At 33.6% G+C, this 57,671-nt stretch carries 57 protein-coding genes and 1 tRNA gene (2 of these 58 running past the window's edge); 29 read left to right on the forward strand and 29 right to left on the reverse strand.

Annotated features, from left to right (window positions below; genetic code table 11):
• The 7 genes from CIGN_RS04010 to CIGN_RS04040 form a co-directional block, all read left to right on the forward strand.
• Positions 1 to 742, forward strand: the final stretch of a protein-coding gene (locus CIGN_RS04010; protein ID WP_086302305.1) for an acetolactate synthase large subunit. The gene continues 935 nt to the left of window position 1, outside the view; only the last 742 of its 1,677 coding nucleotides appear in the window; its start codon lies beyond the left edge, outside the window; it ends in the stop codon at positions 740 to 742.
• Positions 743 to 744: 2 nt separating this feature from the next.
• A complete protein-coding gene (gene ilvN, locus CIGN_RS04015) occupies positions 745 to 1,209 on the forward strand; it encodes an acetolactate synthase small subunit (RefSeq protein ID WP_086224528.1) in 465 nt (154 codons plus the stop codon).
• Positions 1,209 to 2,171 (forward strand): UDP-3-O-(3-hydroxymyristoyl)glucosamine N-acyltransferase, encoded by a 963-nt coding sequence (gene lpxD / locus CIGN_RS04020; RefSeq protein WP_086302307.1) that lies wholly within the window; start codon positions 1,209 to 1,211, stop codon positions 2,169 to 2,171. Before ilvN ends, lpxD begins: the two co-directional genes overlap by 1 nt.
• Positions 2,172 to 4,262 carry an RNA degradosome polyphosphate kinase gene (locus tag CIGN_RS04025; protein ID WP_086302309.1) on the forward strand — a complete coding sequence of 697 codons (2,091 nt, stop codon included), beginning with the start codon at positions 2,172 to 2,174 and terminating at the stop codon, positions 4,260 to 4,262.
• Between the two features lie 418 nt (positions 4,263 to 4,680).
• On the forward strand, positions 4,681 to 6,942 hold the full coding sequence (metE, locus tag CIGN_RS04030; RefSeq protein WP_086302311.1) for a 5-methyltetrahydropteroyltriglutamate--homocysteine S-methyltransferase: 2,262 nt from the start codon (positions 4,681 to 4,683) through the stop codon (positions 6,940 to 6,942).
• Between the two features lie 52 nt (positions 6,943 to 6,994).
• A complete protein-coding gene (locus tag CIGN_RS04035; protein ID WP_115633447.1) occupies positions 6,995 to 7,945 on the forward strand; it encodes a methylenetetrahydrofolate reductase in 951 nt (316 codons plus the stop codon).
• Positions 7,946 to 8,287: 342 nt separating this feature from the next.
• A complete protein-coding gene (locus tag CIGN_RS04040; protein ID WP_086302313.1) occupies positions 8,288 to 8,680 on the forward strand; it encodes a RepB family plasmid replication initiator protein in 393 nt (130 codons plus the stop codon).
• A gap of 38 nt (positions 8,681 to 8,718) precedes the next feature.
• On the opposite strand, the gene glnA is transcribed toward CIGN_RS04040, so the two are convergent.
• From glnA to CIGN_RS04055, 3 genes are all read right to left on the reverse strand, one after another.
• Positions 8,719 to 10,146 carry a type I glutamate--ammonia ligase gene (glnA, locus tag CIGN_RS04045; protein WP_086227029.1) on the reverse strand — a complete coding sequence of 476 codons (1,428 nt, stop codon included), beginning with the start codon at positions 10,144 to 10,146 and terminating at the stop codon, positions 8,719 to 8,721.
• A gap of 87 nt (positions 10,147 to 10,233) precedes the next feature.
• Positions 10,234 to 11,013, reverse strand: coding sequence for a histidinol-phosphatase (locus tag CIGN_RS04050; RefSeq protein ID WP_086302315.1), 780 nt, complete (start codon positions 11,011 to 11,013; stop codon positions 10,234 to 10,236).
• A gap of 88 nt (positions 11,014 to 11,101) precedes the next feature.
• Positions 11,102 to 11,178: transfer RNA gene (locus CIGN_RS04055), tRNA-Arg, on the reverse strand.
• A gap of 158 nt (positions 11,179 to 11,336) precedes the next feature.
• Between CIGN_RS04055 and CIGN_RS04060 the strand changes: the two genes are divergently transcribed.
• Genes CIGN_RS04060 through CIGN_RS04100 form a run of 9 tightly spaced genes read left to right on the forward strand, consistent with a single transcriptional unit; the run spans position 11,337 to position 18,514 of the window.
• A complete protein-coding gene (locus CIGN_RS04060; protein ID WP_086302317.1) occupies positions 11,337 to 12,074 on the forward strand; it encodes a chemotaxis protein in 738 nt (245 codons plus the stop codon).
• Complete coding sequence (locus CIGN_RS04065) at positions 12,071 to 13,342, forward strand: peptidase U32 family protein (protein ID WP_086302319.1); 1,272 nt, start codon at positions 12,071 to 12,073, stop codon at positions 13,340 to 13,342. Before CIGN_RS04060 ends, CIGN_RS04065 begins: the two co-directional genes overlap by 4 nt.
• Entirely contained in the window at positions 13,343 to 13,849 is a 507-nt protein-coding gene (purE, locus tag CIGN_RS04070) for a 5-(carboxyamino)imidazole ribonucleotide mutase (RefSeq protein WP_086224519.1), read from the forward strand.
• Entirely contained in the window at positions 13,846 to 14,331 is a 486-nt protein-coding gene (locus tag CIGN_RS04075) for a DUF3972 domain-containing protein (protein WP_086227032.1), read from the forward strand. The genes purE and CIGN_RS04075 overlap by 4 nt, the downstream gene beginning before the upstream one ends.
• On the forward strand, positions 14,328 to 15,182 hold the full coding sequence (gene glyQ, locus CIGN_RS04080) for a glycine--tRNA ligase subunit alpha (RefSeq protein ID WP_086302321.1): 855 nt from the start codon (positions 14,328 to 14,330) through the stop codon (positions 15,180 to 15,182). Before CIGN_RS04075 ends, glyQ begins: the two co-directional genes overlap by 4 nt.
• A complete protein-coding gene (locus CIGN_RS04085) occupies positions 15,183 to 15,908 on the forward strand; it encodes a Nif3-like dinuclear metal center hexameric protein (protein WP_086235339.1) in 726 nt (241 codons plus the stop codon). It abuts the gene before it with no gap.
• Between the two features lie 13 nt (positions 15,909 to 15,921).
• Positions 15,922 to 16,635, forward strand: a complete 714-nt coding sequence (locus CIGN_RS04090; protein ID WP_086302323.1) for a zinc ribbon domain-containing protein — start codon at positions 15,922 to 15,924, stop codon at positions 16,633 to 16,635.
• A complete protein-coding gene (gene waaA, locus CIGN_RS04095) occupies positions 16,632 to 17,747 on the forward strand; it encodes a lipid IV(A) 3-deoxy-D-manno-octulosonic acid transferase (protein WP_086302325.1) in 1,116 nt (371 codons plus the stop codon). Before CIGN_RS04090 ends, waaA begins: the two co-directional genes overlap by 4 nt.
• A 2-nt stretch (positions 17,748 to 17,749) precedes the next feature.
• Positions 17,750 to 18,514 (forward strand): pseudouridine synthase family protein, encoded by a 765-nt coding sequence (locus tag CIGN_RS04100; RefSeq protein ID WP_179187530.1) that lies wholly within the window; start codon positions 17,750 to 17,752, stop codon positions 18,512 to 18,514.
• Between the two features lie 144 nt (positions 18,515 to 18,658).
• Here the strand turns inward: CIGN_RS04100 and tgt are convergent, their stop codons facing one another.
• The 5 genes from tgt to hsdR all read right to left on the reverse strand — a co-directional run bounded on the left by tgt (position 18,659) and on the right by hsdR (position 26,977).
• Entirely contained in the window at positions 18,659 to 19,786 is a 1,128-nt protein-coding gene (gene tgt / locus CIGN_RS04105) for a tRNA guanosine(34) transglycosylase Tgt (RefSeq protein ID WP_086302327.1), read from the reverse strand.
• 293 nt (positions 19,787 to 20,079) lie between these two features.
• Positions 20,080 to 21,672: a restriction endonuclease subunit S gene (locus CIGN_RS04110; protein WP_181892524.1), complete on the reverse strand. Its 1,593-nt coding sequence runs from the start codon at positions 21,670 to 21,672 to the stop codon at positions 20,080 to 20,082.
• Between the two features lie 131 nt (positions 21,673 to 21,803).
• The gene (locus tag CIGN_RS04115; RefSeq protein WP_086279876.1) at positions 21,804 to 22,934 is read right to left on the reverse strand and encodes a Fic family protein; all 1,131 of its coding nucleotides are present in this window, start codon (positions 22,932 to 22,934) and stop codon (positions 21,804 to 21,806) included.
• An 8-nt stretch (positions 22,935 to 22,942) separates the two neighbouring features.
• Positions 22,943 to 24,433 (reverse strand): type I restriction-modification system subunit M, encoded by a 1,491-nt coding sequence (locus tag CIGN_RS04120; protein WP_086302331.1) that lies wholly within the window; start codon positions 24,431 to 24,433, stop codon positions 22,943 to 22,945.
• 90 nt (positions 24,434 to 24,523) lie between these two features.
• Positions 24,524 to 26,977, reverse strand: coding sequence for an EcoAI/FtnUII family type I restriction enzme subunit R (gene hsdR, locus CIGN_RS04125; RefSeq protein ID WP_202819618.1), 2,454 nt, complete (start codon positions 26,975 to 26,977; stop codon positions 24,524 to 24,526).
• Positions 26,978 to 27,321: 344 nt separating this feature from the next.
• Here hsdR and CIGN_RS04130 point away from each other — a divergent pair, with 344 nt between their 5' ends.
• From CIGN_RS04130 to trmA, 3 genes are read left to right on the forward strand one after another with little or no spacing between them, the layout of a single operon-like run.
• Positions 27,322 to 28,743, forward strand: a complete 1,422-nt coding sequence (locus CIGN_RS04130; protein ID WP_086302335.1) for a COG3400 family protein — start codon at positions 27,322 to 27,324, stop codon at positions 28,741 to 28,743.
• Between the two features lie 9 nt (positions 28,744 to 28,752).
• Positions 28,753 to 29,499, forward strand: a complete 747-nt coding sequence (locus CIGN_RS04135) for an SDR family NAD(P)-dependent oxidoreductase (RefSeq protein ID WP_086302337.1) — start codon at positions 28,753 to 28,755, stop codon at positions 29,497 to 29,499.
• Positions 29,500 to 29,508: 9 nt separating this feature from the next.
• Positions 29,509 to 30,606: a tRNA (uridine(54)-C5)-methyltransferase TrmA gene (trmA, locus tag CIGN_RS04140; RefSeq protein WP_086302339.1), complete on the forward strand. Its 1,098-nt coding sequence runs from the start codon at positions 29,509 to 29,511 to the stop codon at positions 30,604 to 30,606.
• A gap of 817 nt (positions 30,607 to 31,423) precedes the next feature.
• Here the strand turns inward: trmA and CIGN_RS04145 are convergent.
• From CIGN_RS04145 to rpe, 19 genes are all read right to left on the reverse strand, one after another.
• Positions 31,424 to 31,903: a hypothetical protein gene (locus tag CIGN_RS04145; RefSeq protein ID WP_086302341.1), complete on the reverse strand. Its 480-nt coding sequence runs from the start codon at positions 31,901 to 31,903 to the stop codon at positions 31,424 to 31,426.
• Between the two features lie 230 nt (positions 31,904 to 32,133).
• Positions 32,134 to 32,484 carry a holo-ACP synthase gene (gene acpS / locus CIGN_RS04150; protein WP_086234479.1) on the reverse strand — a complete coding sequence of 117 codons (351 nt, stop codon included), beginning with the start codon at positions 32,482 to 32,484 and terminating at the stop codon, positions 32,134 to 32,136.
• Positions 32,481 to 32,996 carry a flagellar basal body-associated protein FliL gene (fliL, locus tag CIGN_RS04155; RefSeq protein ID WP_086232079.1) on the reverse strand — a complete coding sequence of 172 codons (516 nt, stop codon included), beginning with the start codon at positions 32,994 to 32,996 and terminating at the stop codon, positions 32,481 to 32,483. Before fliL ends, acpS begins: the two co-directional genes overlap by 4 nt.
• Before the next feature lie 55 nt (positions 32,997 to 33,051).
• Positions 33,052 to 33,921: a fumarylacetoacetate hydrolase family protein gene (locus CIGN_RS04160; RefSeq protein WP_086302343.1), complete on the reverse strand. Its 870-nt coding sequence runs from the start codon at positions 33,919 to 33,921 to the stop codon at positions 33,052 to 33,054.
• Complete coding sequence (locus CIGN_RS04165; RefSeq protein ID WP_086302345.1) at positions 33,918 to 35,072, reverse strand: aminotransferase class III-fold pyridoxal phosphate-dependent enzyme; 1,155 nt, start codon at positions 35,070 to 35,072, stop codon at positions 33,918 to 33,920. The genes CIGN_RS04160 and CIGN_RS04165 overlap by 4 nt, the downstream gene beginning before the upstream one ends.
• A 3-nt stretch (positions 35,073 to 35,075) precedes the next feature.
• Positions 35,076 to 35,699 carry a trimeric intracellular cation channel family protein gene (locus CIGN_RS04170; protein WP_086224500.1) on the reverse strand — a complete coding sequence of 208 codons (624 nt, stop codon included), beginning with the start codon at positions 35,697 to 35,699 and terminating at the stop codon, positions 35,076 to 35,078.
• 24 nt (positions 35,700 to 35,723) lie between these two features.
• On the reverse strand, positions 35,724 to 36,209 hold the full coding sequence (locus tag CIGN_RS04175; protein ID WP_086302347.1) for a flavodoxin domain-containing protein: 486 nt from the start codon (positions 36,207 to 36,209) through the stop codon (positions 35,724 to 35,726).
• Positions 36,210 to 36,331: 122 nt separating this feature from the next.
• Entirely contained in the window at positions 36,332 to 36,886 is a 555-nt protein-coding gene (locus CIGN_RS04180) for a 2-oxoglutarate:acceptor oxidoreductase subunit OorC (RefSeq protein WP_086224498.1), read from the reverse strand.
• The gene (locus tag CIGN_RS04185; protein WP_086300587.1) at positions 36,883 to 37,728 is read right to left on the reverse strand and encodes a 2-oxoglutarate ferredoxin oxidoreductase subunit beta; all 846 of its coding nucleotides are present in this window, start codon (positions 37,726 to 37,728) and stop codon (positions 36,883 to 36,885) included. The genes CIGN_RS04180 and CIGN_RS04185 overlap by 4 nt, the downstream gene beginning before the upstream one ends.
• A gap of 2 nt (positions 37,729 to 37,730) precedes the next feature.
• The gene (locus CIGN_RS04190) at positions 37,731 to 38,852 is read right to left on the reverse strand and encodes a 2-oxoglutarate synthase subunit alpha (RefSeq protein WP_086300585.1); all 1,122 of its coding nucleotides are present in this window, start codon (positions 38,850 to 38,852) and stop codon (positions 37,731 to 37,733) included.
• A gap of 9 nt (positions 38,853 to 38,861) precedes the next feature.
• Positions 38,862 to 39,167: a 4Fe-4S binding protein gene (locus CIGN_RS04195; RefSeq protein WP_086224495.1), complete on the reverse strand. Its 306-nt coding sequence runs from the start codon at positions 39,165 to 39,167 to the stop codon at positions 38,862 to 38,864.
• A gap of 197 nt (positions 39,168 to 39,364) precedes the next feature.
• Positions 39,365 to 40,264, reverse strand: a complete 900-nt coding sequence (locus CIGN_RS04200; RefSeq protein WP_086302349.1) for a lactate/malate family dehydrogenase — start codon at positions 40,262 to 40,264, stop codon at positions 39,365 to 39,367.
• 3 nt (positions 40,265 to 40,267) lie between these two features.
• Positions 40,268 to 42,460, reverse strand: coding sequence for an NADP-dependent isocitrate dehydrogenase (locus tag CIGN_RS04205; RefSeq protein ID WP_086302351.1), 2,193 nt, complete (start codon positions 42,458 to 42,460; stop codon positions 40,268 to 40,270).
• A 98-nt stretch (positions 42,461 to 42,558) separates the two neighbouring features.
• On the reverse strand, positions 42,559 to 43,044 hold the full coding sequence (locus CIGN_RS04210; RefSeq protein WP_086302353.1) for a SixA phosphatase family protein: 486 nt from the start codon (positions 43,042 to 43,044) through the stop codon (positions 42,559 to 42,561).
• Complete coding sequence (locus CIGN_RS04215; protein WP_086302355.1) at positions 43,041 to 43,829, reverse strand: ferritin-like domain-containing protein; 789 nt, start codon at positions 43,827 to 43,829, stop codon at positions 43,041 to 43,043. Before CIGN_RS04215 ends, CIGN_RS04210 begins: the two co-directional genes overlap by 4 nt.
• Entirely contained in the window at positions 43,826 to 44,353 is a 528-nt protein-coding gene (locus tag CIGN_RS04220; protein WP_086224487.1) for a rhomboid family intramembrane serine protease, read from the reverse strand. The genes CIGN_RS04215 and CIGN_RS04220 overlap by 4 nt, the downstream gene beginning before the upstream one ends.
• A 9-nt stretch (positions 44,354 to 44,362) precedes the next feature.
• Positions 44,363 to 44,983, reverse strand: coding sequence for an NlpC/P60 family protein (locus CIGN_RS04225; protein WP_086302357.1), 621 nt, complete (start codon positions 44,981 to 44,983; stop codon positions 44,363 to 44,365).
• A 1-nt stretch (position 44,984) separates the two neighbouring features.
• The gene (locus CIGN_RS04230; RefSeq protein ID WP_086302359.1) at positions 44,985 to 45,797 is read right to left on the reverse strand and encodes a 3'-5' exonuclease; all 813 of its coding nucleotides are present in this window, start codon (positions 45,795 to 45,797) and stop codon (positions 44,985 to 44,987) included.
• A 15-nt stretch (positions 45,798 to 45,812) separates the two neighbouring features.
• Positions 45,813 to 46,454: a ribulose-phosphate 3-epimerase gene (gene rpe, locus CIGN_RS04235; protein WP_086302361.1), complete on the reverse strand. Its 642-nt coding sequence runs from the start codon at positions 46,452 to 46,454 to the stop codon at positions 45,813 to 45,815.
• 129 nt (positions 46,455 to 46,583) lie between these two features.
• Here rpe and rseP point away from each other — a divergent pair, with 129 nt between their 5' ends.
• Together rseP and CIGN_RS04245 are read left to right on the forward strand one after the other, a co-directional pair.
• Positions 46,584 to 47,690 carry an RIP metalloprotease RseP gene (gene rseP / locus CIGN_RS04240; RefSeq protein ID WP_086302363.1) on the forward strand — a complete coding sequence of 369 codons (1,107 nt, stop codon included), beginning with the start codon at positions 46,584 to 46,586 and terminating at the stop codon, positions 47,688 to 47,690.
• 1 nt (position 47,691) lies between these two features.
• Entirely contained in the window at positions 47,692 to 48,312 is a 621-nt protein-coding gene (locus CIGN_RS04245; protein WP_086243717.1) for a YggS family pyridoxal phosphate-dependent enzyme, read from the forward strand.
• 50 nt (positions 48,313 to 48,362) lie between these two features.
• Here the strand turns inward: CIGN_RS04245 and CIGN_RS04250 are convergent, their stop codons facing one another.
• Complete coding sequence (locus CIGN_RS04250; protein WP_086302365.1) at positions 48,363 to 50,936, reverse strand: ATP-dependent Clp protease ATP-binding subunit; 2,574 nt, start codon at positions 50,934 to 50,936, stop codon at positions 48,363 to 48,365.
• A 166-nt stretch (positions 50,937 to 51,102) separates the two neighbouring features.
• Between CIGN_RS04250 and CIGN_RS04255 the strand changes: the two genes are divergently transcribed.
• From CIGN_RS04255 to CIGN_RS04290, 8 genes are read left to right on the forward strand one after another with little or no spacing between them, the layout of a single operon-like run.
• Entirely contained in the window at positions 51,103 to 52,380 is a 1,278-nt protein-coding gene (locus CIGN_RS04255; protein ID WP_086233213.1) for a S41 family peptidase, read from the forward strand.
• An 11-nt stretch (positions 52,381 to 52,391) separates the two neighbouring features.
• Complete coding sequence (gene purC / locus CIGN_RS04260) at positions 52,392 to 53,105, forward strand: phosphoribosylaminoimidazolesuccinocarboxamide synthase (RefSeq protein ID WP_086224473.1); 714 nt, start codon at positions 52,392 to 52,394, stop codon at positions 53,103 to 53,105.
• Positions 53,106 to 53,125: 20 nt separating this feature from the next.
• A complete protein-coding gene (gene purS / locus CIGN_RS04265) occupies positions 53,126 to 53,356 on the forward strand; it encodes a phosphoribosylformylglycinamidine synthase subunit PurS (protein WP_086224471.1) in 231 nt (76 codons plus the stop codon).
• A gap of 2 nt (positions 53,357 to 53,358) precedes the next feature.
• Positions 53,359 to 54,024, forward strand: coding sequence for a phosphoribosylformylglycinamidine synthase subunit PurQ (gene purQ / locus CIGN_RS04270; protein ID WP_086302367.1), 666 nt, complete (start codon positions 53,359 to 53,361; stop codon positions 54,022 to 54,024).
• On the forward strand, positions 54,018 to 55,172 hold the full coding sequence (locus tag CIGN_RS04275; protein WP_086302368.1) for a hypothetical protein: 1,155 nt from the start codon (positions 54,018 to 54,020) through the stop codon (positions 55,170 to 55,172). Before purQ ends, CIGN_RS04275 begins: the two co-directional genes overlap by 7 nt.
• The gene (locus tag CIGN_RS04280; RefSeq protein WP_086253321.1) at positions 55,156 to 55,839 is read left to right on the forward strand and encodes a lysophospholipid acyltransferase family protein; all 684 of its coding nucleotides are present in this window, start codon (positions 55,156 to 55,158) and stop codon (positions 55,837 to 55,839) included. Before CIGN_RS04275 ends, CIGN_RS04280 begins: the two co-directional genes overlap by 17 nt.
• Before the next feature lie 7 nt (positions 55,840 to 55,846).
• Positions 55,847 to 56,449 (forward strand): DedA family protein, encoded by a 603-nt coding sequence (locus CIGN_RS04285; RefSeq protein ID WP_086288406.1) that lies wholly within the window; start codon positions 55,847 to 55,849, stop codon positions 56,447 to 56,449.
• Positions 56,446 to 57,351 carry an AEC family transporter gene (locus CIGN_RS04290; protein WP_086224462.1) on the forward strand — a complete coding sequence of 302 codons (906 nt, stop codon included), beginning with the start codon at positions 56,446 to 56,448 and terminating at the stop codon, positions 57,349 to 57,351. The genes CIGN_RS04285 and CIGN_RS04290 overlap by 4 nt, the downstream gene beginning before the upstream one ends.
• Here CIGN_RS04290 and fliP read toward each other — a convergent pair.
• On the reverse strand, positions 57,344 to 57,671 hold the end of the coding sequence (gene fliP, locus CIGN_RS04295; protein ID WP_236844796.1) for a flagellar type III secretion system pore protein FliP. It continues 398 nt past the right edge of the window; only the last 328 of its 726 coding nucleotides appear in the window; its start codon lies beyond the right edge, outside the window — the gene reads right to left on this strand; its stop codon occupies positions 57,344 to 57,346. The two genes, CIGN_RS04290 and fliP, sit on opposite strands and share 8 nt — an antisense overlap.

The raw sequence follows: 57,671 nt of genomic DNA on the forward strand, positions 1-57,671 counted from the left end.
CAAAGTAGATTATCCTATTGTTGGTGATTTGAAAAATGTAATGATAGAATTAAATGAGAAGATAAATTTAAATGGCGATGAATTTAGCGCTTGGAGAGATCAGATCGAAATTTACAAAAAGCTTCACCCGCTTAATTATAAAGATAGCGATGAAGTCTTAAAGCCTCAATGGGTAATAGAAAAAATGGGGGAAATTTTGCCAAAAGAGAGCATAATCGCCACAGATGTCGGCCAACACCAAATGTGGGTTGCGCAATTTTTCCCATTTAATCGCCCTAGACAGCTACTTACAAGTGGTGGTTTAGGTACTATGGGATATGGACTTCCAGCTGCGATGGGGGCTGCTTGGGCTAGTGATGCGCCTGTTATTGCTGTTAGTGGTGATGGCGGATTTTTGATGAATATTCAAGAGCTAATGACCTTATTAGCAAACAAAAAACGAGTGATAAATATAATCTTAAATAATAATTTCTTAGGTATGGTGCGTCAGTGGCAAACATTTTTTTACGATGAGAGATACTCTAATACCGATCTTAGCATTCAGCCTGATTTTGTCAAAATTTGCGAAGGCTTTGGTGGTAAGGGATTTGTAGCTACTACAAAGAGCGAATTTGAATCTGCTTTAAATGCCGCTTTAGAGTGTGAGTGCGTGAGTGTGATTGAGGTTAAGATAGATAGATTTGAAAATGTATTGCCTATGGTGCCAGCCGGTGCGGCTATTTATAATATGATATTGGAGTGAGAATGAGAAGGGTTATTTCTGCAATTGTATTAAATGAACACGGGGTTTTAAGCCGTATAGTTGGGCTATTTTCAGGGCGTGGGTACAATATAGACTCTTTGACTGTAGCTCCTGTGCCAGAGAGTGAATTTTCTAGAGTTACGATCACCACAAGTGGCGATGCTAGGGTATTTGAGCAGATAGTTAAGCAACTTCACAAACTCATACCAACTTATAAAGTTATAGATGATAGTGGCGAATATGTAGAAAAAGAGATGGCGCTTATCAAAATTTCGCTAAATGAGGATTTTAGCGGACTTGATGCGATACTCAAATCATATAACGCTATAGTAGCTAACGCAAATGAACAATACATAATAGTAATGGGCTGTGATAACTCTGCTAGAATTGATTGTTTTATTAAAGTTATGAAAAAATATAACCCAATACAAATAGTCCGAAGCGGCTCAGTAATGATGGAAGTATAATGAAATTAAGTCAAATTTACTCTATTTTGGGATTAGAATTTAGCGGTGATGATATCGAGATTGTCTCTCTTAGCTCCTTGGCGTTAGCTCAAAGGGCTCAAATGAGCTATTGCGATTCACCTAAAAATACAAAATATCTAGCTGATTGCAAGGCTGGTGCCGTGTTAGTGAGTAAAGATATGGTGGATATAGTAAAGAGTAGGGCGGTTGTGGTAGAAAATCCACATCTTGCCTTTGCCATCTTATCAAAGCACTTCTCAAAGCCATTGATTAGAGAATTCAAACCATCAAATATAGATGAGAGCGTAACTATAATGCCAAATGCCTATATAGGAAGTGGCGTAACTATAGGCAAAAATAGCCTAATAATGCCCGGAGCATATATAGGTGATAATGTAACAATCGGCAGTGATTGTATAATCCACCCAAATGTTACAATCTATGCTGATAGCGTAATAGGCAATGAGTGTATAATTAACGCAAATTCAGTCATCGGTAGCGATGGTTTTGGCTACGCACATACCAAAACTGGCGAACACATTAAGATATATCACAATGGATGGGTGATCTTAGAAGATTGCGTAGAAATTGGCGCTTGTACCACGATAGATAGGGGAGTTTTTGAGCCGACGATTGTGCGTAAATACTCAAAAATTGATAACCTAGTTCAAATAGGCCACAACTGCGAAATCGGCTATGGCAGTATCTTGGTCTCTCAAGTTGGTTTAGCAGGTAGCACAAAGCTTGGTCGCAATGTAATAATGGGCGGTCAAAGTGGAACCGCAGGGCATCTAAGCATAGGTGATTTTGCTAAGATTGCTGGGCGTGGTGCTGTATCAAAGAGTATTGAAGGCTCTAAAGAGTATGGCGGGTATCCACTTATGGAGCTTAAAGAGTGGTTTAAAACTCAAGCTAGATTTTTGCGTGAATTTGGTAATAAAAATAGTAAGAAGGATCAATAGATGGAAAATAAAGATATGTTTATCAATCGTGAGCTATCTTGGCTTAGATTTAATTCTAGAGTTTTAGCACAATGTAACAAAGATCTTCCGCTATTAGAAAAGCTGAAATTTATAGCGATATATTGTACAAATTTAGATGAATTTTATATGATTAGGATAGCTGGGCTTAAGCAGTTATTTGCTGCTGGTATAGTAGTGAGTGGTAGTGATGAGATGACTCCACTAGATCAGTTAAGAGAGATTAGAAAATACCTAAAAGATGAACAAGAGATACTAGAAAATTACTATAAAGATACAGTTAGCAAGCTTGCAGGACATGGATTATTTATCCAAAATTATGAAGAGTTAAGTGACGAGGTAAAATCTAGAGCAGATGAATATTTTTTCTCCAATATTTTACCTGTTATTGTGCCAATTGCTGTTGATCCTACACATCCATTTCCGCATCTTAATAACCTTAGCTTTGCTTTGGCAGTTAAACTTTGTGATGATGCTCACCCTGAGATTATTAAGTTTGGTATGATTAGAATTAGTAGAGTTTTACCTAGATTTTATTATGCTGGTGATGGAATTTATGTGCCAATTGAGAGTATAGTTCATAGGCACGCTGAAGAGATATTTCCGGGTTATAGATTGCTTAGTAGCTGTGCGTTTAGGGTTACTAGAAATGCTGATATGGTAATTGAAGAAGAAGAAGCCGATGATTTTATGATGATTTTAGAGCAGGGGCTTAAGCTTCGTAGAAAAGGGGCATTCGTTAGACTTCAAATAGATTCTGGATGCGATCCTGAGATTTTAGATTTTCTAAATTTACATATGAAAATCTTTTATAAAGATATTTATGAATATAATATTCCACTAACACTTGGAGCGCTTTGGCAAATTATTGGGGATAAGGAATTTTCTCATTTACTACTTCCGCCATACACACCAAAGACTTTACCGCCATTTGGGCAAAATATTTCTATGTTTGATGCTATCGATAAAGAAGATGTGTTATTATTTCATCCATATGAGAGCTTTGATCCTGTTACGCAGTTTATTAGAGAGGCAGCTAAAGATCCAAAGGTTATATCAATTAGAATGACCTTATATAGAGTGGAGAAAAACTCAGCTATAATTCAAGCATTAATAGATGCTGCTAATGAAGGCAAGCAAGTTACTGTAATGGTTGAATTAAAAGCAAGATTTGATGAGGAAAATAACCTTCATTGGGCAAAAGCACTAGAAAATGCTGGTGCACATGTAATATATGGTATTACAGGGTTTAAGGTGCATGCAAAGGTTAGTCAAGTTATTCGTCAAGTAGGGGATAAGCTAAATTTCTACATTCATTTAGGTACCGGTAATTATAATGGTAGTAGTGCTAAGATTTATACCGATGTAAGCTACTTTACCTCTAGAGCCGATGTGGCAAAAGATACCACAACATTTTTTCATATTTTATCAGGCTTTAGTAAAAATCGCCGCTTAAATGGATTGTCAATGTCACCAATGCAGATTAAAGAGCGTGTGATTGCAATGATTAAAAACGAAGCCAAAATGGGTAGTGATGGCAGAATCATAGCTAAGATGAATGCGCTAGTAGATAGCGATGTTATCAAGGCACTATATGAAGCTAGTAACGCTGGTGTACAGATAAATTTAATAATACGTGGTATCTGCTGTTTGCGCCCTGGTGTGCCTGGAATGAGCGAAAATATCAAGGTTAGATCGATAATCGGTAAATACCTTGAACATGCTAGAATATTCTATTTTAAACACGCTAATCCTAAATTTTATATAAGTAGTGCTGATTGGATGCCAAGAAATCTTGAGCGTAGATTAGAGTTGATGACTCCAATTACTGATCCGGTATCTCAAGGTAAATTGGGTGAAATACTACGCTTGCAAGTTCAAGATAATGAGTTGGCATTTGAGCTAGGTAGTGATGGGGAGTATCACAGCATAATAAAATCTGAAGGCGAAAAAGTAGTAAATAATCAAGAGTTTTTTGAAGGTTATCTAAATAAAATTTTCAAAACAATGAAAAAATCTAGCGACCAAGATAAGGTTCAAATCTTAGCTTCAAAACTCTTTAAAGAGAGTTAATAGCCCTTGCTTTATCAGGGCTATTTCAGCTAGTATTTATAAGATTTTTGCTAAAATTCCCGCCAAATTTTAAATTTTTTAAGGATATAAAGGCTATGAGCTGTCCCATGCGTACTTGCTTACCGTGCTATTTCTAAAGCTTTAAATAGTGATAAATTTACATTTTTAGCTAGATTACAGCTTTCATTTGTTAATGCTATATCCTATTTGGCTTTTGTGGTCACTTTTCCAGTGCATTGCAATTGTATATTTAAGCGAAAAACACGTATAACTCTATTAAAGCTAAAAAATTTCTATTGTAGTGATTTTAGTCAATTTTATAGATTTCATGGACTTCAACCGCCACTTGTTTTGTTTGAAATGTGCCATTCATACAGCCAGATCAAATAAATTTAAAAATACATAAAAGGATAATAAAATGTCAAAAAGTTTCGTAACAGGATTTCCAAGAATTGGCGAGCAAAGAGAGCTTAAATTTGCTCTTGAGAGTTTTTGGGCTGGTAAAACTAGCTTTGGTGAAGTAGAAAAAGTAGCTACTGAGTTAAAAAAACGCCATTGGAATTATCAAATAGACGCAAAAGTAGATTTGATTAGCGTAAATGATTTTTCATATTATGATTTAATGCTTGATAATATTGTAACTTTTGGTGCGATTCCTCCGCGCTTTGCTGGACTTAGCGGCTATGATTTATATTTCTCAATGGCTAGAGGAAATGCAAATAGCGTAGCTATGGAGATGACAAAATGGTTTAACACAAACTATCATTATATAGTTCCTGAACTTAGTCGTGATGTTAAATTTAATCTAGATAGCAGCAAGATTGTTGCTGAATATAAAGAGGCAAAAGAAGCTGGTGTAAAAAATGCAAAAATAAATTTAATTGGCCCTATAACATTCTTAGCCCTTAGTAAAACAACAGATGGTAGCAATGCACTTGATCATTTAGATGCTTTAAGTAGTGAGTATGTAAAGCTAATTGCTGAACTTTCAAAGCTTGATAATGAGATTATTATTCAAATAGATGAGCCAATATTTGTAACAGATAGAGCAGCTGAGTTAGCTAGCAAAATTGTACCTATCTATGACACGCTTGCAAGTGTTGCAGATAATGTTAAAATCATATTTATGACATATTTTGAGCATGCAAACGAAGCTGTAGCTCAAGTAGTAAAGAGTAAAATTTGGGCTATAGGCTTGGATTTTGTCCATGCAGCTTGCCAAGAAGAGGCTCTAAAACTACTATCAAATAGCGATAAAGTGCTTTTTGCTGGATTAATAGATGGTAGAAATGTATGGGTAAGCAATCTAGATGCTAAAGCTGAAATTGTAAATAAAATCAAAGCATTTATCCCAGATGAACGCCTATATATCGGTACTTCATGCTCACTTTTACATGTGCCATATACTTTAAAATATGAAGAGAATTTAAGTATAAAAGAGTGGTTAGCATTTGGTGTTGAAAAGCTTACAGAGCTTAGACTTCTTAAAAAATTGGTAAATGGTGGTGATTTTTGTGAGATTGGTAGCTCATTGATTGAGGCTAATCGCTCAGCAATTGCTTCAAGAAAAACTTCAGAGTTAATCAATGATATAAATGTTCAAAATAGAGTAAAATCTCTAACTAAATTTGATAGAGATACAGCATATGAAGAGCGTATTAAAATTCAAAAAGCCACCTTTAATCTACCTGAACTTCCTACTACAACAATTGGTAGCTTCCCTCAAACTCCAGAGCTTCGCCAAGTTCGCAACGCATATAAAAAATCTCTAATCACAAAAGAGTCATATGAGAGTGAGATTAAAAAATATATTGATGATTGTATCAAATTCCAAGAAGAGTGCGGATTGGATGTATTAGTCCATGGTGAGCCTGAGAGAAATGATATGGTTGAGTATTTTGGCGAACAGCTAAAAGGCTACGCATTCAGTGCTAATGGTTGGGTTCAAAGCTATGGTAGTAGATGCGTTAAGCCACCACTTCTATTTGGCGATGTAAGCCGCCCAGCACCTATGACAGTTGATTGGATTACATATGCTCAAAGTCGCACATCAAAAATAATGAAAGGTATGCTAACAGGCCCTGTAACTATACTTAACTGGAGCTTTGTAAGAGATGATAAGCCAAGAAGTGAGATAGCTAAAGAGCTTGCACTTTGTATATATGATGAGATAGATGACTTGCAAAAAGCTGGTATTAAGATCATTCAAGTTGATGAAGCAGCATTTAAAGAGGGATATCCACTTCGTAAAGAAAATATCCCAGCATATGAAAAATTCGCAGTTGATTGTTTTAAGCTAAGCGTTTGCGCTGCTAATGCTTCTACTCAAATTCACACACATATGTGCTATTCTGAATTTAACGATATTATTAAAACAATAGAAGCAATGGATGCCGATGTAATTAGCATTGAAACAGCAAGAAGTGGTAATGAACTTCTAAAAATCTTTAAATCTGTAGGCTATAAACAAGAAGTAGGCCCAGGTGTCTATGACATCCATAGTCCTAGAATTCCTACAGTTGAAGAGATTGCTGCACAGATCAATGCTTTATTAGAAGTTTTACCTAAATCTCAACTATGGATTAATCCAGATTGTGGGCTAAAAACTCGCAAATGGCCAGAGGTAAAACCAAGCCTAGAAAATATGGTAAAAGCAGTCAAAATCATTCGTATGAGTTAATTTATTTATAGAGCTAACTTCGGTTGGCTCTCTTAAGTAAATTTGGAGTCATATGCTAAAAAATAAGATAAAACAAGGTAAATCTGGAATTGTTCTATATGGTCTTACACCGCCTAAGATTAGCTTAAGTCATGATGAGGCTAAAGAGATAGCACTTAGACAACTTAGTAGGCTTGATGGTATAAAGATAGATGGTCTTGTAATATACGACCTTCAAGATGAGAGTAATCGCAACTCTAGCAATAGAACATTTGAGTTTGTCCATACAATAAAGCCTGAAATTTATGCTAAAGATTATTTGCAAAATCGATATGAAGCTGTAATTTATAAGGCTATAGGTAACTATAATGAGGCCGAATTTAAAGAGTTTTTACAAACTCATAGCGATGCAATTAGTGTATTTGTGGGGGCTAGTTCGGCTATTGATACGCCAAAGCTTAGTCTAAATGATGCATATAAGATGAAAAAAGAGATCGCCAACGATCTAACACTTGGTGGTATATGCATTCCTGAGAGACACACTAAAAAACACGATGAAGATTTGCGTGTGGCATCTAAGCGTGTTAAGGGTTGTGAGTTTTTTATTACACAGGCTGTTTATGATATTGAAACTGCAAAGAGATTTTTAGATGATTTTGCCGCCTTAGGAATTAGAAATACTCCAATTATATTCACATTTACACCGTGTGGTAATATAAAGACTTTTGAATTTATGCAGTGGCTTGGTATTTCAGTTAGCGAGTTATCACGACATAGGATTTTTGATAGTGATGATGCACTAGAGAGCTCAGTCAAGCTTAGCCTTGATATGTTTGAGTTTTTATATAAATATGGCTTAGCTAAGGGCGTAAGTGTAGGGGCAAATATTGAGAGCATTTCTACTAGAAAGGTTGAGATCGATGCTTCGATTAGGTTGTTAAAAGGGATAATTGCAATTATAGAAAACCATTCATTAGAAAATACAAAGAGTAAAATTCAAAGCGCTTCTAAATTTGATGAATAAATAATTTTTTTAAGATAGATATTATATAAAATCATTTAAATTTATTGGATGATTTTATATAATCTAATATTAATATTTAGTTTTGATGTTGTCTCATATTATAAGCTATTATGTAAAGAAGTATTTAATCTAATATAGCTTAAACTTTAATTTTAGCGATGTTTGAGAGTATTTTTAGCAAAATCAAAATAATAGCTTTTGTTTTACATTTTTTACATTCTTTTTTTTATAAATTTTACAAACTTTAAAAAAATATTTAAATGTTGATTAAACGGCTTTTAATTTTTTTAATTCTCTTAATAATAAGATATATTATTAAAAAAATTTATTAAGGAATTTATAATGAAAATAGAAGTTGAAAAAGGTGATTTGTCATATGCAAATGAAATGAATATGACTTTAGTATTTCCAGAGAGCTTTACTGCTTCGGACTTTAATATGTTTTTTACTTCGATAAAGGCTTATAGAAATAAGCAAATATTGTCATTAGAAGTAAATAAAATGGCTAAAGAATTTTTATTTAGTTTTAGTAGATACTTATATTTTAATCTACATGAATTTTGTGGTATTAAAAGCAAGTATTCAAAATCTGTTTTTAGAATACTTATTCAGTTTAAAAATGTAAAATCAAATTTTAAAGGTGAAAAAGAATTAACCTTGACTAAAAAACAATTTAGAAATTTATTATCTATTCCAATTAATTTTCTTAAAAGTAGTCAGATTTTAAAGTTATAGTATAAAATCACCCTTGAGCTTTTCCCAAGGGTGGTATGTTAGCAAGAATATACAGTTTTAAACTCAAACGGAGTAGGGCGTTGCTCATATGGCCATACTTGAGTCTCAAATTTATAGTGTTGATAAGTCTCTATAAAGTGATCTGTCATTATAGCGCTTAAGTATTTATTATCACGGATTACAGCTTCTAGACTTCCTCTTAGTGTATGAGGTAGCTGCTCAATTCCACGCTCTCTAATTTCATCAAGAGTTAGCTCAAATAGATCCTCATCCATTGGCCCTACTGGCTCAATTTTGTTTTTGATACCATCAAGTCCTGCCATTAACATAGCTGCAAATGCTAGATATGGACAAGCGGTGCTATCAGGAAATCTAAACTCAGCTCTTACACTCTTTTCACCAGAGCCGTAAGGAATCCTACAACTAGCACTTCTATTTTGGCAAGAGTATGTAAGAATGCTTGGTGCTTCAAAGCCAGGAATTAATCTTTTGTAGCTATTTGTGCTTGGATTAGTAAATGCAGCTACACTTCTAGCATGTCTTAATACGCCACCGATATACCATCTAGCCATATCGCTTAGATTAGCATATGTTCCAGCTTTATAGAATAGATTTTTGCCATCTTTCCATATACTTTGATGGACATGCATACCACTACCATTGTCGCCATATAGAGGTTTTGGCATAAATGTAGCCGTTTTGCCATTTAAATGAGCTACCATTTTGACTATATATTTATAAATTTGCACATTATCAGCAGCTTCTACTAATGTTCCAAATTTCACACCGATTTCGCCTTGGCCTTGAGCGACTTCATGATGAACAACAAAGGTTTCAAGACCAACTTGCTCCAATACATTTACCATCTCAGCCCTTAAATCCACCATTGAGTCAATCGGCTGGACTGGATAGTATCCACCTTGAGCTCTTGGGCGGTGGCCGCTATTATAACCATCTTTATAGTCTTTAGCATCATTCCATTCGCCTTCTTCGGTATCTACTTCATACATTGCGCAGTTTTGTTTGTCTATAATTCTGACATTATCAAAGACAAAAAACTCATTTTCAGGCCCGAAATACGCTACATCACCAATTCCGCTCTCTTTTAAGTGTTGCATGGCCTTTTTAGCAATTGAGCGAGGGCACTTCTCATATAGATCATTTTTATAAATATCATAAACATCGCATATTACAATGATAGTTGTATCAGCAGTAAATGGATCTAAAAACGCAGTCTCAACATCAGGTATAAGCATCATATCTGATTTATGTATAGGCTGCCAAGCATCAATCGAGCTACCATCAAATGGAATTCCATTAAAAGAATCTTTATTAATTGCTTTTATATTATATGATACATGGTGCCATGTTCCTTTAAGATCAGTAAAGCGAAAATCTACAAATTTAACTTCATTTTCATCACAATATTCAAAAAATTCATCAACGCTATTAACAAATCTACCCATAGGCAAACTCCTTAAAAATTAAAATTTTGAAATTATAGCATAAAATATCAATTTTAATTTTAAATTTATATTGAAATCCATACTATTTTAAATTTTTATCATCTTTTTATCACGATTTTGATATATCGCAACCTCATTATAGCCAAATTTTTTAGCTTTTTGTATAGTTTTATCCATATTTAAACCAACTTGCTCTACAGAGTGTGCATCGCTTGAAAGAGTGATATCAATCCCCATTTGAGCTATCATCTCTAATATCTCATCTCCGGGGTAAATTTCGCCTACTGGTTTGCGAAGACCAGCACTATTTAGTTCTACTGTCATACCGCTTTTTTTGATCTCATTTAAAGCATCTTTAGCGATAATTCTTATATCTGTTTTTGGCTTATAGTTAAATACCTTGATAAGATCAATATGACCAACAATATCAAATTTGCCAAATTTTGCCATTATTTTAATAGCGTCAAAATAATCAATATAAATTTGATCAATATCTCTATTTTTATACTCTCCAATAAACTCAGGATTATCAAATCCCCAACCATTTAAAAAATGTACCGAACCAATTAGATAATCTACATTAGCATTTAAGACTCTATCATCTATAAATCCAGGTAAATAATCAACCTCATAACCAAATAATATCTCCATTTTGCCTTTGAATTCAGCCTTAAGCATCTCAATTGCCTCTTTATAGTCATCCATATCCTTAAAGCTCATTCTATATTTTTGGTCAAAATTCATTGGTGCATGGTCGCTAAATCCATAAAATTTACACCCTTGATTAAAAGCAGCTTTGGCATAATCTATTGGAGTACCTGTTGCGTGATTGCATAGTGGAGTATGATTGTGTAGATCTACGATCATGAAAAAATCCTTAAAAAATACAAAATTAATAGAAGAATTATATAAAATAAAAGATTAAATTTAAATTGAATCAATGATTATTAAATAGTGGTGCGCCCTAGAGAATTCGAATCTCTGACCTTTTGAACCGCAATCAAATGCTCTATCCAGCTGAGCTAAGAGCGCACTAAATTAAGTTAAGAATCGGAATTATACAAAATGATTCCTTAAAGTTAGCAAAATTTAAAAATATTTTTTGAAATATTAAATGATTTTTTGTAATGTAAAGCAAAATTTATCTAAATTTAGATACAATCACGCAATTACGTTCCTAAGGAGATCTTATGACACAAGAAGAATTAGATGCTTTAATGGCTGAAGATTTAAGCGATTTAACTAGCAGTGTAGATAATACAAATACAGATAATGTAAGCGATACTAGTCTTGATGAGCCAGATTTAACCGAAGATGCTGATGCTGTGGTTCAAAATAGCGGCCATGTCGTTACGCACGATAACTATAGAGTAAGTTCAATAAGTGCGTGGCCACCACCACCACCGACAGATGATCATAAAGTCGTTAATCAACTAGATGATGTTACAAAGGATTCTGAAAAAAAAGCCACTGAGATGTTTGATAAGCTTGAAACTATTAGTGGATTTTGTCTAGATGCAGAAAACACATCAAATGATGCTAAAACTTGCATTGCAAGAAATATAGAGGTTTTTGAAATTTTGCATGAAAAATTTCCAAATGTTCAAACATTTAGCGAACTTTTAGAGCTTAATAAAAATCTAGACAATAAAATAGATAGTATTATAAGCAATGTTCAAATGGGACAAGATGAAATTATGATGACGATGGATATGATGCAATATCAAGATATTCATCGTCAAAAAATAGAAAGAGTTATCAATGTAATGCGTGCGCTAAGTAAATATATGAATAGCCTATTTGAAGGTAAAATTGATGATGAAAAACGTGTTGGTTCAGCTATGCATATTGAGGGCGATACAACAACTGAAGATGTTGTAAGTAATGCTGATATAGAAGCTTTAATCAACTCATTGGGTAAAAAGTGAAAAAGCCAGAACTTTTAAGCCCAGCTGGAAATTTAACCAAACTTCAAATTGCTCTAGCTTATGGTGCAGATGCTGTGTATGCGAGTGTGGGTAATTTCTCTTTGCGTCAAAGAAGTGCAAAGGAATTTGATCTTGAAAGTTTTGAAGAGGGTGTTAGACTAGCGCATAAAAGTGGAGCCAAATTTTATGCCACGATAAATGGTTTTCCATATAATACTCAGCTTGATAACCTTAAAAAACATATCAAAACAATTAGCGAATTTGGCGTTGATGCCTTTATAATCGCTACGCCTGGGGTTATGAAACTTGCTAAAGAGATCGCTCCAAATATAGAGATACATCTATCTACTCAAGCAAATGTAATGAATTATCTAGATGCTCAAATTTATCATGAAATGGGCGCTAGTAGAATAGTAGCAGCTCGTGAGATGAGCTTAAAAGATGCTGTATTAATTAAAGAGATGATTCCAAGCCTAGAATTAGAGATATTTTGTCATGGCTCGATGTGTTTTGCATACTCTGGTAGGTGTTTGGTTTCGGCTGTCCAAAGCGGTAGATTAAGTAATCGTGGAAGTTGTGCTAATGATTGTAGATTTAACTATGAATTATATGCTAAAAGTCCTGAAAATGGAGCTTTATTTCGTTTAGAAGAGGATGAGTATGGCACGCATATAATGAATTCCAAAGATCTAAATTTAAGTAAGCATATAGAGCGAATTCTTCAAACCGGTGCTGTAGATAGCCTAAAAATTGAAGGTCGAACAAAAAGCGAATACTACGCAGCTTGCGCTACAAAAGCCTATAGAATGGCTATTGATGATGCAATTGCTGGTAAATTTAATCCAGAAATTTATGCTGCAGAGTTAAATACACTTAAAAATCGTGGATTTAGCGATGGTTATCTTATTCATAAACCATATGAGAGAGATGACACGCAAAACCATACTACTAGTATAGAAGAGGGTACGCATCAAGTTCATGCTATTAGTCTAGATGGTAAAAGTTTTAAGACTAAATTTAAAATTGATACAAAGTATGAGTATGAGATTTTTGCTCCTGTAAATGCAGTGATAGATAGTGTAGAAAATGAGATTGGTGCCATCTATAAAAAAGATGATAATAAGTATTATGTTAAATTTAAAAAGCTAGTAAGTACTAAAGGTAAGGAATTTGATGAAATTCATAGCGGAAATGAAAACGAGATCAATCTCCCTGCAAACTTGCCAGAATTTAGCTTTTTGCGTAAAGAGATTATAGAAGGAGAGTAGATGAAATTTGTAAGCATTATAATGGGTAGCAAAAGCGACTACGAGATTGTAAGCGAAACAGCTAAAATCTTAGAAGAATTTGATGTAAAATATGAGATGATTATCAGTTCAGCTCACAGAAGCCCAACTAGAACTCATCAATATGTCCAAGATGCCGATGCTAGAGGCGCAGCAGTATTTATCTGTGCAGCGGGTATGGCAGCTCATTTAGCCGGTGCAGTTGCTGCTTATAGTCTAAAGCCAGTGATTGGTGTGCCAATGGGAGGTTCAGCAGTAAATGGCGTAGATGCGCTATATTCAACTGTTCAAATGCCAGCTGGTATGCCAGTAGCAACTCTAGCAATTGGCAAGGCTGGAGCTAAAAATGCAGCATATTTAGCAATGCAAATTTTAGCTCTAAGTGATGAAAATTTGGCTTTAAAACTAAAAGAAGATAGAGAAAAACAGGCTAAATCACTTGAAATGGATTCTAAAAAAATCGAAGTTTTATTAGGTGGTGCTAAATGAAAACATATCTAGCCATTGATGAGTTTTGTCAGCTAGTACATCTAAAGCGTGAAGTTGTTGATGGTATGATTGAGCGTGGTGCATTAAATACAAAAATAGATAATGATATAATATATATAGAGGCTAATGAAGGCACAATGAGTGTTGTACCAGCGCACAATGGTGAGATAGTTGCTAGTACTGAGCAACATACTTTACCAGGTGAGAGCTTTGTCGAAAAGACAATTGGAACGATTTTAAATTTACACGAAAAAGTCCTAGATGCTAAAGATGAAACATTAGATGTGCTTAGAAATGAAAATCAATTTTTAAAAGAAGCGCTTTATTCTATGCAAGAGTTATATGATGAGGATAGAAAGACGGTTGAGACGCTTACTACTCAGCTTAAAAATGCTCAAGAAGAGGTTGAATTTTTAAAGCGTAAATATAAGTTGATGTGGAATAAGGCCATAGAGAATTTTAATAATAAAGGAAATTCATGACATTTAGTCAGATAATTTTAACCTTGCAACAATACTGGAATGAGCAAGGCTGTATTGTCGTTCAACCATACGATATGCCAGCTGGCGCTGGAACCTATCACCAAGCAACATTTTTACGTTCATTAGGTGATAAACCATGGAATGTAGCCTATGTAGCTCCATCTCGCCGTCCAACAGATGGTAGATATGGCGAAAATCCAAATAGACTTGGAAGCTACTATCAGTTTCAAGTAATAATGAAACCAAGTCCAAAAAATATTCAAGAGCTATATTTAAAAAGCCTTGAAAGACTTGGCCTTGATCTTAAAAAGCATGATATAAGATTTGTAGAAGACAACTGGGAGAGCCCAACTCTTGGTGCGTGGGGTTTAGGTTGGGAAGTTTGGTTAGATGGTATGGAAGTAACTCAATTTACATATTTTCAACAAGTCGGCGGAATTCCGTGCGAATTAATAAGCGCTGAAGTAACATATGGAATTGAACGCTTAGCTATGTATTTGCAAGATAAAGATAGCGTATATGATATCATATGGGATGATCATGATGGCAATATAGTAACATATGGCGATGTGCATAAGCAAGGTGAATTTGAATTTAGCAAATATAATTTTGAAATAGCTGATACTACTAAATTATTTGAGTGGTTTGAATCTTACTCTAATGAGTGTAAGGCGATTTTAGAGCATGGATTAGCACTTCCAGCATATGATTATTGTATGCTTGCAGCGCATACATTTAATGTACTTGATGCACGTGGAGCAATTAGCGTTACACAAAGGCAAGACTATATTTTAAAAATTAGAGAACTAGCTAAAGGCTGCGCATTAGCTTATAAAGAGAGTTTAAAATAGGTGAAAATATCTGAAATTTATGCTATGCTTGATAGCATAGCGCCATTTGATTTACAAGAGAGTTGGGATAATTCTGGACTTATAATAGGTAGTATGAATGATGAGTTTGATAGTATTACTTTAAGTCTTGATTTAGATAGTTCACTTATAGCTCATGCTAAGCCTAGAACACTTTTTATAACACATCATCCGTTAATTTTTAAAGGTTTAAAAAGCATTAATAGCAGTGAATATCCAGCAAATTTAATCAAAGATATGATTAAAAAGGATATTAGCTTAATCTCTATGCATACTAATTATGATAAAGTGGTTTTGAATAAATTTGTATTAAGTGAGGTTTTAGGCTATAAAAATTATGAACAAGATAGTGAATTTGTGTTTAAATTTGAGGTAAATAAGAGCTTTGAAGAGTTTGTAACTGATATAAAATCCAAATTAAATTTAACTACTATAAGAGTAGTTAAAGGATGTGATTTTATCAAAACAGCAGCCATTTGTACTGGAAGTGGAAGTGAGCTAATTGGTAGTTTTAAAGCCGATTGTTTTTTAAGCGGAGATTTTAAATATCATACAGCACTTCAATCTTATGAAAATTCACTTAGTTTGATTGATATTAATCATTTTGAAAGTGAGCGGTATTTTGGGGAGTCTTTGGCGCTAAACTTGCAAAAGTTTAAAGTTTTTGCTACAATCACAAATTCAATAAACCCATTTGAATATAGATAACCAAAGGAAATCAATGAATAAGTATTTACAACAACTTGTGAATTTATCACAAATCGACCAAAAAATAGATAATTACGCACCAAGAATTGAGAGTATTAATAGAAATTTACAACTTAAAAAAGATGAAATAACAACTATAGATGAAAATATAGAAAAAGTTGATACAGAAATATCAGAGTTAAAGGCACAAATTGCTAATACAAATTCTCATATTAATGAATTTAATGCCAAAATCAAAGATATTAGCAAAAAATCTTCAACTGTCAAAAGCGAAAAAGAGATAAAAGCTCTAAATTTAGAAGAGGATCTAGCAAAAGATCAACTTGAAGCAGCTAATGAAGAGATTGGCAGACTTGAGAGAATAATAGATAGCAAAAATGAGTTAAAAACTGAACTAGAACAGAAAAAATCTAATGCTCAAAGTGCATTAGATAGCTTAAATAGCGAAGTAGCTGATGAGTTAAAAGCTATTGAAAATGAAAGAAGCAAGATTTATGATCAAAAAGAGAAGTTGCTAGCTGATATGAATCAAAAAGTACTTACATTTTATGAAAAAATTCGTAAATGGGCAAAAAATACAGCAGTTGTACCAGTTAGAAAGCAGGCGTGTTATGGTTGCTTTATGAAAATTAATGATAAAACATATGCTCATATTATTAAAAGTGAAGATATCACAACTTGTCCACATTGTGGTAGAATCTTATATAAAGAGACTATTGAGGAGTGATTTATACTCTATGTACGGCACTTTTGCTCGGAATTTGCTCGCCATTTTTATGGCTTTTAAGTTTTAAGCAAAAGTTTGTCCGTAGCCTTAGGGCTAGATTTTTCTTATATCGCAATCCAAAGCCTAAATTTGCTAAATACCATTTTCATGCTTGTAGCTTTGGTGAGGCTTGTGCTATTGAGCCTTTAGTAAAAGAGTTAAAAGATTGTAGAGTAAGTGTAATTACCCAAACTGGATTTGATAAGGCTAAGGGATATGCAGATTGTAGGTTTTTACCATTTGAGTGCTTTTTGCCTTTTTGGTTAAGCAGATCAGATGTTTTAATAGTTTTTGAAGCAGAATTATGGCTAAATTTATTTAGAGTAGCTAAATCAAACGGCTCTAAAACTATACTTTTAAATGCTAGAATTAGTGATAAAAGTTATAAAAATTATTTAAGATTTAAATTTTATTATAAATGGCTTTTTAAATATGTTGATTTAGTTTTAGCACAAAGCCAGACAGATAAAGATCGCTTAATAAGCCTAGGGGCTAAAAATATCAAAGTCGTAGGAAATATCAAATCAGCCAATCTACCAAAGCCATCAAAGCAATATAAAAAACCAGATAAAAGAGTGATAATAATAGCTAGTTCACATGAAAATGAAGAGAAAAATCTATTAGCTAATCTAATTCTTAAGGATAATGACCAGCTTTTTATAGTTCCGCGTCATCCTGAGAGATTTGATAGCGTTTATAATATTATTAAAGATAGTATTAAAAATATAAGCTTTGAGAGATTTAGTGATAATATGGGGTTAAATTCGCAGATTATTCTTGTAGATACTCTTGGGGAGCTGGTTAATTTATATGCAATTGCTGATATTGTCGTGCTTTGTGGTAGTTTTGAAAAGGGCATTGGAGGGCATAATCCTATAGAGGCAGCTCAATTTAAATGCAAAATTTTAAGCGGAGAGTATATCCATAATCAAAAAGATTTATATAAAGCAGTAAGCGGGATTGAGTTTTGTTCATATGATAATGTATGGCAAAAGATAAATTCAAATTTAAAAAACACAAAAATTATAAATATGTGCGATATGGATAAGATAATAAAAGAGATAAAAGGATAAATATGCAAAAGGCTTATAAACTTCTAGCAATTCAAGAGGGCATTTCAAACAACGAAGCCAAGGAGTTAATAGACGCTGGACTAGTAAGTGTAGGCGGCCAAAGGCTTGTGCTTGCTAGAGGACTTTTAAAAGAGAGTGCTAAATTTAAGGTAACAAAACTAGCCAAACCAGTGAAAATTTTTGAAGATGAAAATATAATAGCAATCAACAAACCACCTTTTATCACAAGTGAAAAGATCGCTGAAATATTTAAATTTCCACTTTTAAATCGTCTAGATAAAGAGACTAGTGGAGTGATTTTGCTATATAAAAATGAAGATTTTCAACAGCGTGCTATTAAAGAATTTGCACAAAATAGGGTAGGTAAAACCTATCTTGCAGTTGTTAAAGGTATAGTTTGTGAAAGCTTTACTATAAACCAGCCACTAACAACTATAAAAACAAAATCTGGAGCCTTTAGCAAAATCGATCTAAAAAGTGGCAAAACAGCTATCACGCATATCACTCCAGTAGCAGTCGAAGGTAAAAAATCACTACTAAAAATAGATATAGAAACTGGTAGAACTCATCAGATTAGAGTGCATTTAGCAAGTAGTGGATTTGGCATTGTCGGAGATGAAAAATATGCCAAAAGTAGCTCAAAAAGACTATATCTACATAGCTTAAGAACTAAGATTTTTGATTATGAGTTTTATGCTCAGCCTGATAGTGGATTTTTTGATCAAGGATTTGAGCAAATTGATAAAAATATTTTAAAAAATTTATAAGATTATATAAAATACCGCATTCTGTATATCTTGCATTGCATAGATTTAAATTTAAAACTATTAAATTTAAATCTATTTTATTAAGTTTTTAAAAGCTATAAAAAGTATTAAAAATTTTAGTGATACTCTAATTATAGTCTTTAGCTATTTAGTTAAAGCCCTTTTAGCATAAAATTCCATCTTAAACTCTATAAACTTATCAGCCATTATAGCCTCTCTCATCTCTTTCATTAAATTTAAATAGTAGTGTAGATTATGCAAACTCGCAAGCCTAAAAAATGTAAGCTCTTTAGCCTTATATAGATGGTTTAAATATCCACGACTATATCGTTTGCAAGTGTAGCACTGGCACTCATTATCTATTGGTTCATGATCATTGATAAAGGCCGCTGCTTTGATATTTAACTTACCAAAGCTAGTAAATAGGGTGCCATTTCTAGCATTTCTTGTAGGCATCACGCAATCAAACATATCCACACCACGGCTTACATTTTCTACTAAATCCTCTGGAGTACCAACGCCCATTAGATATCTTGGGCGATTTGGATCGATATATGGCATTACGCCCTCTACTGTATCATACATCTGCTCATTAGATTCACCCACGCTTAGCCCACCTATAGCAAGACCATCAAAATCCATATCGCACAAGGCCATAGCGCACTCTTTTCTAGCGTTATAGTCAGTCCCACCTTGTATTATACCAAATAGATTTTGATCTACTCCTATGCCTTTGCTTTTTTGGCTTTTGTGATAAATTTCAGCCTCTTTAGCCCATTTTATCGTGCGTTTTAGGCTTAGCTCTATGCGTTCTTTTGTCGCTGGTAGTGCCACCAAATCATCTAAAATCATCATAATATCACTACCCAAATCATACTGCGTATCTAGCACACTTTTTGGTGTGAAGTAGTGAAGGCTACCATCTATATGGCTTTTAAATTTAATCCCATTTTCATCTGGTTTAGAGCGGTGCGATAGAGAAAAAGCTTGAAATCCACCACTATCAGTTAAGAAATTGCCACCAAATTTACTAAACCCATGAAGTCCGCCAAATCCCCTTATCACCTTACTTCCGGGGCGTAGATACATATGATAGGTATTAGCTAAAATAATCTTAGCTCCTAAAATCTCGCTCATATCAACTGCATCTAGACTCTTAATCGCCCCAAGTGTGCCAACAGGCATAAATACTGGAGTTTGTACAACTCCGTGAGCCATCTTAATAGTACAAGCCCTAGCGTTTTGACTTATTTTATCTATCTTAAATTCCATATAAATCCTTATTAAATCGGCGTAATTTTAGCAAAATCTTGCTTAGAATTTAGAATAATTAAACTGATTTAAAAAGCAAAACACAAGGTATTAAGATATATAATATTAAATTGCTTTATCAATATAATAAATTTAGAATATGCAAAATTTCTTATAGTTTTGAGTTTAAAGGTCTCATATAAATATACTTTAAGTTTAAAGCAGAAGTTAGCTATAAAAAGGCTTTTATATTATATTATTCTCTTTAAATATCTAAAATTACTTTTCTTATTCTTTCATCAAAAGTCATTTCATCATCCCAACTTCTCACACAAAGGCAACATCTGTTCGATTATTTCTACAATCTTTTCTTGTTCGGCAAGTGGTGGGAGGGGGATTTGCAACTGTAATAATTTATCACGTGATAAATTATAAAATGCTTGTCCAGATTTATTAGTAATTTCTTTACACATATCTCTAAGCCAACGAGTACCAAAAAGATACAAAAAATACTTTGAAAGGATTTCATTGTGATAATGAGGAATTAGCATTAATACGAATCCTCCAACTACGGTATCTGTATAATCTTTTTCCACATATCCAATTTTTCCAATATGTTCTAAACTTGTTACAGCTGGTGTAATTAAATAATTCTTCTTTAAGAATAATTCAGGTTTTACATATTTATCTGATATCATAATATCATCAGGTTTGAAAATGTATGATGTATCTAAAATATTTCCACCTCTAAGAACACGAATCATCTTTTCTGATTTTTCAACAAGAACATCTTTTTTATATCCTAATCCAGACATAGTAGAAAATACATCCCCCAATCTACACCAACACCAGCTTTCTGGTATTTCAAACGGGATTTCATCTTCTGCAATCTCACTTGCGACAATTGGAGCGGGCTTTTTAGCTTTTGGGTTTTTCTTTTTTGCTTCTTCCCAATCGGCAAGAAGTTTTGCGTTGCGTTCTTCTATAATTCTATCTAAAAGTTGTTTGCCACTTTCTTCTATTGTGGTAGTTTTTCGCCAAGATTTTGTGAGTTTGCCTTGTATTGCCTCTTGTAAAATAGCTTTTTTTACTTTGTCTGGAAGAGCGGTTTTTAATTCCTCTTTTTGGAGAACCGCATTTTCGTAAGCATCAACCAATGGCAGCACTTCTTCAAGTTTTGCAACAATTGCATTTTGCACGGCAAGTGGTGGAAGGGGGAGAATTGTTTCTATAACTTTATCAGTATTTAAATTCTGAACTACAGCTCCTGCTGCACTATCAGCAAATTGCTTATAAATAAAAGATGATGATAACAGGTGATAAATAAAATCTGAAATAATACAGTTATTTGGAAATGAAAAAACTAACCAACCGTCATGAATGCACCCTTCGATATTAGAAATATAGGGACGACCGAAACTCATTGAATTAGTAAGAAGAAAATCCCCTTTATGAATTAAACGTGTTTTATAAAGACCTTCTTTTTTTATTCTTTGTTTGGTTGAATTAATATATTTTCCACCTTTATCTGTATCGCTTATTTTTATCCAATTATAACCATCAGAATCATTTGTAAGATATTCATTAATTGGACGGGGAGACCCACCTCTTGCAATAAAAGCCACATCCCCCAATCTACACCAACACCAGCTTTTAGGAATTTCAAAGGGGATTTCATCTTCTGTAATCTCACTTGGGACAATTGGAGCGGGCTTTTTGGCTTTTGGGTTTTTCTTTTTTGCTTCTTCCCATTGGGCTAGAAGTTTTGCGTTGCGTTCTTCTATAATTTTGTCTAAAAGCTCTTTGCCGGTTTTAGTTTCCCCTTCTACATTACTAATCAACTGGCCTGTTATGGCCGCTTGGAGAATTGATTTTCTTAAATTTGTATCTTTTTTTATCTTTGCCAATTTAGTTTCCTTTTTTATGTTGCCAAATTCATCAAATTGGGTACATAATGTCATCAATATGTACCCAAAAACAATATTTTGGGTACATATACGAATGAGCATGTACCCAAAATCGTTAAATTGGGTACATATTACGATTTTACAGATTCAATAGTTTCAACTTCTGATACAACTTTCCCCTGATTTAGAAATAATGCAAATAAAGCATTATTAATATAATAATTAGATGATCCTTTTTTCATTTTTGTCAAAAGTTTTAAATCTACAATCATATCAAGATATTTTGCTGCCGTTTTGCGTTGAACATTCATATCTCGTTCAATAAATTCAATCTTTGTATACGGATGGAAAAATAAATTATTCAAAAGTTCATGTTTATATGTTTTTCCAAATACGGGTTTTAAGATTGCTTTATATTGTGCCATTAATTGCGCAATACCATTTATTAAAATAATTGTTTCTTTAGATGTAACTTCTATTCCTTTAAGAATAAACATAACCCAATTCTGCCAATCCTTTATATCTCCATCATTATCACGGACAGCTTGAATCAATTTGTAATAATCGGCTTTATTACGAGTGATATAACGACTCAAATATAAAATTGGTAAATCCAAAAGTCTATTTTGTACTAAATATAAAACAGAAATAATACGCCCAGTTCTTCCGTTACCATCATAAAAAGGATGTATACTTTCAAATTGGTGATGTATTATTGCTAGTTTAATCAATGGATCTAAATCAGATAATTCAGAATTGTTAATAAAGTGTTCAAGATTTGACATATAATGTTCAACTTCATCTCCTGTTTTTGGAGGAGCATAAACAATTTCTTGCTTAGAATTTTGTAATGTTACAGCACTTGTTCTAAACCCAGCTTTATTTTTTTCAAGCTTTTCTTGAATATTTTTAATAATGTTATTTGTAAGAAGCATATTTTCTTTTACTCTTGAAAAGCCTTCAAGCATAGCTTCTCTATAATTCATAACCTCTTTTGCTGCATTGCTAACTGCATAATTACTTACAGAAAGATCTGCTTGAAAAATCTCATCATGGGTTGTTACTATATTTTCTACTTCGGAACTTTCCTTTGCTTCTTGTATAACAAGAGAATTAATCAAAACACCTTCATTTGGAATTGTATGAGCAACTCCTTTTAATTCTGCCAACGCTTTGTTTGCAAGATTAACTTGTTTGAGTATTTCTTTTGTTTCAAGGTCAATTCCAAGTGGTAATTTAGGAATAGTATAAGTCTTTGCCAATTTTTCTCCTACAATTCAATTCCAAGAATTTCAGTAATTTTTGCTAGTGTTGAATTGATTTTTTCCTCTGCAGCTTCACTATGCTTTTTATAATTTATGATTGTCTCTTTTATGCTTAAGATTTCTTCTTCCTCGTGAGGATAACCACAAAGGTCAAGGTTATAGCCACCTTCTATAAGCTCTTGAGAAGTAAAACATTTTGCCTTTGAATTTCCTTCTTCATCGGCTATTTCTTTACGGTCATTCCACCATGCAACACAATCATCAAAATCAGAAAGTTTCATCGGTTTAGTTTTAGAAAAGTATTTAATTCCATCTGGTATATCTACACGATAAAACCATGTTTTACCGGTTGGTTCTTCATTATTAAAAAACAAGATGTTTGTAGTAATGCTTGTATAGGGAGAAAAGACACTTTGTGGTAACCGCACCACGGTATGTAGATTATACTCTGTTAGCAGCTTCTTCTTGAGATTTACCTTTGCGTTATCATTGCCGAACAAAAATCCATCAGGAATAATTACAGCGGCACGACCATTTTTCTTTAAGCGATACAAAATAACAGCTATAAAAAGATCTGCTGTTTCGCTTGATTTTAGATCGGCTGGAAAGTTTTGCTTGATGTCTTCTTTTTCGCTTCCGCCATAAGGTGGATTCATAAGAATTACATCAAATGCATCTTTTTTTGTGTAGTCCAAAAGTTTTTTTGTAAGTGAGTTATCGTGAAATACTTTTGGATTGTCAATTCCGTGAAGCAACATATTTGTTACACAGAGCATATAAGGGAATTGTTTTTTTTCGATTGCGTAAATTGAATTGTAAAGTTTTTCAGAATCTTCATTGCTGATTGATCCTTTTGCGTCTTTGATTGCTTCAAGTTCTTTTATCCAACTTGAAAGGAAGCCTCCTGTTCCACAGGCAAAATCAGCCATAGTTTCGCCAATTTGTGGTTTAATCATTTTTGCCATAAACTCTGTTACGGCACGTGGAGTGTAAAACTCACCCGCAGAACCTGCACTTTGAAGTTCTTTTAAAATAGTTTCATATATTTCGCCAAAGGCATGGGTTTCTTCATAGCTTCCAAAATCAAGCTCATCAATAATATTGATAATCTGACGGAGAAGCACTCCATCTTTCATATAATTGTTTGCATCTTCAAAAGTTGTACGCACAATACTTTGGCGAATTGGGGTATCTGAATTTATTTCAAGTTTTCTTAATGTTGGGAAAAGTTCATTGTTTACAAAATTCAAAAGCTGGTCTCCGGTAAGTCCATCATGTTGATTTTCTACATGAGCCCAATTTCTCCAGCGTAATTTTGGGGGAATTATAGATTCAAATTGTTCATCATCAAATTCCCAGTCTTCTTCTTTTGCGTCATAAACTTTTAAGAAAAGCATCCAGGTTATCTGTTCAATTCTCTGGGCATCACCATTTATACCGGCATCGTTCCGCATTACATCACGGACTCTTTTTACAAAACCACTTAAGTTGCTCATTTATTTATCCCTTTTATTTTGTTACACGGATTTTTGATTTCCTTTTTTTTCAGATTTTGTGTTAGCAAAATCCAATCCGTGTGACACACCTTACGCTATTTTATATAATTCATTTTCCAATTCACGAAGAGCTGTTCTATACTTATCATTTCCACCAAACAAGGCTGCAATCCGAGAAGGTTTCCCAAACTTTGTAAATGGACTCTGCTTGAGAATTTCGGTTGACTCAATGTCGTAAATGCCAAGTTGGGCATATTTATCCAGCAGCGCATTGATCACCTCTTTTGCAGCTTCTCCATATTTACCAAAAAGATCTCGCTTCTTTACCTTTTCTGCACGCTCACGACGAGTCAGGGGCTTTTGGTCAAATGCGATATGGCAGATAAAATCAAAGTCATCCACATCCATCATATTTTGATCTTTTTTAATGAGTTCTAAATCTATACCACGCTCTTTAAGTATATTGCGGATGACTTCTTTCTTCTGCTCTTCATTCCAGGTCTGGATAAAATTTTCAAGGGTTTGATATGTTCCAAGAATACTTTCTTTTGTATAATCTTCGATGCTTTCTTGCTTCAGAAGTTTGCCATCTGTATCGTAGATAGAAACTACTCTTTGTAGAACCTGTATAGTAACGCTGCCTTTTCCAACAAACTGAATTTCTTTCCTACCATTTTGGCTCCCCTTATCATCACTGCCATCTCCAAAATCACCCTCATATTCGCCTTCTGGCTGTGGATTTGGATTATAATCATCATCTTGTTCAATCTCTCCATCCCATTCTGGATCGGCAAACAAACGGCTTACACGGCGAAAATCCATTATTGTAAAATGAGTTTTTCCCTCATCATATCTCAGACGAGTTCCACGGCCAATTATCTGCTTAAACTCTGTCATTGAATTGATTAGCTCATCTAAAACAATGAGTTTTACCATTTTGCAGTCGCTTCCAGTAGAAAGAAGCTTTGATGTAGTTGCAATAACGGGATATGGCTGCGAAACTGAAATGAAATAATCCAGCTTTTCTTTTCCATATTTATCACTTCCAGTGATACGGACAACATACTGCTCTTTTACATTGCCCTGATTATCTTTCAAAATCATATCAGTATTTAAATTGTTCAGTGCAACTCGCATGCGTTCCGCGGCATCTTCTGTAGGACAAAATACAATTGTCTTGGACATACGGTCTGTTTCTTTTAAAAACTTTGTAATTTCTTGGGCAACTTCATCAATTCTATCTTGGATGACAATATTATAGTCATAATCTGAAAGATTATATTCTCGGTCTTCGATTTCTACTCCGTTAATATCCTTTTGACCTAGTTTTGGTCTCCAGCCATCATCAATACTAGTGCGAACATGTATTACCTTGAATGGAGCAAGAAATCCATCTTCAATTCCTTGTTTAAGACTGTAGCTGTAAACAGGTTCTCCAAAATAATCGATGTTAGAAACATATTTTGTTTCTTTTGGTGTAGCCGTCATACCAATCTGTGTAGCACTGCTAAAATAATCAAGAATCTTTCGCCAGCGAGAATCAGCCTTTGCAGACCCACGATGGCACTCATCAACAATAATAAGATCAAAGAAATCTGGTTTGAAGAACTCTTTATATTTGGCAATTTCTGCTTCTATTTCAGCTTCTGTTTCTTCAACTTCCTCTCCTTGGTGCTTTGCGGAATCCAATTGTTGATAAAGGGCAAAATAGACCTGATATGCTGAAATTTTTGATTTATCTTCTTTTTGGAAATTGATTTTGTGGATTACTTTTTCTAAAGGCTTAAAGTCACCGTTAATAGTCTGATCTACGAGATTATTTCTATCAGCAAGATAAAGCACTTTCTTCTTTGCTCCTGACTCAAGGAGTCTCCATACAATCTGAAAAGCCGTATAGGTTTTTCCTGTTCCAGTTGCCATTACAATAAGAATTCGAGTTTGTTGTTGTGAAATTGCCGCAAGGGTTCTATTTACCGCATTTCGCTGATAATACCTAGGGGGATAACAATTTGAACCAGAATAGAAAGGCGTATTCAAAAGATTTTCTTCAAAACAAAGTGGAATATCATATGCTTTTGATTCCCCATCCATCACATATCGTTCTCGGTTTTCAACTTCTAGAATTTTTGTTGCATCAACACCTTTCCACCGGGCATAAAGTTCATCTGCAGTGGGAAACTCCGAAAGGGGAAATTCTTTTTCAAGCCCAGTTGTAAAATCGTGTTCAAAAAAGCTATCTCCGTTTGATGTATAGACAAAAGGAACATTCATCATAATTCCATAGGAAATGGCTTGTTGCATACCAAACGATGTTGAATGATTATTATCTTTAGCTTCTACAATCGCAAGTGGAGTCCCTTTATTATACCAAAGAACATAGTCACACCTTTTCCCTTTATCACGACTTGGAACATTTCCTTTAATGAGAACCTTCCCATCCGTGAAATTATTTACAGGAGCTGTCTCCATGGTTATTTTTTTAGTATCCCATTTTGCCGACAATGCTGGAGTAATAAATTGAAGTTTAATATCTTCTTCTGTCATTTCCGATTTTGGTAATATATAGGAAGTTGCCATACAATTATTCTTTCAATAATAAAAATTATAAAAACATTATAACACATTTATAAGAATTTTACTAACTACGAAAAATCATAATATCTCAACTATTTATTATTAATATATTTTATACGATAATGGCAAAAACAATAATATCTCTGTTTAAGAGTTTAATATTTTATACTTTTAAGTTATTATCGTATTTTTAATTTTATTTGACTTTGTTTAGCTTTATAATAATGAGTTAGATACAGATATTTAAAATCCACATTTTATCTATTTTAAATTTCAATTATGATAATATAAGGCCATATTTTTATGGAGAATTGATGAAAAATATCTTGATTATTGCTGATGGGATTTTGGCTAAAAATTTCTTAGAGCGACTATTTAATAGCAAAAATAACGCCTTACACAACTACACAGTAATCACCTATAATGAAGAGACGATCCCTAGCTGGGATGTGAATTTTGAGAATTTTATATTTTATAACTTTGACCCAACTAGCCTTGGTAAGCTTAAACTACATTTAAAAACCGAATTTGAACAAGCTATGGTGATAATGCAAAATGAATTTGATATAAGATGCGTTTGTGAAAATCTGCGTCAAATTTATCCAAATTTAGAGATAGATGTGCTAGATTTATGGGGTATGGGAAGGCATTTTAAGGGCGATAATCTAATATCTATAATTGATGCTAGAAAGATTCTAAGCTCTAGATTTATGGATTTCTTGCCTGATGTGCCAGTAATTGCTGATAATATCGGTCTTGGGCTAGGGGAGATTATGGAAGTTCAAGTCCCACATGGTAGTAGCTATGCTTACCGCCATGTAGGTAATATCCGTAAAAAACGCTGGAAAATTGCTATGATATATCGCAATGGAAGTTATACAATAGCTACTTCTAATACACTAATCTTGCCAAATGATACTTTGCTAGTAGTTGGCGAGCCTAGAATTTTAGAAAATGTATTTCGTGCTATCAAAAAAGAGCCAGGCCAATTCCCAAATCCATTTGGCAATAATATCTATTTAGCCTTGGATATGAAGCTAATGAGCAATAACGATATAGAAAGATTGCTAAGCGATACATTAGAACTACATAAAAAATTAAATAGCAAAAAGCTATATATAAAGGTAGTAAATCCAACTCTTAGCAAAATTTTTAGCGATATAAAAGAGCTTAGATCAGATAGTATTTTTATCAAAATTGACTACTTTAGCACTACAATATCGATTCAAAAATCTAAAATGAATGAGCTTGATATCGGTCTAGTAGTTACTAATGGTAGAGCATTTAATCTATATAAAAAGGGCTATGAAGCTCTAAAAGTTCCTGTATTAAAAATAGGCACAAGTGGATTAAATAGTGTTAAAAGAGGTGTAATTTTAGGCGATAAAACTGATGCTGAGAGCAACTCTAGCGTAATTATGGATTGCTGTAAGCAGCTTGATTTTAGTATATATTTTTACCATTTTGATAACAAATTTGATGATGATAGTAAAGAGCTAAGGGAGCATTTTGAGAGCTTATCAAAAATCTTTGATAAAAAGGTAAATATCGTAAATGATGGCACAAATCCACTACTAAAGCTTAAAAATAATGAGAATATTTTACAATTTTTAAGCTTTAGTAGCAAGATTATGGATGGTAAATTTGGAGCGATTTTTTCTAAAGATATTAATCGTTTGCACTATATTTTGGGTGATAGCTATCAACTATTTATCCCACAAAATGATAAAATTTAAGGATTAAAGATGAAAAATACAGCTTTTATAACTGGGGCTACATCTGGCTTTGGAGAAGCGATGGCTAGAATATTATCAAAAGATGGCTATAAGCTAATACTCCTTGGTCGCCGTCAAGATAGACTTAAAGCTTTAGCAAATGAGCTAAAAAATACGCATATAATGGCTTGTGATATAAGGGATAAAAAAGCAGTATTTGATGCCGTAGATAGTCTTCCAAGTGAGTTTAGAGATATTGAAATTTTGATTAATAATGCTGGGCTGGCTCTTGGGCTTGAGCGTGTAAATGAGGCTAGTTTAGATGATTTTGAAACTATGATAGATACGAATATCAAAGGGCTTTTATACGCTACAAAGGCGGTTTTGCCTATTATGACTAAAAGAAAAAGCGGATATATATTTAATCTTGGCTCCGTGGCTGGTCAGTGGCCATATCCTGGCGGAAATGTCTATGGTGCGACAAAGGCATTTGTAAAGCAGTTTAGCTTTAATCTTAGAAATGACTTAAAAGGCGATAATATACGAGTTACTGAGATAGCTCCTGGCATTGCTAAGACTGAATTTAGCCTAGTAAGATATAAAGGCGATGAGCAAAGAAGCAATGCTGTATATGATGGGACAAACTACCTTGAAGCTAATGATATAGCTAAGATTGTGCTTGATTGTATAAATTTACCAAAACATGTCAATATAAATAGCCTTGAAGTTATGCCAACTACGCAGAGTTGGGCTGGATTTTTCTTTGAAAAAGAGTAGGGTATAAGCGTGGATTGTAGGTATTTAGGAGATTGTGGAAGTTGTGTTTTGACTCTTAGCTATTGTGAGCAAAAGCAGCTTAAAATCGCTAAGATAAGGGAGCTTTTTAGCAAGTTTTGGAGTGGAGAATTTGAGTTTTTTGACTCAGATGAGAGTGGATTTCGCTCTAGAGCTGAATTTGGCATTTGGCATGAAAATAACGATATAAGCTACTGTATGCGTAGTCAGCAAAATATTAAATTACCGATACAAAGCTGCCAGATAGTAGATACTAAGATATCAAATATAATGCCTTATCTTCTAAAAACAATAAAAGAAGATAAGGCTCTAGTAGAGCGATTATTTGGCGTAGAGTTTATCAGCTCAGCCAATAGCCTTGTAGCGACACTTTTATACCATAAAGATGTAAATAGTATAAAAGATAATCTAGTCAATATACAATCTAAGCTAAGAATAGGTCTAATAGCTAGGAGTAGGGGAGTAAAGCTAGAATTTGGCGATACAAAAATAAATGAGATTTTAAATATAAATGGGCGTGAGTTTAGCTATATTATGAGCGATACAGCCTTTATCCAGCCAAATAAAAAGATGAATGAAAAAATGATTTCATGGGCTGTAAATGCAGTAGAAAATGCAGCAGATTTAATAGAGTTATATTGCGGACATGGGAATTTTACTATACCAATTAGTCTTAAATTTCAAAAAGTTTTAGCTACTGAGATATCTAAAAGCTCAATTGATATGGCTTTAAAAAATTGCCAATTAAATAGCGTAAATAATATCAAATTTGCTAGACTAAGTGCTGCTGAGATAATGAGCGCAATGGCTAAGGAGCGAGAGTTTGAGAGATTGCGTGGTGTAGATTTAGATAGTTATATATTTAGCCATATATTAGTCGATCCACCAAGGGCGGGGTGCGAAGATAGCGTTTTAGATTTTATGAGCAAGATAGATAATATAATTTATATATCATGCAATCCACTGACATTGCAAAATAACTTAGAGATACTAAGTCAAACACATAAAGTGGTAAAATTTGCAATATTTGACCAATTTGTCCATACTAATCACATTGAATGTGGTGTAGTTTTAAAAAGAATCAAATAAACACTAGCTGCAATAAGTGACAAAATAAATTTATAATCAAGATTAAATTTAGCTTATATTAGTAATTTTTATCTTGAATGAATTATATATTTTTAGTTGTCATTTACTGCAGCATAAGTCAAATATATTGATTTATTTAGCTTTTATATCTTTTTATATTTTAATATAAATTTCAGTTTAATTCAAATTTTGGCTCAGTTTTTGCTTATACTAAATATAATATAATTTTGATTTAAGTTAATTTCTTGGTTTATATATTGTAAAATTTTACATAAAATAATACATAAAATTTCAAGAATAATTTTACTTATTATTTTAATGAAAATAATACATATTTTACTATGTATTATTATACATATATCTTATAAATAGTGGCAAAATGGGGATTTTTTAGTATCAAAAAACCCAAAATAGGTGAATTTATTTTAGTTTGAAAATTATAGTTTTCAATACTAAATATATAAAATAGTGCTTTTTATATATATTTTTAATTATTTTATAATAATTATAGCTTTGTTTTGTCAAGTGTTTGTTTTCAATCATTTTATGTTTTTATTTAATCTTTACCAATCAACCATTGTAATATTTTTAGAAATATATGTAGAGTTATCATCTATGATAATTGTAGTGCATTAATGGGGCTAATGAAGCAATAATACAGATGTAAAACTAAACAATAATAATTGTAGTTGATATATATGCTCTTACTATTTTAAATTTCAATAATTTAAATCTAAGATATAAAATTTACTTACCACCCTACTTTATTATATTTTTATTTAAAAAGCCAATTTAGATCACAACTAGCCTCACCAATTCACCCTTCAAACTCAATCTCAATACTATATCCCCTACTATTTAGCGTATGCCTTACGCTTGTTATGCTAAACTTTTTTAGCTCTATATCGCTGTTTGTATTTTTAAACGCTATAGAGCCGCCAGTAATGATATTAGCCCCTGCTAGGCTACACCTACCGCTGATACCGCCTTTTTTAAGCTCGTTTAGCTTTGCATTTGCTTTAGCGTATGCCTCGCCATCGCTTTTAGGCTGGCTTATTCTCATATTATAACTAGGCTCGCCACTACCAGCACGAAGATGGCGCATAGCCCCACTGCTAATATCTTGCCACTGCAAAACAACGCTTTGATATACATTTCTATAAGCTTCATTAATTTCAAGGCTATATAGCTCTTTTGTGTCTATTTCATATTTTGGCGCATTGCTTACTCCAAAATCTATCTTTTTAGCTATAATCAAAGTAGAGTTTTTAACTGTAAATGAAAAACAAAAACTCATAGTTTGATTTTGCTAAAAATATTCCCAAATAACGTTAAAATGAATCACTAATCTATTTTTATATCAATTATATTTATAAATTTAAATTTTTTAGTAAACTAATCAATTTGAATTTTATTAAGCAAATATTGATTTTGGTAATTGTATTATTATATATTTTCAGATTTTAATTTAATAAAATAAGGATTTAAAATTTAATTTGAATTATTTAATATTACAAATTATATGGCTTAATATCGCTCAATTATCACTGCAGCAATTGCAAATCCACCATCGTGAGTTATACTAAGAGAAGTATTTTTAATATTAAATTTATAAAGTGTTTCTGTATTAAATTTGATTTTTGGCGCACCTTTATTATCTTTATAAATTGTAGCATCACCAAATCCAAATTCAGCTCCGATACCACAACCAAGCGCTTTACTAATAGCCTCTTTAGCAGCCCAAAAACCAGCTAAAGTTTCATCGCTTTTAGCTAGCTCAATTTCACTAGGATTTAAAAATTTATGTAAAAATAGATCGCCGTGCCTAGCCTTGGCTGCAGCGATCCTTTTAATACTGACAATATCAATACCTATCATTGTACAATAAAATCAGTAAAAAATACATTTTTGATATATCCATCTCTTAGGACTTCATTTATTCTAGTTACCAATTCATCTTTGAGACGCTCTTTGCCTTTAGCTGTGCTTACATCTTCATAAGTTTTAGCCGAAAGAGTTCTAATGATTATATCTCTAATTAGTGCTTGTTTTTTATCTATTTCTGGACTTAAAGTCTGTTCACTTAATTCCAAATTCATAGTAGTTTTTAGATATCTTGTACCACTCTCGCTAAGTAAATTTACTACATACTGATCCATTGGGTACATAGGGCCGATGTTAAAAAAGTCATTTGACCTCTGTTTTGGAGCCATATGTGATGCTGGTGTATCAGCTGCTTGAGACACTTGTTTATCATCTCCTCCGCCCATCAAAAGCATTGCAACAATTACTCCAATGATAAGTAAAAAGACCACTACGCCTATAATCGCTATTAGTACCACTGGACTCTTTTTACCTTCATTTTTTACATCTTCATCTGATGCTGCCATTTTTTCTCCTTTTTTTCTGTATTATATTTTAAATTTGCTTAAATATCCCAACTGCTTATTTGCCGACTATGTTTTTTAATACGCCAATCCCTTCGATTTCGCACTCTACAATATCATCTTTTTTGAGATATTTTGGTGGAGTAAAACCCATTCCAACACCACTTGGTGTACCTAAAGAAATTATCGTTCCAGCCTTTAGTGTCATTCCAGCACTTAAATCACTTATTACATATGCTGCATCAAAAATCATATCAGCAGTATTTGCATTTTGACGCAATTCCCCATTAACTCTAGAAGTTATTTTCAAATTTGATATATCTAGATTAGTCTCAATCCATGGCCCCATAAGTGTTGAGCCATCTAGGCTTTTACCATAATACCACTGCTTATATCGATTTTGGATATCTCGTGAGCTGATATCGTTTAAAATTGTATATCCAAAAACATATTCTAGCGCCCTATTTTGCGCTACATTAGTTGCGTCTTTGCCAATTATTAGTGCCAACTCAACCTCATAATCTAAAGTTTGTGTAATATGACTATGACTTGGGAATATTGCCATATCACCTAAAATATAATTTGCTCGTTTGCCAAAATATACAGGAAATTCTCTTTTGCCATCAAATTCAATCTTTTTAAACCTATAAGACTCCTTAGCGTGTTCCATATAGTTAATTCCAAGACAAATAATATCTTGAATAGGCGATAATATTGGTGCTAAAATCTCTACACTGTCATATGGTTCACCACCTGTTTTTGTACCAAGGTCTTCTAAAATTTGACGTTCATCTTGACTTAGTGTGGTGATTAATTCGTTCATATCCTTTTTATTTATTCCAGCATAACTAATATCAATTATGCGGTTATTTGCACTTAATATACCAAGCTTTATGCTTTCATCTTTTTTATAGGTGATTAGCCTCATTTTTTAGCCTTATTTATAGCTAAATTTAATCTTATAAAGCCCTCTTTCATCTCTTTTTTGCTTAAATTTAGTGGTGGTAAAAATCTTAGCGTTCTATCGCCAGATCTTAAGATCAAAACCCTATTTTCTAAAGCTTTTGATACGATTTGAGATAGTAAATTTGGATCTTTAAGGACTACACCTTGCATCAAGCCAATACCTACTCTTTTAAGAAAAATATCGCTATTTTCTTCTATTAATTTATCTATTTTTTTCTCAAATTTAGCTATTATTTTATCCAATTTTCCACTATTTTTAAGCTCATCCAACTTATCTAAGACATACTCTGATACAGCTGTAACCAAAAATCCACCACCAAAGGTGCTACCATGATCTCCTGGCGAAAATATAGATTTTCTAGTTGCACACGCACTAATTGGCACACCATTACCAAGCCCTTTGGCAAATGTAATGATATCAGGTGTGATATCATATAGCTTAGAGGTGACAAACTCCCCTGTGCGATATACGCCGCATTGGACTTCATCGGTGATGAGTAGGATATCTTTTTGATTTAAAATTTTAGCTAAATTTTGAACTTTATCCTTATCAAGTGGATTTATCCCGCCTTCACCTTGGACTAATTCTATAATTACAGCTGCGGTATTTTCATTTAAATTTGCGATAATATCATCTATGCTATCATAAAATTTAAATCCATCTGGATAAGCACCAAATTCATCTGGATGAAATTTATCCTGCCCTGTCATCGCTAAAGTAGCTATTGTCCTGCCGTGAAATGAGTTTTTAAGGCTGATAATTTCGCTTTTTCTGCCCTTGCTAAAACCAAATTTTCTAGCTAATTTTATCGCACACTCATTTGCTTCAGCACCACTATTAGCAAAAAATAGCTCATATCCACCACCAAGTAAATTTGATATCTTATCAGCAAGTTTGGTTTGTGGGGCGATATTATATAAATTTGAAGTGTGCAAGAGAGTTTTGGCTTGTTTTGCGATCACTTTCGCTACACCTTTGTGGCTATGACCTAAAGCACAAACCCCAATCCCACTAGCAAAATCTATATAATCTTTGCCACTATCATCCCATAAAATAGCACCATCTCCACGCACAAAGCCCACATCGGCTCTAGAATAGTTATTCATTAGCATAAATTAATCCTTATAGTGAATTTGCGGCAAATTCCAATTTCTATAGTATGCTACAAGCCGCCATGTAACACCAAATGTAAATAACACAAAAATACAATAAATATTAGTTAGTCCTGCTAGATGCATTAGATAATAAATCGCTCCAACACCCATACTAATCGTACCATATAATCCAGTTTTTAAAAACCACGGAACCTCATTTAATAGCATATCTCTTATAATTCCGCCACCAACACCATTAAAAAACGCCACCATAATCACGCCAAAAATATTAAGCCCAAATTCCAAAGATACAATAGCCCCAACAATAGAAAAGCTTACTACATCTACTGCATCAGTCATAATAAATATAAATTTTTTATCTAGATTATTTCTATCTTTTTGGTGAAATTTAAGTAAAAACGCCAAAATCATAACAGCCAATACAATACAAACAGGAATATAATGCGTAAAAGAATATGCAGGGCGACCCACGATAATATCACGAATTAATCCCCCACCAAGTGCAGTTAAAAATGCTGCTAAAAATACGCCTAGCCAGTCACAGCCTCTGCGTATTCCAAACAAAAATCCGCTCAAAGATGCTGAGGCTATACCGACATATTCTGCAAATAAAAAAGCTTCCATTGCTAACTTTGAGCTTTATAAGATTTAGAATTCAGATTTAATAGATTCAATCCATTTATCAGCTCTAGCTTGCCAATCTTTGTCATTTTTATAATCAATCGCAAGACCAATAAATTTACCATTTATAAATGATAGTGAATTTTTAAACACATATCCATCAATATCAGTAGCACCTACAAGCTTAGCACCACGAATTAATGGTAAAAACTCTACTAAACCATCAAGAAATGTCGTAGGATGTTTAACCTGTCCGCCTACACCTACTAAAGCTAGAGTTTTACCGCCAAACTCAGCCTCAGCTATAATATCTAATTTAGCTCTAAAATCTTTTTGTAGCTCTCCATGGCCATGTGTAGAAGCTGCGAAAATCAACTTATCATATTTGATTAAAAAATCAATCGTAAGATCTTTTGCGTCAATTACTTCACTATCAAAACCCTGACCTATATACTCTGCTACAACTTTAGTATCTCCGGCATTTGAGCCATATACTATACCAACTTTTGCCATTTTATTTCCTTTAAGAGTTGAATTTAAAGGCTAAATTATATCAAAGCAAACTCTAAAATTTGCTTAATTGTATTAACATAAAGAGCAACCAAAGCCAATAATTAGGCTTTGGTTTGTGAAGATTATTGCATACATTTAGCAGCGTATGCAAGTCCTAGATCATAAGCTTTATTGTTTGCTTCTTTTACCTTATCTGGAACTGAACTTAACATCTTATTTCTTACGATCTCTTCATCCATAACGCCTGTGAATTTAACAGCTACACCAAGAGCGACAACGCTTTGAGTAATCACATTTCCAACTTCATCTTTGGCAATTGAGATGATAGGAATTTCATAGATTTTCCAGCGCTTTTTGTCCTCTTCACTAGGCTTAACCAAATTTGGCTCTACTACGATTATACCACCCTCTTTAACACCATCTTTAAATGCGTTATAGCTATTTTGAGCAGTTGCTAACATAAAGCAAATTTCGCCCTCATTAGCATATGGATATTTGATCTCTTCATCGCTTAAAATTATATCAACCTTTGTTGGGCCACCACGAACTTGAGAAGTATATGTTGAGGCCTTGACTCCATATCCGCCAGCTTCAATTTTAGCCGCTGATAAGATCTCTCCAGCCAATATAACACCTTGACCACCAACACCGACAAATCTTAACTCTGTTAAACTCATATTATCTCCTCAAAATTCACTTTTGTCTTATTTTGAGCTGCTTCTTTAACTTTAGCATATGCTTTACAATACTCTATGCGATTTTCATCTTTAAATAGCACACCAGTAGGGAATTTGCCTTTTTTCTCTTCATCGCTTAATGTTTCAAATTTAGCCTTAGGCAGAGTTCTCTCATCTATCCATTTAACCATCTGAGTAGCTTCGCCCATTTTGTTTTTTCTACCTAAATTTATATGGCAGTTAGAAAATATATCAAAAAAGCTATAACCCTCGTGTTTAAACCCTTCGATTAGCATTTTTTCTATTCTAGTTGGGTTAATTACAGTCTCACGACCGACAAATGTCGCGCCGGCTGCTGTTGCTAATTTAGCAGCATCAAAATTTGGATCTATATTTCCCCATTGAGCTGTAACAGTCCAAAAGCCTTGTGGAGTTGTAGGGCTTGTTTGTGAGTTTGTAAGGCCGTAAATAAAGTTATTAATTAAAATGTGATTAATATCTATATTTCTGCGACAACCATGAATTGTATGATTACCACCGATTGCCAAGCCATCGCCATCACCAGTTACTACTATTACATGTTTATCTGGATTTGCTAGTTTGATACCTGTAGCATATGCGATCGCACGGCCGTGAGTTGTATGAACTGTGTTGCAATTAACATAGCTTGAAAAGCGTCCGCTACATCCGATACCACTTACCACGCAGACATCATCCATACTCCATCCCATCGCATCTATAGCACGGATAACACTTTTTAAAATTACACCATCACCACAACCCCAGCACCAAAGTGTTGGCATTTTGCTTGTTCTTAAATAATTATCATAATTAAAAGCCATAATTAAAACTCCTTGACTTTGCTAATAATTTCACTCGGGCTAATCGGTCTGCCGTTTGCTTTTAATAGTGTTTTAAAATCATCTCTTAAAGCACATCTTTGTATCTCGCCTAGATATTGTCCCATATTTAACTCAGTTACTAAAATATTTTTAAATTTAGAGCATATCTCTTTGATTTTAGCTTCTGGGCTTGGCCATATAGTAATAGGTCTAAATATACCTACTTTTATACCTTCATCTCGAAGTTTATCTACCGCTTCTTTAGCTGCTAAGCTCACACTTCCGTAACAAATAATACAAATATCAGCATCTTCTAGCTTATACTCTTCAAATTTTATTACTTCATCTAGGTGGGCGTGAATTTTATTAAATAATCTTTTGATATTATAATCAACTATTTTGCCATCTTCTGTAGGGAATCCTGTAGGGCCGTGATGTAAGCCTGTGATGTGATAGCGATAACCTTTGAAAAATGGATTTAGCGTAGCTGGCTCATCCTCTTTGGCTTCATATGGATTATACTCTGCTGGATCGCCTTTGAATTCTCGTCTAGGCTCGATTACTAAATCTTTAACATCTGGTATCTTAGCCTTGCCTTGCATATGACCTATAGTCTCATCAAGTAGCAAAAATACAGGGGTACTAAATCTATTTGCTAGATTAAATGCTCTTACTGTTTCAGTGTAAATTTCATCTAAATTTCCTGGCGCTACTGCAATAGAACAAAAATCACCATGGCTTGGGCTTTTAGCTTGTAAAATATCGCCTTGTGCCACACGAGTTGGAAGACCAGTTGAAGGGCCACCACGCATTACATTTGCGATTACCAAAGGAATTTCAGCGATAAATCCAAGACCGATTTGTTCAGCTTTGAGCGAAATACCAGGGCCTGAGCTTGCTGTCATAGCCTTCGCTCCAGTCATACTAGCACCAAGTGCTACTGAGATACCGCCGATCTCATCTTCCATTTGGATAAAATTACCACCACTTTTTGGTAGTGCTACGCTTAATTCATGTGCGATTTCGCTTGATGGGGTAATAGGATAACCACCAAAAAAATTACAGCCACACTCGATGGCTGCTTTTGCTGCTAAAGCATTTCCTGTCGTTATTAACTCTCTCATTTTATATCCTTAATTAACTTTCCTAAAATGATTTGCCTTGATTGCGGCTGCTCTCTCCTTAGCTTCAGGGCTAAGTTTTGCGAATTTAAATCCCTTTTCAGCCACATAAATAGCAAAATCAGGGCAGTGAAGCTCACAATCCCTACAGCCGATACATGACTCTGGATGGCTAACTTCTATCATCATTCCTTGAATAGCGTGGATATCTTCTTTCATATTTAAAACACCAGCAGGACAATAGCTTACGCAAATATCGCAAGCCTTACACCTACTCTCATCGACCCAAACAGCTGTATTAAGCGGTTGTTCTATCATTACTATCTCCTAATTAAATTTAAGTCTAACTTAAATCAAATTTCAAGCTACAATTGTAGCGACTCAATTACTTGAAAAATCAAGCATCCAAATACCTAAATTTTGCCAAACGCAAAACTAATTTTCAAAACTTTTTACGAAACTTTATCTGAAAAAAGTTAATAAAATAGATAAATAAAAAAACTAAAATTTTATCTTTAGCTAAAGTTAATATTAGCACCATTTATATTAAAATTTTTAATATAAATTATAAATTCTTCTATGCTTTTATCTAAAATTTCTCTATCTTTTAGCTTTAAATTCAGCTCTAAAATCTCTTTTACGCCATCTTTTGAAATTTTAACCAAACGACTAAAAGCTATCAAATTATCATCCAAAACCGAGCAACTAAGCACCTTAGAGTCCTTATTTATTAAGGCTTGACAGATATTTATAACCCCAGCTGCTGGCGCATAAAATGCAGATGTATTCATCAATTTAACTATTTTCGCTCCGCCATTTATAGTTTGAGATCTGATATTTTCATATTCATCTATACTTAAATTTTCATCAACCAAGCATATCATATTATCATTATGCATACCTATTACGCAAGATTTTGAGTCAGTTACACTAGTGCCTAGATGATTTTTTAAAGCAAATTTAAGTCTAGCACTATCAAGTTCTCCAGCCATTCCAATAATCTTTTTTCTATTAAATCCACTAGCTTTAAATGCTACATATACCATTATATCAAGCGGATTTGTCACGACAATTATAGTGGAATTTGGGGCAAATTTGGCGATTTGACTAGATGCTTGAGCTACTATATTAGCATTAATTTTAGCAAGTTCGGCCCTACTTTGGCCATCTTTTCTAGCTACTCCAGCCGTAATGATAACAATATCAAAATCGCTTAAAATTTGATAATCATCACCGCCAACTACCATAATATCCAAGCCCAAAGCAATCGACATTTGTGATAGATCAATTGCTTTGGCATTAGCTAAATTTTGGTTGATATCAATGAGTGCTATCTCATCACACATCTGCTTAGAAATGAGAAGACTAGCTATGCTAGCTCCTACATTTCCGGCGCCTATTATTGCTATTTTCACAACTTATTTCTTTAAAGATTCGTTATATATGGCACTTGGTCTCATCACGGCTGAAACCTTCGCATCATCAAAGATATAGTATCCGCCGACATCTACCTTGTTTCCTTGAGAGCCGTTTAACTCATCTGTAATTTTAGCTTTATTCTCATTTAAAGCAGCTGCTACACCGGCAAATTTAGGCGCTAGATCGCTTTTTGCTAGTTCATTAGCCCAGTATAGAGCTAGATAGAAGTGGCTACCGCGGTTATCATTTTCACCTACATTTTTGCGTGGTGAGTTGTCATTTTTAAGGTAGCTTACAATTGCTTTATCTAAAGTATCGGCTAGTATTGTAGCCTCTTTTTTACCACTTACGCTAGCTAAATGTTCCAAACTCGCACCAAGAGCTAAAAATTCACCCAAGCTATCCCAGCGAAGGTGATTTTCTTCTATTAGTTGTTGAGCGATTTTAGGCGCACTTCCACCAGCACCAGTTTCAAATAAACCACCTCCATTTAAAAGCGGGACTATTGAGAGCATTTTCGCACTCGTTCCAAGCTCTAAAATTGGGAATAAATCTGTCAAATAATCCCTTAATACATTACCTGTAACGCTAATAGCGTCTTTGCCAGTTCGTATAATAGAGATTGATTTTTTGATCGCTTCAGTTGGGGCTGCGATACTAATATCTAGGCCATTTAGATCATAATTTTTAAGCTCTGAATTTACTATTTGGATCATACTAGCATCGTGTGCTCTAGCACTATCTAACCAGAATATCGCAGTTGAGTGTGTGGCTTTAGCTCTATTGATCGCTAGTTTAATCCAATCTTTAATCGCTTCGCTTTTTGCTTGCATAACTCTAAATATATCGCCACTCTCAACTTCAAATTCCATTTTATCGCCATTTGTGCTACTAAGTGTGAATTTGCCATCTTCACTAGCTATAAATGTTTTATCATGGCTACCATACTCTTCTGCTTTTTTCGCCATCAAACCTACATTAGATACGCTACCGATAGTTGCTGGATTTAGCGCTCCATTGGCTTTTAAATCATCAATTGTCGCTTCATAAATTGTCGCATATGTGCGATCTGGGATTACTGCTAGAGTGTCGGCTGTTTTGCCATTTTTATCCCACATTTTGCCACTATTTCTTATCATTGCTGGCATTGAAGCGTCTATTATCACATCGCTTGGGACATGTAAATTTGTAATTCCTTTATCGCTATCTACCATCGCTAAATCTGGGTTTTTGTCTAAAATTTCATTGTATTTTGCTATGATTTTATCTTTTATAGGCAAGTTTTCTATTTTAGCAAATAGATCTTTTAAGCCGTTATTTGGCACCACACCAACTGAATTTAGCTCACTTCCAAACTCATCAAAGATTTCAGCGAAAAATACTTTCACAAAGTGACCAAACATAACCGGATCGCTTACTTTCATCATTGTAGCTTTTAGATGAACTGAGTAGAGTAAAGACTCTTTTTTGGCTTCTTCTATGGTTTTAGCAATAAACTTATCTAGTTTAGCAACACTCATAAATGTAGCACTAATCACATCGCCAGCGGCTGCTTTTATACCATCTTTTAATACTTTTGTGTTGCCATTTTTGTCTGTAAATTTGATTTTAAATTCGGTTGGTTCTTTGACTATTACAGATTTTTCATTGCCATAAAAATCTCCACTATCCATATATGCCACTCTTGTTTTAATAGTGTTATCCCAAGCACCATTTTTGTGTGGGAATTCTTTGGCATAAGCTTTGACGGCACTAGCACATCTTCTATCTGAGTTACCCTCTCTTAAAACTGGATTTACCGCACTTCCTAAAACTTTAGCATATCTTGCTTTGATATCAATCTCTTTTTCATTGGATGGATTTTCGGGATAGTTTGGTACATTAAATCCTTTTGATTGAAGCTCTGCAATAGCCGCATTTAGCTGCGGAAGTGATGCTGAAATATTAGGAAGTTTGATTATATTTGCTGTTTTTTCTTTGGTCATTTCGCCTAGGATTTCTAGATAATTTGGAACTTTTTGATTATCTTTTAAATTTTCAGGGAAATTAGCCAAAATTCTACCAGCTAATGAAATATCCATAGTATCTATACTGATACCACCACGACTTAAAAACTCCTTAATAACAGGAAAAAGTGAAAAAGTAGCCAATGCTGGCGCCTCATCTGTGTAAGTGTAGATTATATCTGCCATTTATGTCCTTTATTTAAAATTTTTCTTATTTTATCAATTTTTAACTAAATTAAACCATTAAACTATAAATAATTTTTATAATTAATCTAAATTTAAGTTTATTCTATCTTTTTTGGGTAATCAAAGAGCAAAACTCGCCCAATTTTAGCCCTTATATCTTTAAACTCATTCACATCAAACTCAATACCAAAAACTCCGCCAGTAGGGATATCGCCGATATGGCTATCGCTTAAAATCTCGCAAATTTGAGTTAAAGTATCGTTGTGACCTACGATGAATATGGTATTTAAGGAGCTATCAATATGATTTATGATATTTAGATAATCTTGCGTTGTGGCCTCAAAAAGTGAGTTTTCAAACTGAATTTTACCACTAAAATTTATATTTTTAGCGATGATTTTGGCGGTTTTGGCCGTTCGCTTAGCTGGCGAAGAGATGATAAGCTCTGGTAAGATATTTTTGTTTTTTAGCCTAGTGGCCATCACTTTTGCAGCCTCTTTGCCTTTGGGGCTTAACGCCCTATCAAAGTCAGTAGCGGCGACTTTTTTAGCCTTTGCGTGGCGAATAAAATATATAGTTTTCATGCTCTCTCCTGAAATTTTTGAATTTTATCAAGCTCGGCTTTGCTAAAACCTGCTAATAATCTATGCTCTATATCTAGCGCTCTTTTTGCTTCAAATGCCTTTGGGTAGCATTTTCGTACTATTTCAATCCATGAATTTGGATCTACATTTGCTATTTTACAAGCGAATTTAAACCACTTATCACCCTTTTTGACATGTTCTATCTCCTCTTTATGGATCACTTTTAATATCTCTAAAATACCATCTCTATCACCATTTAAAGCTAATTTTTTCATCATAAAAAGATTGGCATCAAGACCATTGGCCTCCATATATCTAGGCAGAATCGCCATACGATTTATGAGTGAATTTTGGGTTTTGATTAGAGCGATAAATAATCCATCATGGACGATATAATCACCATATTTCACACCTAAAGACTCCATCTTATCAGATATCATCTTAAAATGTCTAATCTCATCATTAGCCACTTCTAACCAATCAAGATAATACTCCATCGGCAAATTTCTAAATCTATAACAAGCATCCAAAGCAATATCAATCGCACTATACTCAATGTGAGCAATTGAGTGTAAAAAAGCCTCATTAGTGTGCTTTTGCTTTATCTCTTTCATAGATTTTATAGAGCAAATCTTAGAATAACTAGGCACACTAAGCTTAAAAATATCGCTATTAAAATTCATATCACAACTATGAAAATTGCTATAAATTTGGCTAAATTTAGAAAATTTTTGCTCCAAATCACAAGAGTTCAAGCACTCCCAAATCTCATCAAAAAATCTCATCTAAATACCTTTAAAAATCCAGCCAAATATCCCACGCCAAATCCTATCAAATGAGCATACCACGCTACACTAATCCCCATTAAAAGCGGCGCAAAACTAACTAATAATATAACTACTATAAGCCCTTTGCGATTAAATTTATCAATACAAGCTAAAAATCCAAGCAACACCGATATAGCCCCACTCGCACCGACTAAATTCACACTCTCAAAAGCTAGATACCCAAGGCTTAAAAATCCAGTTATAACCCCGCCAAAGATATATAAAATGCCAAATTTAATCCACCCTAAATATCTTTCTAATATCATCCCAAATTGATAAAGCACTATCATATTCATCAAAATATGCATAAATGAGCCGTGGATAAACATAGATGTAAGAATCTGCCAATACGCCCCAGCAAAAAATAGCTCATTAAGACCAAAAAATATACTAAATTCATAAGGATTATAGACAAAATATTCTAAAAAATATATAGCACAATTTAACGCTATTACCGCTGCTGTAAATCCTAAATTTCTCATATCAACCCACTATTTCACCGCTATATCTTGGCTGATTTTACCAAAGCCAGAAAATCTATTTGATACTAAGCAATTTATATTTTTACAATTAGCTATTATATATGCATTTACTTTTTTACCATCAATTTGATGGGAATTTTTGTGGTTTAAGTTCATCACGCTTAATATATTTTTACCCCTAAGATTGTGTAAAAAGACGATTGTTCCATCATCTTTTATCTTTTTTACAACTCCTATGTGAGTTATATTGTGGCTAGTTTTGTTTTTTGTGGATTTGGTTGTGTTGTTAAAAAATATTAGATCTCCAGGCGAGGCATTTTGATAATTTATCTGATTTTTACTCTTATAAAGATTATAGATAGCTTGAGAGCGACGACCATCCTTACTATAATGTGAGATTAGATCGCTTAGAGAGTAGATATTATTATTTTTTCTATTTATGGTTGTAACTAATGATGAGCAATCGGCTGATTTTTTGCCTACATATTTGCTTAAATTTAGAGTATATTCACTCTTTTTAATACTATTTTCTCTATTAATATGAGTGCTATTTGGAGCATTTTGTTCTAAAATTTTAGAGCTACATCCACTAAAAATCATAGCAAAAACGAATAAAATAGCAACTCTCATATCAACCTCTTAAATCTGTTTTAGGTGGATTTATCTGTTCTATTACATTTGGGGTTTTTAGCATCTTTGCTGTTTTGCTAAATAGTATGAGATCTTCTACACTTTGGACATGCCACGGCACCCTTTTGATACACTCTTTGAAAATCTCACACGCTGCGATTGCGTCATTTAATGCTCTGTGATGAGCATTATCAATACCAAAAATTTGTTTGAGTGCATCTAGGCCATATCTATTTGACTCTATCGTTCTTCTAGCTAGATCAATGGTACAAATCTTGCGATTTAAGAGCATTCCAAACCCAAGCTTTGCTAAGCTAATACTGATAAAATCATAATCAAATTTAACATTATGCGCTACAAATACAGAATCAGCCAAAAATAGCCTAAAGCTCTCAAGAGCATTTGCCAAATGCGGAGCATCTACTAAATCAAGCTGATAAATTCCAGTTAATTCGCTGATATTTTGCGGAATTTCACTAGCCCAAACTAGCGTTTGAAATCTGTCAATCTCCTTGCCACCTTGGATTTTAACCGCACCTATTTCGATGATTTGACCGCTTTTTATCCCACCATTTGTCTCGATATCAACGATACAAAACACTTGTTCATTAAAATCTCTAAATCTAGTCGGCATAACGATTTTGCCATTATCCAAACGCTCTAGCTCAAGGCCTAAAAGCCGCCAATCGGCTAAATTTTTAGGCTCTATGATATCAGCTAATTCATCTATATCATTTGCTTTTTGTATAAAATCGTGATAATTAAGATTAGTTTTGGCTAATAAATCTATAAAATTATCTAATTTGTTTTTCAAATTTGCTCTTTATTATTAAATTTTTAACGCTCTTATCGCCCCAGCATAATCATTGCTACCAAAGACAAAGCTTCCAGCCACGACAATATCCACACCAGCAGCATCTAGATCAGCTACATTTAGACCATTTACTCCGCCATCTACTTCTATCATACATTTAGCATTTCGTGAGTCTATTAACTCTCTTAATTCCATAGCCTTTGGTAAGACTGAAGGGATGAATTTTTGTCCGCCAAAACCGGGATTAACACTCATTAAAAGCACCATATCAACTTCATCTATGATATGTTTTAAAGAGCTAACAGGTGTGTGGGGATTAAGAACTATAGCGGGATTTACTCCATTTTTACGGATATGATCGATAAGCCTTAATGGGTGCTTCTCTTCTTCTATATGAAAGCTTATAAATTTAGGTTTTAAAGGCAAAAATAGATCTACAAAAAATGGGACATTTTCTACCATTAAATGAATATCAAGTGGCTTTGTAGATGCCTTAGCTGCTGCCTCTACTACAAGTGGGCCAATTGTAAGATTAGGCACGAAGTGGCCATCCATAACATCTATGTGTATCAAGTCAGCCCCAGCCTCACAAACAGCCTTAATCTCTTTAGCTAACTCTCCAAAATTCGCTGATAAAATACTTGGAGCTACATACATTTTCTACCTTTTTATTTAAGTGGGGTATTTTACTCAAATTTTAATAAAATTACCTTTATAATTGTATATTATTGTAGATTTTTTGTTATACTTACGCAATTTTCACATAATTTTTTATAAAGGTAGAATTTGAGAAGTTTAATCTTTGTTTTAATACTTTTAATAGCTAGTTTTTGGTATTGGGGGGTGCATTTTGGTATCACCATATTGTCGCTATCATTTTTAATATTTTTTCATGAGCTTGGGCATTTTTTGGCTGCTAAATACTTTGGTGTCTTTGTAAAGACTTTTAGCATTGGTTTTGGAGAGAAAATTTATAGCAAAAAATTGGGCAATACTATCTATTGTATAAGCGCTATACCGCTTGGTGGATATGTTCAGCTAAAAGGTCAAGATGATACAAATCCAAAAGAGAAAAATTATGATAGCGATAGCTATAACACACTAAGCCCATTAAAAAGAATTATAATCTTATTTGCTGGGCCGTTTTTTAATATCTTATTAGCTTTTATGCTATATATAATGCTTGGATTTATCGGTGTTGAGAGATTATCACCTGTTGTTGGTAGCACCATAGCAAATTCAGCCGCACAAAGTGCTAATATAGAAAAAAATGATAAAATCCTAGCTATAAATGAGGTTAAAATTAAGGAGTGGGATGATATAAAAAAGCATATAACAACTAATCCTACAGATATACTTATTAAGCGTGGTGAAAATGAGTTTCATATAACACTAACCCCGCAACTCTCTCAAACCAAAAATATATTTGGCGAGAATATAACTACTCCATTAATTGGCATAACACCAAGTGGCGATAAAACAACTATATATAATAGAGGCTTTGATAGCATTAAATTTGCCTATGATGAGACGATTAAGGCCTCAACTCTAATCTATCAAGGATTAGAGAAGCTCATCACAGGCGTAGTCCCTATAGATCAAATGGGCGGCATAGTCGCAATGGCTGATATCACTACAAAAGCTAGCCAAATCAGCATATCTGTGCTTTTAATAATAGTAGCTTTGATATCTGTGAATTTAGGTATATTAAATTTGCTTCCGCTTCCAGTTTTAGATGGTGGGCATATAGTTTTTAATCTATATGAGATGATATTTAAAAGAGCGGTAAATGAGCGTGTTTTTGTAGGGCTTAGCTACGCTTCTATGGCGTTGTTATTTGCTTTAATGATATTTACTATTATCAATGATATAGTTAGATTAGCAGGAGAGTAAGATGAGTTTAGATACTATTTTAAACCAGATTAATGGTAGAGCAAGATTAATCGCTGTAAGCAAAAATGTAACCCAAAATGAGGTAATATCGCTATATAATCAAGGTCTTAGAGAATTTGGTGAAAATAGAGTCCAAGAGCTAAAAAGAAAGAGTGAAATCCTCTCAAATTTAGATATCAAGTGGCACTTTATCGGTCGATTACAAAGTAATAAGATAAATCAACTCATATCACTTCATCCATCTTTGTGGCAAAGCTGTGATAGCTTAGAGATAGCACTTGAAGTCAATAAAAGGCTAAATTATAAGCTTGATACCTTGCTTCAGATAAACTCAGCTAAAGAAGAGAGTAAGCAAGGTGTCGATCCTAGCGATGCTATAGAAATTTATAAAGATATACAAAATAGATGTGAGAATTTAAATTTAATAGGCGTGATGAGTATAGGCGCTAATAGCGATGATGAAAATGAGATTAAAAGAAGTTTTGAGATAACTAAAAATATATTTGATAAATTAAAGCCACAAGGGGCGGTGATCTGCTCAATGGGGATGAGTGGGGACTTTAATCTAGCTATAGAGTGTGGGTCTAATATGGTTAGGCTCGGGACAATTTTGTATAGATAAATTTATAGGCTTTGTTAGATGATTTTTGTATCATCTAACAAGCTAAGATATTAATCTTTGGTTACGATGATTTGATTATCTTTAGCGTCAATTTTTATGCTATCGCCACTTATGATTTCATCTTTTAAGATCATATCAGCCACAAGATCTTCTACAAGCTCATATAAGGCTCTGCGAAGTGGCCTAGCACCATATACAGGGTCAAATCCAGCTTGAGAGATTAAATTTATAGCTTCGCTGCTAAGTTGTGATTTTATCCCACGAGCCAAAAGCTTACTCTCAAGCTCTTTAAACATGATTTTTACAATCTTGCCTAACTCATCTTGACCAAGTGGATTAAATATCACGCAATCATCTAATCTATTTAAAAATTCGGGTTTAAAATACTCTTTTAAAGCAAGCTTAACCGCATCATCTCTCTCTTTACCATTTAGATCCATAATAGCCGATGAGCCAATATTGCTAGTTAAAATGATAATTGTGTTTTTAAAATCCACAGTTACGCCCTTGCTATCAGTAGCCCTACCATCATCTAAAATCCCAAGCAAGATATTAAATACATCCTTATGAGCTTTCTCAACTTCATCAAACAAAATCACGCTATATGGTTTTCGTCTAACTGCTTCAGTGAGCTGTCCACCCTCTTCAAATCCCACATATCCAGGAGGCGCACCAAGAAGTCTGCTAACGGCGTGTTTCTCCATATATTCACTCATATCAAATCTTATCATCGCTTTTTCATCATCAAAAAGAAATTTAGCCAACGCCTTCGCACTCTCAGTCTTACCAACGCCCGTAGGCCCAAGGAATAAAAAGCTACCGATCGGGCGATTTTGGCTACTTAGGCCGGCTTTATTTCTCTTAATAGCCCTAGATAGTGCGTGTAAGGCTTCATCTTGACCTATTACGCTATCTTTGAGATGTTTTTCTATATTTAGATATCTCTCTTTTTCGTTTGTAAGCATCTTGCCAGCTGGGATTCCTGTCCATTTGCTTAAAATTCCAGCTACCATATCTTCATCTACTTCATTTTTGAGTAGCACTCCACCCTTTTTCATCTCTTCCCATTTAGCTTCTAGCTCTTTTATCTTAGTGTTTGCTTCTGGAATTTTGCCATACTCTATCTCTGCGGCCTTTTCATAAGCGTTATTTCTCTTCGCTTGCTCAGCTTCATTTTTTAGAGTTTCTATCTGTTTTTTAGCCTCACTTATACCATTAAATACCGCTTTTTCATTTTTAAATTTAGCCTCTAAATTTGATTTTTTCTCATTTAAATTTGCTATCTCTTTTTCTATCTCATTTAATCTATCGCTATTTTTATCTTCACCCTCCATTTTTAAAGCCTCTTTTTCGACTATTAAAGTCTCAATCTCTCTTTTAGTCTTAGCTAGCTCAAAAGGCTCACTCTCAATTTGCATTTTTAACTCTGCGGCCGCTTCATCTATAAGGTCAATTGCCTTATCAGGCAAAAATCTACCACTAATATATCTATGACTTAGCTTTGCTGCTGCTACTAAAGCACTATCTGTGATGGTTACATTGTGATGGACTTCTAATCTATCTTTTATCCCACGAAGGATTTGTAAAGCTTCATTTACACTTGGTTCTGCTACATTGACAGGTTGAAATCTCCTTTGTAAAGCGGCGTCTTTTTCAAAATATTTTCTATACTCTTTTAGAGTTGTAGCCCCAACTGTGTGCAGCTCTCCACGAGCTAAAGCTGGCTTTAATATATTAGCAGCATCCATAGAGCCTTCGCTAGCTCCAGCGCCTACTATTGTGTGAATTTCATCTATAAATAAGATTATATTTCCAGCCTTTTTGACTTCATCAATTATCGCTTTTAATCTATCTTCAAACTCACCTCTATATTTGGCTCCAGCGATCAACGCACTCATATCAAGAGCTATTACTCTTTTATTTGCTAAGGTTGTAGGGACTGCCTTTTTGACAATTAGTTGAGCCAAGCCCTCTACAATAGCGGTTTTACCAACTCCAGGCTCACCTAATAATATCGGGTTATTCTTAGTTTTTCTAATTAGAATTTGCATCATTCTTGTAATCTCTTCATCTCTACCGATTACTGGATCTAGCTCACCACTAGCGGCTTTTTTAGTTAAATCAATTCCAAATTTATTTAAAGAGTCTAAATTTTCATCAGCGGTTTGCGTATCAATACTCTTGCCACCACGCATTAACTCTAACTCTTTTTTAATCTCTAATAGATCAATATATTTAGACAAAATTCCCTTCATAGGCTCACTATCTAAATTCGCAATTATCCAGCTATCAACAGCTATAAATTTATCCCCCAATCCTATCATTACAGCCTTAGCACGCTCAAAGCTATCTATTAATTCATTTGAAATTTGGATATTGTTTTTTGATACATTTGAGCTTTGTGGCAGTTTATCAGCGTGGCTTTTGATATCCAAAACCAAGGCTTCTTTGCTCACATTTACCTTATTTAAAATTTGATTTAAGAGCGAGTTGCTATCAGCACTTAAAGCCCAAAGCATATGCAAAGGCACGACTTGTGGATTTTTGTTTCCGATAGCTAAAGATATTGCGCTATCGATTAAATCTTGACTCATTGATGTGAGTTCATTAAATATATTTGCCATATTTTTCTCCTTAAACTTTATATGAGTAGTATTATATAACTTTAGTCTATATTTGTCAAGGTTTGGCCAAATTTAATCCAATTTAGATTTAATTTGAATTTAGATTTTTTACTTTAAATTAATATATTTTTGGGTAAAATTATTGATTTTAATTTTTTGGAGTTATATGTTGAAAAGTAGTAAAATTTTACAACTATCTGGTTTTGTAAGCGTGATGGCTGCTAGTGCTATTGCCCTAAATGCTCAAACCTCCCAAGATAGTAGAATAGAAGCCCTATCAAAGCTAACCAAAACAATAGCCGTAGTAGAAAAATACTATGTAGATGATATAAATTTTACCCAAATCGTAGATAAAACCATATCTGGACTCTTAACAAACCTAGATGCTCATTCTGGATATTTAGATGAAAAAGCATTTAAAGATATGCAAATTCAAACTAAAGGCGAATTTGGAGGACTTGGTATTACTGTAGGAATTAAAGATGGAGCTTTAACTGTAATTGCACCAATAGACGATACTCCAGCTTATAAAGCCGGTGTGAAATCTGGCGATGTAATTTTAAGAATAGATGGCGAATCTACTATAAATATCACAATTGATGAAGCTGTAAATAAAATGCGTGGCAAACCAAATACACCTGTACAAATAACTATCGTAAGACAAGGCGAAAAAAAGCCATTTGATCTAAATATAATAAGAGATATAATCACCGTAGAATCAGTTCAAGCCAAAATGATTGAAGATGAAAATATCCTATATCTAAGAGTTACAAATTTTGACCAACATGTAACTAAAAAAGCTAGAGAATTTATCAAAAAATATCCAAAAGCTAGCGGCATAATCTTAGATTTAAGAAACAATCCGGGTGGATTGTTAAATCAAGCTGTTGGGCTTACAAATTTATTTGTTGAAAGTGGTGTTATAGTCTCTCAAAAAGGTAGAGACAAAAATGAAGATGAGATCCACTCAGCACAAAAAGGCAACTTCATAACAAACGCTCCATTAGCAGTCCTTATAAATGGTGGAAGTGCTAGTGCTAGTGAAATAGTCAGTGGTGCATTGCAAGATCTAAAAAGAGCTGTAGTAATTGGTGAAAATAGCTTTGGTAAAGGTAGCGTCCAAGTCATTATGCCAGTAGATAAAAAAGAGGCTCTAAGATTAACAGTAGCAAGATATTATCTCCCAAGTGGTAGAACTATTCAGGCTGTAGGCGTAACTCCAGATATAGTGGTATATCCTGGCAAAGTGCCAAATAATGAGAGTGGATTTAATATCAAAGAGGCTGATTTAAAGCAACATTTAGAGAGTGAATTAGATAAAATTGAACCAAAAAATAAGAAAAAAGAGACAAATAACAAAAACATAATAACTCAAAAACAAATTTATGATGATATTCAGTTAAAAACTGCAGTAGATTCCATAAAAATTTTAAACATCAAGTAAGGAGAAAAAGTATGGAAAAATCAGAGTTACTTTACGAAGGTAAAGGTAAAAAAATGTGGAGTGTTAAAGGCAATGATGAGCTATTAATAGCTGAATTTAAAGATGATCTAACAGCATTTAACGCTGAAAAAAAGGGCAACGAAGAGGGAAAAGGTGCTTTAAATAACCAAATTTCAACTGCTATTTTCAAACTTTTAAAAGAAAATGGCATAGAAACAGCCTTAGTTGAAAGCATCAGCCCAACTGAACAACTAGTCAAAAAATGCTCAATCATTCCATTAGAAGTAGTAGTAAGAAATATCGCCACTGGTAGTCTTAGCAAAAGACTAGGCATAAAAGAAGCTACAGTATTACCATTTACTTTAGTTGAGTTTTACTATAAAGATGATGCACTAGGCGATCCGCTAATTAATGACGAACACGCAATTTTACTTGATATCGTACAAAGCGAACAAGATTTAGCAACTTTACGCCATTTAGGTAGACAAATTAACTCTGTTCTTCAACCATTTTTTGCTTCAAAAGGGTTAAAACTTGTTGATTTTAAAGTTGAATTTGGTATTGATAAAGATGGAAATATCTTGCTAGCTGATGAGATTAGTCCTGATAGTTGTAGATTTTGGGATGTTGATACTGGTGAAAAGATGGATAAAGATAGATTTCGCCAAGACCTTGGTAGTGTCAAAGTGGCATATGAAGAGGTTTTGCGTAGAATTTTATCATAATTAAATTTAAAGGATAAATGATGAAAGTAATTGTAAATGTATATCTAAAAAATGGCGTATTAGACCCAGCAGGTAAAGCTACTAAACACGCTTTAGAAAGTCTTGGTTTTAATGGCGTAGATGATGTAAGAATTGGCAAACAAATTATCTTAGACCTAAGTGATAACACTACTGATGAACAGATTAAAAATATGTGCGAAGAGCTACTAGCAAATACAGTTATAGAAGATTATGAGATTCTAAAAGGCTAAAAATGAGAGTAGCTATCATTAATTTCCCTGGTACAAACTGCGAAAGAGATACTAAATACGCTTTTGATTTACTAGGATTTGACTCAGAGATTATCTGGCATAAACAAACAGATTTTAAGGCTGATTTGATAGTATTGCCTGGCGGATTTAGCTATGGTGATTATCTTAGAACTGCTGCTATTGCTAAGTTTAGCCCAGCAATGCAAACAGTAATAAATCACGCTAAAAACGGCGGATTGCTACTTGGAATTTGTAATGGTTTTCAGATGCTTTTAGAGAGCGGGCTTTTACCTGGCGCAATGAGAAGAAATGAAAATATGAGCTTCATTAGCAAATTTAACCATTTAAAAGTAATATCTAATAACAATAAATTCTTATCAAATTTTAACAACTCTGATCTAATAAATATCCCTTTAGCTCATGGTGAGGGCAACTACTATGCAAACAGCGATACAATTAAAAAATTATATGATGATGATTGCGTACTCTTAAAATATTGCGATAAAGATGGCAATGAAATTAGCGTAAATGGTTCAGTAGATAATATAGCTGGAATTTGCAATAAAGATAAAAATATATTTGGCCTTATGCCTCATCCTGAAAGAGCCGTAGAGAGTATTTTAGGTAGCACTGATGGAGCTAAAATGCTTAAAGGATTTCTTTGCTAAGGGCTATTTTTGCGCTTATTTTGCTAATTAGCGTAGGTTTTAGCGAGCCTACGCCATTTGGACAACGCATCACTAATGAGCAGATGCAAGGTATAGCTGATACTGATGAGGTTATAGATATTGATCCATCGTTAATTTATCAAAATATTGATCCAATTGAGTTAGTTCTCACAAGCCAAATAAAAGAAAGATCAATATATATCTATCAGCCTTTTACCTTAAATTTAACTGCTAATACAGATAAAGTTCTAGATTTTGATATGAATCTTACTATGCGCTCTACTGATATAACTTGGCTAAATCCAAAGCCGCTATGGAAAAAAAAATCCGCTGGAATTTACGAAACTACAATCCATCTAATAGCTAGTAGCGCTCAATCTAATATTGATGCTCTAACGCTCACGCTAAAAAGAAATGGAATTTTTGTTCAAAATAAAACAATAAAGCCTGATCTTCCAAAGATTAAAAATATTCAATTACGAACTGATTTTGCCAATTTTGTCGGAGAAAATTTAGAGATAAAGATGGTAAAAAGTTCAAAATTTAATGAATACTCAAATTTAACTACCATAGAACTAGCAAGTAAAAATGGAAATTTAAGTCTATTCCAAATACCAGGAGAATTTCAAAAGCAAGGTTTTGATAGCCTAAAAGGCGACTATAAAAATCAAACTGGAATTTATTTTATAATAAGTGATAATAATAAAACTAATATAAACTTTAGTTACTACGATTACACTCAAAATATTTTTAAAGAGTTAAATTTAGATATCAAACTCCAAGATAATGATTTAAGTACTCAAGTACCACTTAATCCTAAAGAGGGTGAGTTTCGACTATATAAAGAACTTAGTATTTATATTGCAATTATATTATTTTTACTACTTTTTATCTGGAAAAAGAGTTACTACTCCTTTATTATTGCAGTAGCATTTATAGCTTACGCAATCTATGATAATAAACCTTTTAGCGAAGCAAAACTTAAAGCAAATAGTAAAATAAGAATCTTGCCTATGCCAAATTCAACTATTTTTGCTATTGCAGCTAAAGAACAAAATGTCAAAATTATTACCAAAAATGAAAATTTCACCAAAATTATCCTACAAAATGAAACTATAGGCTGGGTAGAAAATGAAAGTATTAAATAAGATAAAAAATTGGCTATACGCCATAGAAATCACCATAAGCGTAATTATCGTGGTGCTGATATTTTTCATTGCACCATCTAGTAATCTATGGATAAGGCGAAAATGGACAAAAATGCAAAGGTTTTTAATCGGTTATAAAATTGATGTAATAGGTAGCCCAGACCCACGTGCAAATATGATAATAGCTAACCATCAAAGTATGCTAGATATAATGGCACTTGAAGAAATTCATCCAGCTAATATCTGTTGGATTGCTAAAAAAGAGATAGAGGATTTACCATTTTTTGGAAATATCATTCGGGTACCAAAAATGATATCAATAGATCGCAAGGACCCAAGATCACTACCAAAAATCATAAAATTAGCTAAAGAGAGAGTTAGTGAAGGTAGAGTCATAGCTATATTTCCTGAAGGTACTCGTGGAGATGGGGATAAGATTTTAAAATTCAAAAGTGGCGCAAATATCATCGCTGATAAGCTAAATTTGGTAGTTCAACCGGTACTTATAATTGGCTCAAGAAAGATTATAGATAGTAAAACCATTAGCGTACATTCCGGCTCATTTAAGGTTATCTATATGGATATTGTCGATACTAGTGATGAAAATTGGCTTGAAAATACAAGAGCAAAAATGCAAACTTTATTAGCTCAAAATTTAGATAAATAGGCTAGATATGCTAGAAAATATCATTAATTATCTAGTGAGTTTAGTCGCTGATTGGGGCTATTTGGGGATATTTTTATTAATGGCTTTGGAGAGCAGCTTTTTCCCTTTTCCTAGTGAAGTTGTCATGATACCGGCTGGATATTTGGTATATACTGGGCAGATGAATTTATATCTAGCATTTGGTGCTGGAGCATTAGGTAGCCTTGCTGGAGCGATATTTAACTACTATTTATGCTACTTTTTTGGTAGAGCCTTTATATTAAAATATGGCAAATACATAGGAATCACAGATGAAAAGATGACTAAATTTGAGAAATTTTTTAACAAATATGGCGAAATCTCTACATTTAATTGTCGCTTAATCCCAGGAATTAGACAATATATCAGCTTGCCAGCTGGACTAGCTAAGATGAATATCTTTACATTTAGCCTTTATACCACGCTTGGGGCGGGGATTTGGGTGGCAATTTTGATCGCTATTGGGTATTATATCGGCGATCAAAAAGAGCTTATCAAAGAGTATTTAGCTCAAATCACCATCTGTTTATTGATAGCTGTAGCTATAATTACAATTATATATCTATACATACAAAAAAGGTTTAAAAAATGATAATATACTCTCTATTTTCGATGTTTATACTACTATTTAGCGGATATGTAGCTAAAAGATTAAGAATCATCTCGGCAAATAAGGCTATTGTATTTTTGGATTTTGTTTTGTGGTTTGCTTTGCCATCTTTGATTTTTGATAAAGTCTATCATTTGGTTGTGGATTTAAATTTAATTAGTATGGTATTTGTAGGACTTATCTCATCAGTGATAGCTGCTTTTGTGGCTGTAGCAATGGGATTTATGCTTAAATTTTCAACCGCAACTTTGGCTAGTGTAGCGCTCCTTAGTATGTTTGGCAATACCTTATTTATCGGAATTCCTATTGTTCAAGGATTATATGGCCAGAGTGCTTTGAGTATTGTTATTTTATTTGATCAAGTAGTTACGGCTCTGCCTATTAGCATTTTTGGGCCATTGATTTTGGGTTTTGGGACATCTAAGAAAAGCTCAATAATCCAAAATAGCCTTAAAATTATCAAATTTCCGCCATTTATCGCACTGGCTTTGGCTGTGATACTTAAAAATTTTAATCTACCTGAAATTATATTTGAGCCTTTGAAAATGCTATCTAGTAGTATGGTGCCGGTGGCTCTGTTTGCTGTCGGACTTAGACTTGGATTTAATAGTATTAAAAGCTCTTATAAGGCCTGTTCTGTGGTGATCTTTGCTAAGATGATATTAGCGCCAATTATATTTCTATCAATCACTAAAATATTTGGTATAGAGCTTAGCAAAGAGTGGATAATAGGATTGATAGAAGTCGCCACTCCACCGATGGTATTAGCAAGTGCTATGATATTAAAAGCCAATCTAGATTCAAATTTGGCTATCTCAAGTGTAGCTATAGGTATGATAACTATCTTTATTACAATGCCTATTTTATACTTTGTAGCTACTTGAAGCTTTGGACTAGATTGCCAACTAGTAAATTCCATCCATCTACTAAGACAAAGATCAGCAATTTAAATGGCAAAGATATCATAACAGGTGGTAACATCATCATACCCATAGCCATCAATACAGAGCTTACTACCATATCAATAACTAAAAATGGCAAATACAACAAAAATCCTATCTCAAATGCTGTTTTAAGCTCACTAATTATAAAAGCGGGTGCTGCTATAGTCAAAGGGACATCATCTATAGTTGTTGGATTAGGAAGCTGGCGAATACGATAAAATAAGGCCAAATCTTTCTCTCTAGTGTTTCGTATCATAAAT

The organism is Campylobacter devanensis (assembly GCF_002139915.1).
In the GTDB taxonomy this organism is placed as follows: domain Bacteria; phylum Campylobacterota; class Campylobacteria; order Campylobacterales; family Campylobacteraceae; genus Campylobacter; species Campylobacter devanensis.

Excerpts from the sequence above, each read along its gene's own strand:
- metE (WP_086302311.1), top strand. The coding sequence starts at position 4,681 with ATGTCAAAAAGTTTCGTAACAGGATTTCCAAGAATTGGCGAGCAAAGA.
- CIGN_RS04165 (WP_086302345.1), bottom strand. The coding sequence starts at position 35,072 with ATGCTAATGAATAACTATTCTAGAGCCGATGTGGGCTTTGTGCGTGGA.
- CIGN_RS04190 (WP_086300585.1), bottom strand. The coding sequence starts at position 38,852 with ATGAGAGAGTTAATAACGACAGGAAATGCTTTAGCAGCAAAAGCAGCC.
- CIGN_RS04160 (WP_086302343.1), bottom strand. The coding sequence starts at position 33,921 with ATGAGGCTAATCACCTATAAAAAAGATGAAAGCATAAAGCTTGGTATA.
- CIGN_RS04180 (WP_086224498.1), bottom strand. The coding sequence starts at position 36,886 with ATGAGTTTAACAGAGTTAAGATTTGTCGGTGTTGGTGGTCAAGGTGTT.
- hsdR (WP_202819618.1), bottom strand. The coding sequence starts at position 26,977 with ATGACAGAAGAAGATATTAAACTTCAATTTATTACTCCAGCATTGTCG.
- CIGN_RS04040 (WP_086302313.1), top strand. The coding sequence starts at position 8,288 with ATGAAAATAGAAGTTGAAAAAGGTGATTTGTCATATGCAAATGAAATG.
- CIGN_RS04175 (WP_086302347.1), bottom strand. The coding sequence starts at position 36,209 with ATGGCAAAAGTTGGTATAGTATATGGCTCAAATGCCGGAGATACTAAA.
- CIGN_RS04050 (WP_086302315.1), bottom strand. The coding sequence starts at position 11,013 with ATGATCGTAGATCTACACAATCATACTCCACTATGCAATCACGCAACA.
- glnA (WP_086227029.1), bottom strand. The coding sequence starts at position 10,146 with ATGGGTAGATTTGTTAATAGCGTTGATGAATTTTTTGAATATTGTGAT.
- CIGN_RS04285 (WP_086288406.1), top strand. The coding sequence starts at position 55,847 with ATGCTAGAAAATATCATTAATTATCTAGTGAGTTTAGTCGCTGATTGG.
- CIGN_RS04205 (WP_086302351.1), bottom strand. The coding sequence starts at position 42,460 with ATGGCAGATATAATCTACACTTACACAGATGAGGCGCCAGCATTGGCT.
- purS (WP_086224471.1), top strand. The coding sequence starts at position 53,126 with ATGAAAGTAATTGTAAATGTATATCTAAAAAATGGCGTATTAGACCCA.
- CIGN_RS04060 (WP_086302317.1), top strand. The coding sequence starts at position 11,337 with ATGACACAAGAAGAATTAGATGCTTTAATGGCTGAAGATTTAAGCGAT.
- CIGN_RS04250 (WP_086302365.1), bottom strand. The coding sequence starts at position 50,936 with ATGGCAAATATATTTAATGAACTCACATCAATGAGTCAAGATTTAATC.
- CIGN_RS04145 (WP_086302341.1), bottom strand. The coding sequence starts at position 31,903 with ATGAGTTTTTGTTTTTCATTTACAGTTAAAAACTCTACTTTGATTATA.
- CIGN_RS04075 (WP_086227032.1), top strand. The coding sequence starts at position 13,846 with ATGAAAACATATCTAGCCATTGATGAGTTTTGTCAGCTAGTACATCTA.
- CIGN_RS04210 (WP_086302353.1), bottom strand. The coding sequence starts at position 43,044 with ATGAAAACTATATATTTTATTCGCCACGCAAAGGCTAAAAAAGTCGCC.
- rpe (WP_086302361.1), bottom strand. The coding sequence starts at position 46,454 with ATGTATGTAGCTCCAAGTATTTTATCAGCGAATTTTGGAGAGTTAGCT.
- CIGN_RS04280 (WP_086253321.1), top strand. The coding sequence starts at position 55,156 with ATGAAAGTATTAAATAAGATAAAAAATTGGCTATACGCCATAGAAATC.
- acpS (WP_086234479.1), bottom strand. The coding sequence starts at position 32,484 with ATGATAGGTATTGATATTGTCAGTATTAAAAGGATCGCTGCAGCCAAG.
- CIGN_RS04225 (WP_086302357.1), bottom strand. The coding sequence starts at position 44,983 with ATGAGAGTTGCTATTTTATTCGTTTTTGCTATGATTTTTAGTGGATGT.
- lpxD (WP_086302307.1), top strand. The coding sequence starts at position 1,209 with ATGAAATTAAGTCAAATTTACTCTATTTTGGGATTAGAATTTAGCGGT.
- CIGN_RS04255 (WP_086233213.1), top strand. The coding sequence starts at position 51,103 with ATGTTGAAAAGTAGTAAAATTTTACAACTATCTGGTTTTGTAAGCGTG.
- purQ (WP_086302367.1), top strand. The coding sequence starts at position 53,359 with ATGAGAGTAGCTATCATTAATTTCCCTGGTACAAACTGCGAAAGAGAT.
- CIGN_RS04100 (WP_179187530.1), top strand. The coding sequence starts at position 17,750 with ATGCAAAAGGCTTATAAACTTCTAGCAATTCAAGAGGGCATTTCAAAC.
- CIGN_RS04215 (WP_086302355.1), bottom strand. The coding sequence starts at position 43,829 with ATGAGATTTTTTGATGAGATTTGGGAGTGCTTGAACTCTTGTGATTTG.
- CIGN_RS04245 (WP_086243717.1), top strand. The coding sequence starts at position 47,692 with ATGAGTTTAGATACTATTTTAAACCAGATTAATGGTAGAGCAAGATTA.
- CIGN_RS04130 (WP_086302335.1), top strand. The coding sequence starts at position 27,322 with ATGAAAAATATCTTGATTATTGCTGATGGGATTTTGGCTAAAAATTTC.
- CIGN_RS04170 (WP_086224500.1), bottom strand. The coding sequence starts at position 35,699 with ATGGAAGCTTTTTTATTTGCAGAATATGTCGGTATAGCCTCAGCATCT.
- CIGN_RS04035 (WP_115633447.1), top strand. The coding sequence starts at position 6,995 with ATGCTAAAAAATAAGATAAAACAAGGTAAATCTGGAATTGTTCTATAT.
- ilvN (WP_086224528.1), top strand. The coding sequence starts at position 745 with ATGAGAAGGGTTATTTCTGCAATTGTATTAAATGAACACGGGGTTTTA.
- CIGN_RS04025 (WP_086302309.1), top strand. The coding sequence starts at position 2,172 with ATGGAAAATAAAGATATGTTTATCAATCGTGAGCTATCTTGGCTTAGA.
- CIGN_RS04090 (WP_086302323.1), top strand. The coding sequence starts at position 15,922 with ATGAATAAGTATTTACAACAACTTGTGAATTTATCACAAATCGACCAA.
- CIGN_RS04290 (WP_086224462.1), top strand. The coding sequence starts at position 56,446 with ATGATAATATACTCTCTATTTTCGATGTTTATACTACTATTTAGCGGA.
- purE (WP_086224519.1), top strand. The coding sequence starts at position 13,343 with ATGAAATTTGTAAGCATTATAATGGGTAGCAAAAGCGACTACGAGATT.
- fliL (WP_086232079.1), bottom strand. The coding sequence starts at position 32,996 with ATGGCAGCATCAGATGAAGATGTAAAAAATGAAGGTAAAAAGAGTCCA.
- glyQ (WP_086302321.1), top strand. The coding sequence starts at position 14,328 with ATGACATTTAGTCAGATAATTTTAACCTTGCAACAATACTGGAATGAG.
- CIGN_RS04195 (WP_086224495.1), bottom strand. The coding sequence starts at position 39,167 with ATGATAGAACAACCGCTTAATACAGCTGTTTGGGTCGATGAGAGTAGG.
- CIGN_RS04120 (WP_086302331.1), bottom strand. The coding sequence starts at position 24,433 with ATGAGCAACTTAAGTGGTTTTGTAAAAAGAGTCCGTGATGTAATGCGG.
- CIGN_RS04220 (WP_086224487.1), bottom strand. The coding sequence starts at position 44,353 with ATGAGAAATTTAGGATTTACAGCAGCGGTAATAGCGTTAAATTGTGCT.
- tgt (WP_086302327.1), bottom strand. The coding sequence starts at position 19,786 with ATGGAATTTAAGATAGATAAAATAAGTCAAAACGCTAGGGCTTGTACT.
- purC (WP_086224473.1), top strand. The coding sequence starts at position 52,392 with ATGGAAAAATCAGAGTTACTTTACGAAGGTAAAGGTAAAAAAATGTGG.
- CIGN_RS04135 (WP_086302337.1), top strand. The coding sequence starts at position 28,753 with ATGAAAAATACAGCTTTTATAACTGGGGCTACATCTGGCTTTGGAGAA.
- CIGN_RS04185 (WP_086300587.1), bottom strand. The coding sequence starts at position 37,728 with ATGGCTTTTAATTATGATAATTATTTAAGAACAAGCAAAATGCCAACA.